The following is a 53,180-nucleotide window of genomic DNA, read 5'->3' as shown; positions in this document are numbered from 1 at the left end:
CATGGCTGCCATCGATGCGTTGTAGGAAGACTTGGCTATTCAGCTGTGAATGACTGAATTGGATGTGGAGGGCTCTGTTTTGGGCGGTTAGGCCGAACTGTTCAATCGCACGCTGAATATTATTGATGAAATTCTTCATGTCAAAATGAGTTAATCATTATTATTTAGATATTCTTAACTCAAATTGTACACGAAAAAATCAATTTTAAACGATATGAATTGTTTCAATGGTTAATTCACGACGGGCTAACCTTTTTTTACCAAATAATGAAATTCTTTGTTCCCATTGTCATCTAAACGTTCTTCTTGCAACAGCAATTCATGACCAAGATGCATACAGAATTTAGGAATATCCCAAGAAGTTGAATTATCTGTTGCAAATACTTCCACCACATCACCAGACTTAGATTTACGAATGGCTTGATGTAACATCATCACCGGTTCTGGACAACGTAAACCACGTGTATTCAACTGGATTTGAGGTTGAACTTGAGAATCAGACATTCAATATCGCCCTTAAAAGATTGGGCGATTATTTTATCATAATTCAATCTTTTCACTCCCAAATTCAGAAAAAGACTCCAAATACAGTGGTCTATGATCAAATAGATCATTAGGAATCAAAATTTTACCAATAGACAAGCGTATTTTCTTCGGTATGATTAAAACTTATTTTTTCAATTGAAGAGTCTTTAGGAAAGATCATGCAAGAGGAATCAGGTACATCGTGGGGTATGCGTGGCTTACGCAAATGGTTAGGCACAGCCCCAGAAACCCGAGATGAACTGTTAAAAATTGTACAAGATTCACGTCGACTACTCGAACCAGATACAGTAGCGATGCTCGAGGGAATCTTTGACCTTCCAGCGACTAAAATTCGTGAAGTCATGACGCCACGAACTTCAATGGTCAGCTTACAAGAAGATGATGAGTTATTGGATATTCTTGATGTTCTCATCGAGTCAGCACACTCACGTTTCCCTGTATTTTCAACAGATCAACCTGATAACGTCATTGGTATCCTTTTGGCAAAGGACCTCTTACCTTTCTTAAAAGATCGTGATTCGAAAGTAAATGTACATTCGCTGATGCGCCAACCGATCTTTGTGCCTGAAAGCGCGCGTTCTGATCAAGTGCTCCGAATGCTAAAAAACACTCAAACACATATTGCGATTGTGATTGATGAGTACGGTTCTACTTCGGGTTTAGTGACACTTGAGGATATTCTTGAAGAAATTGTGGGTGAAATTGAAGATGAACATGACAATGTCGATGAAGAAGCCAATTTCATTGTTCCAGATCAAACCAGCAACAGCAGTAACACGTGGTTAGTTCAAGCACTTACACCAATTGAACATTTTAACAATGTTTTAAATGCTGAATTTTCCGATGATGAAGTGGAAACTGTGGGTGGACTATTACTGCAAGAAATTGGTTTAGTCAGCGATCTTCAAGGCCAAGTGATTGAATTGGGAGATTGGGAATTTACCATTGTGGAAGCAGATGTCCGTACTATTCATCTGATTCGAGCTGTGCGTAAATGAGAGCCTATTTTCAAAAATTATTGAGTCCTTCAGAAAAACAAAAATCATTACCTTTCATTTATCCACTCCTTATTGCTTTAACAGCAGGTGCGACTTTTAGTCTCGCACTTGCACCTTTTTATTGGTGGTGGCTGGCAATATTATCGCCAGCATTGCTATATGCCACACTCAGTAAGCGAAATCCTAAACAAGCATTCCTCATCGGTTGGACTTACGGTTTTGGTTTATGGTTTGTTGGTGCATTCTGGTTATACACTTCTATCCATGTGTATGGTGATACATCTGCATTTTTAAGTGTCATCATGATTGCGATTATGGCCTTGGTGATGGGGCTATTTACTGCAATACAAACTTGGATATATCGTCGATTCTTTCCAGAAACACCACTTACTTTTGCCCCTTTATGGGTATTCTTTGAATGGGCAAAAACTTGGGTATTTACTGGTTTCCCTTGGTTATTTGCAGGTTATGCTTTTACAGAGCGCTTCTTAGATAGCTATGCACCTTTATTTGGTGTATTTGCCGTTTCTTTCGTGGTCATTCTCATTGCATCTGCACTTGTTGAACTCCTACGAAAACGCTACTTTTGGGCTATTCCAGTTTCAATTGTATTGCTAGGTGCATGGGGCGCATCCCATTTAACTTTTGTTGAAGAAAGAAAATCTGCACCGCTGAGCGTTTCTTTAATCCAGGGTAATATTCCTCAAGATTTAAAGTGGTTAACTGAGTATCAAGTAAAGACACTTGAAATCTATGCACAATTAACACGATCAGAATGGGGACGTGACTTGGTGGTTTGGCCTGAATCATCTATCCCAATGTTTCAATCAGATATTGAACCATTTTTAGATGCAATGGATCAGCAAGCCAAAAGTACCAACACAGCTTGGGTAACAGGCATTCCTTATTGGGATTTAAATGAATCTAAGGCATTGGGTTATCCGCGTTATTACAACTCCATGATAGCATCTGGTGATGAAGCTACAGGCTTATATAAAAAACAGCGTCTCGTTCCTTTTGGTGAATATATTCCGCTGTCTGGCCTGTTAAGTTGGGTGTTACCTGCGCTTCAAAATGATCCTTCAATGAGCGGTTTTTCACGTGGTCCGCAGGATCAAGCTCCTTTTTCAATTCACAACCACAAATTAGCAGCTGCGATTTGTTATGAGGTTGCCTATCCGAACCTAACCCGACGCAATGCACTAAATAGTGATTTCCTCGTCACCGTTTCAAATGATGCGTGGTTTACGGGTACGGCTGGTCCGTGGCAACATTTACAAATGGTACAAATGCGAGCAAAAGAAAATGGACGCTGGTTTATTCGTGCAACCAATACAGGTGTAACTGCTTTTATCAACCACAAAGGGGAAATCGTCAGCCAAGCCCCAATTTATCAAAAAGCGGTTCTTCGTGGTGATCTACCTGCAATGGAAGGGCAAACTTGGTATACGAGATTCAGTGATTGGCCAATATTGGGATTGTCATTGATTTTATTGGTGATGGGTTGGTTCTTTAGACCACGTGTTGTCGATGTCAGTTTTAAATCTCGTCGATAACACTTGGTTCAAATCAAATATACGTTCTATATCAAAAAAACCGAGCAAATATGCTCGGTTTTTTTAAATTTGTGTTGTGAAGTAAGACAGCATTGCCATCAAACTCAACATCGGAATAGATCGATAAATTTTAATGAGCAGCGCTTCAAATGTTGAAGATACATCAGACAGCGTCAAAACAGATGCTTTAAGTGCACTATAAAAACTTAAAATCGTAATCGCACTAAATACACTAATCGCCATAAATCCGATCATGATTTGACTGCTTGCATCTGCATTTGACCAAAGATCAATAAATAGATGACTAATAGGCAATAAGCTCAGAATAAGCAGTGCAGACTTGAGCACAGTCCAATGAAATAAATTGATTTCATCTGACAATATTAATGCTTTCATCATTCCCCCTTATTATCAAGCTAATCTGTTGGCTCCATTATGCAGGGAAAAATTAAAATAAAAAGCCTAATTTTCTTCATATTTTCTGTTTCTTGTAACCATTAAATATGGGAATAATTCTTATTATAAATCTCAAAAACCAATTATTTATAAACATTATAATTATCAATGATTTGGGTTAATATTTACAAATAATAAAGATTATCACTTCACTCAATATTTATTAATTCGATTAAGTGAAGTGATTAATACCATGAATGGTTTTTAATAATGATTTTCATTTATGGTGTGTAAAAGATATCAGCATCATTTCCTTCACCACCCTGCTTTCCATCTGCGCCGAATGAATAAAGATCATATGCACGACCTTCCGAACCAGGGATCACATATTGCAAATCATTATCCCAACTATCTTTAGGATAACCACCCTTCACATAACCACCAGGTAACCAATTTTTTGCTGAAGCTGGTTGATTGACTAAGGCATCCAAGCCACCATCTTGCATCGATGGATATTGGTTATTGTCTAATTTGTATTGATCTAATGCACCTGCAACACCTTTCAGCGTAATGATTGTGGTATCAACCTTAGCTTTCTCACCACGACCCATGACATTAGGCACAATCAGTGCTGCAAGCACACCTAAAATCACAATCACTACCATCACTTCGATCAGGGTAAAACCAGATTGTTTTCGCATTTTCATCTTGTTTCGCATATTTTCACTCGCTATTTCATTCATTATTAGAATTTATTGAATCTGTTTAAATCATATTGTTCATGTTGACGATTGGCAACATGACAGCAATCACGATCACCAATACAATCGCAGCCATTAACACCAACATTAGTGGCTCCAACAACGCCAATAATGTCGAAATTAATGTGGTAACTTCTCGATCTTGCATCGTCGAAGCTCTTTCTAACATTCGATCCAACTCACCCGAGGCTTCACCACTTTTGATCATTTGCACCATCATCGGTGGAAAATAACCACAGCGTTCAAGTTGCGTCGCCAAATTTCCACCCTCTGTGACCTTTTCAGCCGCGACATTGACTGCATCTCGAATAACCCAATTGCTACTTACTGCTGCACCAATTTTCAACGCGTCGACCAAAGGAACACCAGATTGCGTTAAGATAGATAAGGTACTTGAAAAGCGGGCGGCATTAATACCTCGTGATAGTTTTCCAAATAATGGCAACTTCAACGTGAGACGATCAAAAGCATAATGCCCTGCGGCAGTCCTTAAAAAACGCACCAATAGAAAGAATCCCAACGCCGATGCAACCAATACAAATGGCCAAGCTTGACGTATAAAATCACTAGCTTTCATTAAAGCAACCGTAATCCAAGGTAGCGCATCTTTACTTTGGTCAAAAGTTTTAACGATATCTGGTACTACATAGGTCATGAGTCCCATTACGATACCGAAAGACATCAACATCAAAATAATAGGATAAATCATTGCACCTTGAATCTTCTTTTGCATCGCAAAGCGATTTTCAGTGTAATCAGCCAATTGATCGAGAATAAGATCTAAGTGTCCTGATCGCTCACCAGCAGCAATCGTTGCAATATAAAGTTCAGGGAATCTGCCAGATTGTTGCATCCCTTGAGCCAAGGAATGACCTTCTAAAACCTTTGATCTTACAGATAACATCAAATTTTGCACGTGAGCTTTTTCGCTTTGTTTGGCAACTGCTCTTAATGCTTCCTCAAGTGGGATCCCCGCAGCAACTAATACGGATAATTGGCGAGTCATCAAAGCTAAGTCATAAGCTGTAAACTTTTTTTGAAAAAAACCACCAGTTCGATGCTTGTCTTTTTGTTCTACAGCATCAACTTGTACTGGAATCCATTGTTTATCCCGAAGCTGTTGTCGAATCTGTCGGGCTGAATCACCTTCTAGCACACCCTTTTGCTGCTTTCCTGAAGCATCGATGGCAGTATATTGATATGCGGGCATGATAATGCTCTAATTTTCCTAATTATGATGTCTTAAGAGTTGCCTTAGACCGTTCTCTTCATTCATATTGATCACTTGCAACAACTTGAACACTCTATCACAAGCATTGGTTATCCACGATAAGTTTTCACCATATTGATTGACGACTATATATGACAAATATTTCAGAATTAAGCCAAATTGTTTATCGAGTGCGCATCGCGGTGCCAGTTTATCTATATGATTGTTTTGATTATGAAGTTTCTGCAGAACAATACCAAACTATACACATAGGTTGCCGTGTTCTTGTTTCGTTTGGTCGTCAAAACTTAGTCGGAATCGTACTCGAAAAGATCGCACCGGAAACGCCATTAGATCCGAAAATCAAACTGAAACCCATCACTGAAATCTTGGATCTGCAACCCATACTCAATGATACGATCATTCAGCTCGCGCAGTGGTCTGCTCAATATTATCAATTCCCCATTGGGGAAGTCATGCATACCACTTTGCCGACATTTTTAAGGCAGGGTAAACCCTATAATTTATTAGCTCACTCTTGGAAAGTTTTAAATTTAGACGCTGAAAAGAAAGTGGCTCGATCTTTAAAACAACAAGAGGCTTATAAAATTTTAAAGCTACACCCTCAAGGGACTGCCGAGACGATACTGAATTTGAGTGGTGTGGAAACAGCAACATTAAAAGCGCTTGAAAAGAAAGAAATCGTCGAATGTAAATTGATTCAGCAGGACTTTAGTCCTGAACCTGTACAGCTGGCTCAAATGCCATTGACTGCAAATGATGATCAAAAAAAAGCAATTCAATCCATTTTAAAAGCACAAAATCGCTATCAAGCATTTTTACTCGATGGTTTAACTGGAAGCGGAAAAACTGAAGTTTATTTGCAAGTCATGCAAGAGGTTTTACAAAAAGGTCAGCAAGTATTGGTACTGGTACCAGAAATTGGCTTAACCCCTCAAACTATCAGTCGGTTTCAATCTCGCTTTCACTGCAATATTGTCTTGTTGCATTCCGGACTGAATGACACAAAGCGCCTCCAAGCTTGGCAATATGCTCAAACAGGAAAGGCCTCCATTATTCTTGGTACACGCTCTGCGATTTACACCCCCATGCCAAATTTAGGGCTCATTATCTTAGATGAGGAGCATGACCTGTCATTCAAACAACAAGAAGGTTTTCGCTACCATGCACGTGATGTTGCTCTCTATCGCGCTTATTTAGAGCAATGCCCCATTGTCCTTGGCTCAGCAACACCAAGTATTGACTCATATCATTTGGTGGAGCAAAAAAAATTAACGATTCTGAAACTCGATGAACGTGCTGCAGGTGCAAGCTTACCTAAAATTCATTTAATTGATCTAAAGATTGCTCAAAAACAGCATGGTATAAGCGAACAACTCATTAAAGAAATTCAAAAAAGACTCAATCAAGAAGAACAGGTACTGATCTTTTTAAACAGACGTGGTTATGCACCTGTCCTGATCTGCGAAAGCTGTGGATGGCAAGCCAATTGTCCCCATTGTGATGCACATTTTACGCTTCATAAAAAACCATATGAGCACCTGCATTGCCATCACTGTGGGACAATTAATCGACTGCCTGATCAATGCCCCTCTTGTCAGCAACACACCTTGAAGCCTATTGGAATGGGCACGGCAAAAGTTGAAGAGAATTTACAACATTTATTTCCAGACTTTCCTGTGGTCAGAGTAGATCGTGATTCCACGAGCCGTGTCGGTAGTTGGCAAAAAATTTACGAGCAAATTCATCAAAGTAAACCGATGATTTTACTTGGTACGCAAATGTTAGCCAAAGGTCATCACTTTCCGTATGTAACCTTAGTTGCAATCTTAGATATTGATAGTGGCCTACTCAGTGTTGATTTCAGAGCAACGGAACGAACAGCCCAATTGATTGTTCAAGTTGCAGGTCGTGCAGGACGAGGTGAAAAAAAAGGTGAGGTTTATCTACAAACTTTACGACCTGATCACCCTCTACTCAACACGCTCATTAATAAAGACTATCGTGCTTTTGCTCGTGAAACACTTCATGATCGTCAATCTGCTTTACTCCCTCCAATGCGCTATGCAGCATTAATACGTTGTGAATCGCGTAGTCAGGAAGAAAATCTCAATTTTTTAACCAATATGACACAATCGCTCCAACAACATACTGGTGAGCTGATTGAGATTTGGGGTCCAATTCCTGCGCCAATGGAGCGAAAGGCTGGGCGTTATCAGGCACATGTGGTTTTATTGTCATCAGATCGTGCAAAAATGCATTTCTATATACGAGAATGGTGGCCATTTGTGCTTCAACAAAAACCTTCAACGATGAAGCTCAGTATTGATATAGATCCTCAAGAGCTAAGCTAATCATGAATAGAGTTAAATTATCAAAGTCGAAGACCTGAATTAAATTTACACAGCTAAAGCAGACACGATTACAATTTCATCAGTCCAACATTCCACTTTAGGGAAGGCCAATGCCATTGTTGTTACAAATCACAATTTTTCTAGCTGCCGCATTAATTTTTGTTCCGCTCGGAAAAAAAATTGGTATTGCGACAGTCTTAGGTTATTTGTTTACAGGAATATTACTTGGTCCAAGTGCATTGAATGTGACCAATGATGCCGAAACATTAATGAAATTAGCTGAGTACGGCGTGATTTTTTTGATGTTCTTAATCGGCCTAGAATTACGCCCTCAGCGCTTGTGGAATATGCGTCACTCTATATTTGTGATTGGAAGTGCTCAAGTCTTGATCACAGGTATAATTCTTGTCGCAACCATTTGGCTGTTCTTCCAACAGCATCTTGCTGCTAGTGTCGTAATTGGTCTTGCCCTTGCTTTATCATCTACAGCATTTGTCATGCAATTACTTGCAGAAAAGCAGCAGCTGAATACCGCGCATGGTCAGCAATCTTTCTCTATTTTACTGTTTCAAGATATTGCCGCTATTCCTTTACTCGCCCTGATTCCCCTACTCGCGGGAAATCAGTCTACACATCATGGTATTGCTTATTTTGCCGCTGTTGTTGCAACGTTTACTGGCTTATTTTTATTTAGTCGCTATGTGATGCGACCATTTTTTAGATTCATTGTACAGAGTGGTGCCACTGAACTCATTACGGCTGCTGGACTCTTCATTGTTTTGGCTGTCGTTCTGTTTATGGATATGCTCGGATTAAGCACCACGCTCGGTGCTTTTCTGACAGGTGTATTACTCGCGGATTCTGAGTTTCGCCATGAACTGGAATCGAGCATTCAACCCTTCAAAGGGTTATTACTCGGTTTATTCTTTATGAGCGTAGGCATGATGACACCGATTGATCTCCTCGTAGATCAGCCGCTATTCATTTTTGGTGGGGCATTCGTGCTGATCATCATAAAAATATTAAGCATGGTTGCAATCGCGCGATATTTTAAATTTCAATGCAAAACCAGTGTATTGATTGCCATTTGTCTTGCTCAAGGAGGAGAATTTGCTTATGTGATCTTAGCTGTTGCGAATACCGAAGGTTTAATTACTCAAGCAGTGTTATCCCCTACGATTCTGATCATTGCAATTTCGATGGCACTCACCCCTGTCATTTTCTGGCTTGCACAACGATGGCTCATTCCATATCTTGATCGAAAGACTGATAGCGCTGAAGATGTCCCATTACCAGACACTCATTCAACATTAATCATTGCAGGTTTTGGACGCGTCGGACAAATAGTGGCGCGCGTTGCTTATCTCAATCATGTCAGCTTTACAGCCATTGATAATAATTTAGAAAAAATTGATTTTGTGAGAAAGTACGGTGGTAAAATTTATTATGGAGATGCCTCCTCCCCTGATTTATTGAGATCTGCAGGCATCGAGCATGCTAAGGCATTTGTACTTGCTGTAGACGATGTGGAAATGTCGATGAATATTGCTCGCCATTTACGTTTGAATTATCCAACGCTCAAACTCATCGTCCGTGCCCGTGATCGACATCATATGCATTTACTTAAAGACTTAGGCATTGAGCATATTTGGCGTGAAACTTTTCTATCTTCACTCGGTATGGCATTTCGCACCTTAACCGCGTTAGGTTTAAGTCAAGAACATGCTCAACATAGTATTGAAATATTTAGAGACTATGATGAGCGTCTATTAGCTGAGCAACAACGCATCTATACGGATGATCAAAAAGTCTTTGAAAGCTATCGAAATTTCTTAGCGGAACTCGAACAAATTTTTGAAAATGATGCGCAACAACATCAACCACTTTTAGAAAGTTTAGATGAAACCATTGATTCTGAAGTAAGTTCTGTAGAACGACGCGCTAAGCACTCGCAAAACCAAATTAATGTTTGTCGAGATGAAGAATTTTAACTTGTGATTTACAATATCGTCACCATCTAGACAGGGATTTGGAGAATTTTATGTCTGATTTACGTCAACGTTTTTTTATTGATAACAGCCCTGTTCGTGGTGAAGTCGTACATCTTGAAGATACGCTTAAAACAATTTTAGCGCAACGCGCCTATGCACCTGCGATTCAAATTTTATTGGGCGAAATGCTCAGTGCAACTGCATTGTTGGCCAGCACACTTAAAATTAAGGGACGTATTAGCCTCCAAATTCAAGCTTCTGGCACCTTAAAATGGGCTATGGCTGAATGTAATCACCTCGGTGAAGTACGCGGATTAGCTGAATATGAAGCTGATCCACGTTTTGAAGAAGCATCAGACAGCAGCATCGTTCTGAAAACTTTGGTCAGTCCAGTTTTATTTATTAATATTGAACCTGAATTTGGCGAACGCTATCAGGGTATAGTGCCTTTAGATCAGCCGAATTTAGCTAAATGCCTCATGCAGTATTATGATTTATCTGCCCAAATTCCAACCAAGATCGTTTTAGCTAGTACTGCTCAACGCGCTGGTGGTCTTTTGATTCAATTATTACCGCGTAACAATGATGAAGAGCAGCAAAAGGTTGATGAAGATATCTGGCCTCGTCTAACCATGCTCACTGAAACTTTAAAAACAGATGAACTTACTGAGCTGGATGCGCAAGAAATTTTGTATCGCTTATATAATGAAGAAGAAGTCAGACTACCTGAAGCTGAACAACTTCAATTTGGCTGTACATGTTCTAAAGAGCGTTGCTCTACAGCATTAATTCAGGTGGGTGCTGAATCTGTGCGTGAAATTTTAGAACAACAGAACCCTATTACCATGGACTGTCAATTCTGTAACACTCAATACAGATTTACTGCTGAAGAAGCTCTTGGTCTATTCGGCGAGCACCTCAGTTAATCCTAAACAGTTCTCTTCGAAAATCAGCAAGTTTTACTTGCTGATTTTTTTTGTTGTAAGAAATTGAAACAATTATTCACCATCTGAACATATTGTAGTCTTCGAAAGTCTGCTCATAATGATTAAAAGTTAATCAACGGTTATTTTTGCTTAATGGCAAATAATTATTATGAGGAACTCGGACTAGATCGCGATGCGAGTCCTGAGGAAATAAAAAAATCATATCGAAAACTGGCTCGGAAATACCATCCCGATATCAGTCAAGCACCTGATGCCGAAAAAAAAATGCAGGCGATTAATACGGCTTATGACACATTAAGTGATCCTTTAAAAAAACAAGAGTACGATCAACAACTCGATCAGTTGAATAGTCAGTCTCCTTTCTCGGATAGTGAAAACCATACAAATCATGAATTTTCTGGCTTTGAAGATTTGTTTGGGCGTTTTGGAACAGGTTTTGGTGGAGGTTATGCACAGCGCTCACACCAATATAAATCCCAGCCGATTCGTGGTGAAGATCAACATGCCAGTATAGAAGTGCCCTTACAAGTCGCTTTTGAAGGTGTCACTCAATCCATCCAATTGCGTATACCCACTTTTAATGCATATGGACAACCTGAAGTTCAGCGAAAAACCCTTGAAATTAGAATCCCGAAAGGGATGAAAAACGGTCAACAAATTCGACTCAAAGGTCAAGGACAAGCTGGTTTATCGGGCGGTGAAAATGGAGATCTTTATATACAGATCCATTATCAAACCACTGACAGCATATATGTCGATCAGGCAGACATTTACTATCACATTAATATTAGTCCTTGGGAAGCTGCTTTAGGCCAAGACATCGAGCTAAAAACCCCCTCTGGAAAGATCAAAGTCAGCATTCCTCAACATACAATTTATGGCAAACAACTCCGTATTAAAGAAAAAGGGATTCCCTCTTCCCCCCCGGGACACCTTTATCTAATCCTGAATATTGTTTATCCAAGAGCAGAATCCCCGCAGCAAAAACAGGCATATGAGCAATTTGCTCAAGCATTTACACATTTCAACCCTCGTGATGAAGGAGGTGAATCATGACAACGATTCAGTACCGAGAAGTGTACAAAAATGGATATTTAGAGGCTGAAATCATTGATGACCAATGTATTTTTGATTTAAAGCATTTTGCCCAAGCATGCGGACAAAGTCCTGAATGGGTTTTGCAATTACTTGAATATGAAATTCTACCAGCTCGTTCTGAGCAAAAAATCCATCAATTTTTTGGTGAAGAACTTACTCGAGCACGGAGAGCTTATCTCTTGCAACGGGATTTTGAAGCAAGTCTCCCTGCCGTCGCCATGATGATGGATCTGATAGATGAAGTACAACAATTGCGCAAGCAAGTGAAATACTTCAAATAAAGCAAGCCCACATAAATGCATGTACTGTTACATGCATTTATTTTTTATTGATTAGAATGAAAGGATTAAACCATCAATGAAAGTTAAAGAATGCAATAAAAAGCTGAAAAACCTTTTCCCTGAGTTCCGTGAACTTATTCAGCCTTTAAGAGAAGAAAACCCTCACTTCGCTAAAATTTTCGAGGAACATGAAACGCTAGATCATGAAATTACGCATTTGGAACTAAATCCAGTTAATGTAATTAATGATGATATTGAGTTTCTAAAGCGAAAAAAACTTAAATTAAAAGATGAAATGTATCGTTTGCTCAAACAAGCGCAGATGAACCTTACCCAGTAATTTCAATTTAATATTATAAAATAACGGTGAATCTGGCACTTATCATTCTGACTTAAAGCATAAGTGCCTTATGTGACGTTGACTATTTCAATCGAGTCCAACGTCCCATTTCTCGGAGCGTACCTTTCAATGTTTTTTGAATCGGTTCATACTCCAAAAATGCAAACAAACCGAGTTGTTGCTGCTGGTTTTGTTGAGCCAACAATTCCATCACACTTTTTTCACCGCGCCCGACCATTTGTCTACGATAAAAATACCAAATTAACAAAAGTGTTGTCACACACATGGCTGTGAGCATATACCAAAAGCCATGCGGTGAGTTTAATCCTGGAATAAATTCAAAATTCATTCCGTAAATACCTGTAAGAAGAGTCAGTGGTGCAAATACAGCGGTGATAATTGCTAAAATTCTCATATTTTCATTGGTTTGATTGGCCACTGCTGAAAAGTGCAAATCGATGGCGGCTTGTACTGCATGGTTTAACCGAACACTGTGCTTTTGTATTCTTTCAATATGGCTAATTAAATCATCCATTCGGACGAGCATTAAATTTTGCTTCTCTGCCTTACGTTTAGCTTTAATATGATGATAATTTTCGACAATTTCATCTCTTAATTCTTGTAGGCATTCAACCTGTTCTTCACACAAATTTTCAACTTGTTGAAAAGCGGTGATCTCTTGCAGCAGTTGATTCCATCGATTAAATTTTTGATTTCCTTGTAATAGTTCTTTTTGCCAAAATTCCACACGTTTGGTCAGTGGCGCACGTAAACCTAAATAGCCATCCACCATCATATTCAGTAATCTAAGCACAATATCTACAGGGCTCTGTGCTAGTTTTCGTGGAATATTCTGTTGCTCTATAGGTCGTGTTTGAATCGCCTGCACTCTTTCAAGATATGTTTCAAATACACGATTACCTCGTTCATGCACTGTGATTAAAACATTTGATGTCATGACAAAACTTACCGGCGTTGTAACAATGTCCGCAGTTTGTTGTTCAGCTGAATGACCATTTTGAATTTGAATATGGTCATCTGGGGTGATTAATTTTTTAAATATCAACAAATCATAATCATCCAATGCATCAAATACGCAAGGATGCTCAAGGTTTTGAATATCTTTAAGATGAAATTCGTTCAACAGAATTCCAGCGTTCTCAAAAATATATCGTTGCCACGTCTCTGTATTTTGAATCAATTCGTGGCGTTCAAAACTCAACCATATAAATTCTGCATCAACATCAGTCGATAATTCTTCACTCAGATAAATATACCCGTCACCTTGATGATAATAATAATTAAACTTTTGCATTTTAGTTATTTTTAAATGAGAACATTTTGATCATGCCATAAAAAAAGCCTTGTGTAACAATCGTTTAAACGAAGCACCACACAAGGCTTGGAATTAGCTTAAATGATTAAGCTTGTTCAATGTCTTTCATTGTAAGTTTGATACGACCACGGTTATCAACATCCGCAACTTGTACCTTAACTTCTTGACCTTCAGTAAGAACGTCTGTCACATTCGCAATACGCTCATTCGAGATTTGTGAAATGTGAAGCAAGCCATCAGTACCAGGAAGAATATTGACGAACGCACCGAATTCAACGATACGAATGACTTTACCTGTGTAAATTGTACCTGGTTCAATTTCTGCTGTAAGCGCTTGGATTTTCGCTACTGCAGCCATTGCCGCTGCTTTAGTTTCACCAAATACACGTACTGTACCGTTATCTTCGATATCGATCGCTGCTTTGGTTTCTTCAGTGATTTGACGAATAGTTGCGCCGCCTTTACCAATCACGTCACGGATCTTATCAGGATTGATGCTGATCACTTGGAATGTTGGTGCGTGCATTGAGATTTCAGGACGAGCACGTGAAATCACTTGATTCATCTCATTCAAGATATGCATACGACCTGCATACGCTTGATTCAATGCAACTTCCATGATCTCTTCAGTAATACCTTCGATCTTGATGTCCATTTGAAGTGCAGTAATACCGTTTGCAGAACCTGCTACTTTAAAGTCCATGTCGCCAAGGTGATCCTCGTCGCCTAGAATGTCTGAAAGAACTGCGAAACGTTCACCTTCTTTCACTAGACCCATTGCAATACCTGCAACTGGCGCTTTAAGTGGAACACCTGCATCCATAAGTGATAAAGAAGCACCACACACAGACGCCATTGAAGACGAACCATTCGATTCAGTGATGTCAGATACGATACGAATCACGTACGGGAAGCGATCAGCTGGTGGAAGAACTGCTTGAACACCACGACGTGCCAAACGACCATGACCAATTTCACGACGTTTAGGACCAGATTCACGACCAGTTTCACCTACAGAGTATGCAGGGAAGTTGTAGTGAAGCATGAAGTTATCAGTTTTTGTACCCGCTAAGGTATCTACCATCAAGGCATCACGTGTATTACCTAAAGTCGTCGTTACTAACGCTTGAGTTTCACCACGTGTGAACAATGCAGAACCGTGCGCACGATCTAACACGCCAACTTGTACGTCGATTGCACGAACAGTTTTAGTATCACGACCATCAATACGTGGTTTACCAGACAAGATATTGTCACGAACTGTACGATATTTAAGGTCTTCAAATAATTCGTTCACTTCATCAGCAATACCTGTTTCATCATTTTCAGGAACGAATTGCGCAATTGCTTCAGCATGAAGTGCATCAAGTGCTGCATAACGGTCTTGCTTAACCGCAATCGTGTATGCTTCAGAGATTTTCGCTTCAAATGCTTCTTTTAATTTTGCTTGAAGTTCTTCATTTTTAGTTGGTGCAGTCCAAGTAGACTCTGTTGCACCCGCTGCTGCTGCGAATTCTTTGATTGCTTGAATTGCAATTTGCATTTCGTCATGACCAAAAAGAACTGCGCCCAACATTTGGTCTTCAGAAAGTTCTTTCGCTTCTGATTCAACCATAAGTACAGCAGCTTCAGTACCCGCAACGACAAGATCAAGATCAGATTGAGCAAGTTGTTCGTGGCTTGGGTTAAGAACGTATTCACCGTTGATTAAACCGACACGTGCAGCACCAATTGGACCACGGAAAGGTGTACCTGCAATTGCAAGTGCAGCAGAAGTACCTAACATTGCAGCAATGTCAGCTTCCATTGTTTTGTCAGATGATACAACTGTCGCAGTCACTTGGATTTCGTTGTAATAACCTTCTGGGAACAACGGACGAATTGGGCGGTCGATCAAACGTGAAATTAAAGTTTCAGCTTCAGATGCACGGCCTTCACGCTTACCATAACCACCTGGGATACGACCTGCAGCATATTGTTTTTCTTGGTAGTTAACAGTCAATGGGAAAAAGTCTTGACCTGCTTTCGCAGTCGGTTGAGCAACAACAGCAACCAATACAGTCACACCACCCATGGTAATCACTACTGTATTTGCTTGACGCGCCACACGGCCTGTTTCAAGCACAACTTGGTGCTGACCGAATTGGAATTCTTTACGAATAATATTAAACATCGACATGTTCTATTTTTTCCTGATTTTATTCTAGTGGAGACCCCTAAGGTTTGGCATTCACAACACAGGTTTTAAATGACAAAGCTTAGAAGCCGACCTCACTAGAAACACTATTTTTAAACACAAAGAAGGAGCGAAACTATTCGCCCCTTCCCCATGATCTAGTCGAAACTAGATCGCCTTTAGTTTTCAGCAATACAGCATTCAACATGCAATAATCCGAAAATAAAGTTTAAATCGAATTAACGACGTAAACCTAAAGCAGCAATCAAATCGCTGTAACGAGTAGCATCTTTACCTTTAAGGTAGTCAAGAAGCTTACGACGTTGGTTAACCATACGGATAAGACCGCGACGGCTATGGTGGTCGTGTTTGTGCTCTTTGAAGTGACCTTGTAAGTCATTGATTTGAGCAGATAAAAGAGCTACTTGAACTTCTGGTGAACCAGTGTCGTTTTCAGCGCGAGCAAATTTAGCAATGATCTCTGCGCGATCTGCGTTTGTTAAAGCCATTCGATTTCTCCGAGATGCTTATTTAAAAGTATTTGATACAAATCAATGACGCTCTTCAAAGCGGAATTGACTGCCGTGCATCACTACAGCAGCGTGCTATTTTAAAGGAACCCCCCTCAAAAAGCAAAATTATCCGCTCAATAACTTCTGGCAGAAACAATCATCAATTCATGTCGTTAAAGATACTGACTTTTGTTTTTTGGCAGGGCAAACTTGCCTGTTATAAAAACAATGAAACATGGAATGAACGTGAAATTACTCTCTACAAATACGTGCATAGCACCAAAAGACTTAACTACGATCACTCGTCATAAAGACGAAGTTGCGCCAGAACTTGGGGGAATGACGCAACAGCAAATTGATAAAATTTGGCACAGTGTTGAAGCACTTTATCGTACTGGCAATCATCCAATGATCAGTATGTGTTTACGTCGCAAGGGTCAGATATTAATTAATCGCAGTATTGGTTACACAGAACTTGGTCCAAACTATCAAACAGACCCTTCTAAAGTTGCGACACCAGAAACACCGGTCTGTATGTTTTCTGCCTCTAAAATCGTTAATGCCATGTTAGTGCATTTGTTAGATCAACAAGGGAAAATTAACTTACTTGATCCAGTGAGTCGCTATATTCCAGAGTTTGGTGTTAACGGTAAACGACGCGCCACCATATTTCATTTGTTATCACACCGTGGCGGTATTCCTAAAATTGAAACTGAGGTCACTCCAGAGCTTTTATTTGATCGTCAAGGGATCCTGGAGCATCTTTATGCAGCAAAACCGATTGCACCCGTAGGCTCGCAACTCTCTTATCATGCTGTAACTGCTGGATATATTTTAGGAGAATTGGTTGAACGTGTAACAGGACAAGATATTCGTGATTACTTGCACGAACATATTGAAAAACCAATGAATTTACCTTTCTTCAACTATGGTTTAAAACCAGAACTACGTCATTTAGTTGCAAAAAATTATCCAACTGGGATTCACCCTGTTTTGGGGACTGACCTATATCTCAATCGTGTATTAGGCGGAGGACTGCAACTGGCAGTGGATGTCACCAATGATCCCCGTTTTATGGATACCGTCTGCCCTGCAGGAAATATTTATACCAGTGCTGAACAAGCCAATCGTTTTTTTGAAATGTTACTTAATGGTGGTCGTTATCAAGATCAGCAAATTATCAATTCAGAAACGGTCTTCAGAGCAACACTCCCTACATCCAATACAACAATAGACCGTAACCTTTTAGCACCTATGCGTTATGCACTTGGTCCGATGTTAGGCAGTAATCCAATCGGTGTATTTGGCCCAAATACTGGACAAGCTTTTGGTCATCTAGGTTTCTCGAATATTTTATGTTGGGCAGATCCTCAACGGGATATCAGTGTATCGTTCTTAAATACAGGGAAATCTGTGTTAGGCACACATTTAGCCGCTTTAGCAAAAGTGCTATATCAAATATCCAACCAATGCCCAAGTATTCCTAAGGAAAAAAGACGCGCGTTATTTGGAACTGATCAATCTGAAACTGAACGTGTTTAATATCAATGTAAAAAAGGCATCATTTAGATGCCTTTTTTTAAAGTTTTCATCTATTAGCTATTAATTAACCACTACAGATTGTCACAAATAAGAAAGTACGACAGTTACGTTGTGGTGCTGGAGTTGGTGTTGGCGTAGGAGTTGGCGTCACTACAGGTGGCTCAACAACAGGGGGTTGTGGTGCTGGAGTAGATGGAGCACCATTTAACGCAGCAATTAAATTCAAACGAGGTGTGCGAATTGAGTTACGATGATCCGTAACCAAAGCTCCCGTAGACGTCATACGTGCAACAATTTGATCCAATGATTCATTCGGGAAAGCATTATTCGCACGTAACACAGCAACAGCCCCAGCGACGTGAGGTGCAGCCATTGAAGTACCATCCATTGTATATCCGCCAGCGGTAATACGTGAACCAGGCGCCAATAAAGTTAAATTACGACTCGAGTTACTGAAACACGTTACTTTGTCGCTATAAGTTGCACTGTCAGAGCAATTTTTAAATCCAATTGAACCTACATTAGCATCATAAACCGCTCCTACACTGACCGCACCCGCAGTACATGCTGGATAGGATATACCACTCAGATGGCTATCATTACCAGATGCAACAACTGGTAATACCCCATAGCCTCTCAACTTCGAAAAAGAATCTGTAAGTACGGAACTAGTACAAGTTGAGGAATAACTACGTCCATTACCAATGCTTAAGTTTACAGATTTAATGTTTTTGCTTTGGGAGTGGTTCGCCACCCAATTCAAGGCAGCCACTAGATCATAATCGTATGCCGGCCCCCCATCTCTAGAGGTACTACCAGTGAAGACATCAAGCATGACAATTTTTGCACCTGGTGCAACTTTAGAAGCAATTGCTGCAACGTTAGTTCCATGTCCATTAACATCTAACTGATAGTCTTCTCGAGCAACCTCGACAGTTTCTAAAACTTTACAAGTCGATGATGGTACACCTGGCGCTGTACAATTACCAAAATCTGAATGTCGGTAATTAATACCTGTATCTAAGATAGCAATTGTTGTCCCCTCACCAGTATAGCCTTGCGCAGCCGCAGGTACTTGACCAATTAATGGTAGACTTTGAGATGCTGTCGTATAAGAAACATTATTTGGATAAACTGCTTTTACATTCGGGTCATTCAATAAGCTTACGAGCGTGTCACGCTTTTGAACGCGATGAAAGCTATATGGTAAAGCATTATAATCACGTAGTAATTGAATACCACCTAAACGTATAAACCGCGATTGAATCGATTGCTTCTTTTGAGCAAGATGTTCACGAAGTTGAGTGCGATTATTTTCTAAATGATTAGTGTCAACATGATATTCAACGATTAAATCATTTGAACTGTTGTTCAGTAATGCCGACAGATTAATACCACCTTTCGACACTTTTTGTTTTGCCTGATTGTTCAATTGAGCGTTAGCTGCTACAGGACTCATCTGAGCCATCGCAGTTCCGACCATCAAAACACTCAGACATGCGCTTAATGATAAAGTTTTAAACATAATTATTCTCCGTTGTTATGTTTTTAGTGCGCAGGTTAAAAATTACACTTGATTGGCTGGATCAGTTTCTGGATCAATAGGCTTAATCGAAAAATCGCTCTTCGGATCTACTAAATCTGGAGAATCAGTAACAGGCATCTTCTCAGACTCATTTAAATCTTCGACTTGATCTTCGTTAGGCGATATTGGCGTTTGCTGTCCACTCTCAGAAGCAGATAGAGAATCAATCTGAGCGACTGAGGAAGTATTTTGATCTGCAGGCTTAAAACATTTATACAACCCAAACAGAACAACACTCACCAAAATGATTAAAATTATGAATTTTTTCATGGTTTTTTTGTAAAGTGATAATTTTTACGCACTTTAATAGAATCGTTAAGTCAAAACAAGTATAAAGATGCCTAAAAATTAAGATTGAGATAAACGGTTAAAAAAGGCCCTATGACAAGTCATAGGGCCTTTTTTGCGCTGTAGATTCTTATATTTTAGTTATGATTCTGTTATTTATATTTTTATTGTAAGTGCTGCACACACATTTATTATTAATACGGTCCTTGTTCTTAAGGTTTCATTTCCTTATATGACTATTTTGCCAGATTCATTATGCAACACAAGTCGCAGTTTTCTGATCTTTATGTAAGAAATTGCGTACATTATGTAATCAATTTAATCTTATATGTATATAAAAAAGCCCTGTAGTCTCTCCCAAAACTACAAGGCTTAGCGGCTGTAAGTTTCCTCTTTTATCACTTACATCATTGTAAGTTCGCAGTCTCTCGACTATAAATTATTGTAATTATGCGATATTGCTCAACTTTCCGTGTTGAACCTTTTATGTAAGCAATCATCGCAAAAAATTGTACGAAGCTCTATGCGCCAATTTCTCGAATCCTTGTAAGATATTTCCTACAAAGGTTTTCTATTTTCAACCAATCGTTAAATATTAGATATAAATAAAGTGTTTAATTTATTCAATAAACCTGTTTTTCTTATTGTTTTAATGTTTATTGCCTCAAATAAAGCATCAGTATCCACCAATAAACTGACTGCTTTTTTTGCCCTCGTAATCGCGGTATACAATAATTCTTGGCTCAATAGACGTGACGCAAACTCATCTAATACAACTGCAGTGTGTTTAAATTCAGAACCTTGCGACTTATGAATGCTCAGCGCATAACAGGTTTGCATTGACTTTGGTAAACGTGATGCTGGAAACCATTGTTCAAGACTTGGAAAATATACTTCAAATTGATCAGCAAACTGGCGATGTCTGAGACATATCCCAATATCACCATTAGAAAGCCCGAGTTGATAATCGTTATATGTCATCATGACAGGGCGACCAATATACCAAAGGTCGTGTCGTGATATCCGCATGTGCTGAAATAGCTCCCTTTCAATTTCATCATTCAAACGATTCAATCCCAAATGTCCATGTCTCACTGCAGCTAAGATCCTATAATCATCAAATTTTTGGATAATTTCAGCTACATCCTGCTGCTGATATCCATTTCTGACATAAAGGTTGAGTGCTTTAAAGTAATCCGTAAACCCCGAGCTTAATTTAAGGTAATAGGCTTTTAAATCTTGATCTGAATATTCTTTATTCAAATACTCTAGTTGAACAAGATCCTCTTGAAGCTCAGCTAAATTAATCTGTTGGATTTCAGATGCTCTACAAATCTCCTTCTCAAATTTAGCCAATACCTCAACTTTCGAGCTTTGTGGTAAGCATTGATGTGACTGGATGAACCTTGCCAAATCACCGATTTTTGCACCTGCTTTGAATCTTCGACTGGTCACTAAATTGACGTGATGGTCTTTAAGCGCTTTTACTTGTTGTAAATCCGCCAATACCATCCCCACATCAACCGAGGCCAACTGCTGTGCATCCCCTAACAAGATCAAACGACATTGGTCTGGAATCGCTTCAAAAAGCATCGTCGCGAGATTGAGATCGAGCATTGAGGCTTCATCAATCACCACCACATCATAGGGTAATGGCTTTTTCAGACTGTATTTAGGTTGAGCGCTATGCCCTAAACCCAGAAGACGGTGAATCGTTAACGTATTTTGCTGCTTTAAGTGGGCAATATCCAAACCCATATTGAGCATTGCATCGTCATTTAATGAGTTTTGCAATGCTTCTTTCATTCGCTGTGCAGCTTTCCCTGTCGGTGCAGCCATTGCGATTCTTAACTGATGATTCGACTCATTTAATACGGCAATAATACGCGCTAGAGTATACGTTTTCCCTGTACCCGGACCACCTGTAATCATACTCAGCGCTTGCCTTGATACTATTTCTAAGGCTTGCTTTTGAAATGGATCGATTAATAATTTTTCATATTTTGTGCAATCTACAGGCACTATCGTTTGCTGCTTTAAACGATAAACTTGTTGAGCTAAACGCTGCTCTAATTGCCAATAGCGATATAAATACAAATAGTTCTGATCATAAACAAAAGGCGCGACCTGTTGTTCTGCAAGCTCTGCGCTCACGAGCAACTTACTCAGATCTTGGATAACCTCCCCTTTCAAATCAATACAACTATCGCCGACAGTAGATGCCATCAGAACTTGTTCAATGGTGTTAATGGATTGTTCATTTAAATCATCTGATGAAAGATACTGATTTAGGATATATTCAGCCCAAGTTGTTACCCATTGAGGAACATCAACTTTTTCATTCTGATTAATTTCCACACAGTTATCCTCATAGTTATCTACACATTTATCATCAATATTATCCACAAGATAAATTAATGATTAATAATAAATTCATTTAAATATTCATGCTATTTTGCTGTTTTTATCCTCAGCAAAATAGCCCAATATTGCATCTAATCTTAGAATAAATTCTGAACTAGGACGCCAATAATTAAATCCATATTGGTCAGTGCCATTCATCCCACGTAAATATAAATAACTGGCACCACCAAGATCTCGATCGATGTTGTAGTCATCAATATGAATACTTAAATAGCGATGTAATGCCACCAAATATAGGGCTGCTTGTAGCCAATAACTTGCATGCGTCATGCTCAGCTGAATAGCTTGAGCTGAATAGTCTTCCACATGATTTCCGAGATAATTACTCTTATAGTCGGCAATGTGATAGCGCTCCCCATCATAATAAACCAAGTCAATTGAACCATTGAGGTAACGTGCTGAATTTGCAGCATTGAATTCGGGCATATTAAGCCCAAACTCTAAAAATAATTGCTGAATACGCTGAATACCAAATATTCGGTCTGCTAAAGCCAAATAGAATGGAAATTCAGCCAAATGTGCTTCAGGTACTAATTGTTTGAGTCGAAATTCAGGTTGAATAGGTGTCTCTAAAACCTCTGCTAACCATTCAGCCATCATTTCTAACAGATGTTGCTCGGCATCATGATGTTGAGGAAAATCTGATTGAAATTTAGCGAATAATTGCTCCCATAAACTCGAATAGGCATTTTTAAAACGGCGGCGAATTTCTAATGTCCAATCTCGGCGATCTTGAAAATCGATATGTTCAAAAATTTCATGTAGGAAATTTCCAGCTAATGTTCCCATCGGAAAATGAGCACGAATCCAACTCAAAGGTTGTTGATGATCCAAATCCTCAAATTGATATGGAGTCACGAGCGTCACAGCATTGACCTCATCACTCGCATGATGTTCAATCATATCTTGAGCCGCCATACGATCTTTAATTTGTTGATGACTCAAATGTTGTGCGAGATAACTAAAACTGGTTTTGGCTCTAGGATAAAAATGAACTTGAGGATATTTCTGCGCAATCATTTGAACAGTATGATGTTCTTTTTTTGCGATTACTTTCTCAGGGCATTGCTCTAAACATGGCTCATCTAAACTGAAAGCATGCTGAAATTGGTTCGCACCATGACCACGCCAAAACGCCAAACCATAAATAGATTGCCCTTTTTGATCACTCATCATTGAATAAACGCGGTGTTGTGCTCGAGTTAAGGCCACATACCATAATCGTCGATGCTCTGCCAAAGCACGTTGGTCATGTTGCTCAACCTCTAATGGTTCCAATAATTCTTCACGCTTTAACGCCACGACACGTTGTGCGACGGACTTTCCAGTTCCATGATCCTGCACTTCACGAATTGAAAAGTTAAGTTCGCTTCGATCTGACAGTTTACGATCTGCGCCAAGCAAGAATACAATCTTAAACTCCAATCCTTTAGATTGGTGAATAGTTAAAAGGTGAACGCCCGCTTGATTACTCAACTGTCTTTCAATTTCCCACTCTCTTTCCATCGGATTTGAAAGCTGCCGCATATACCAATGATAAAGGGTATGCATACCTCTTAACTCATCACTGTTTTGGCTCAACAACTCTGAAATGTGTCGTAGATTGACCACTTCGCGTTCATTGTCATAGCTGAATTGCTCAACCAAGTTTGTCCAAACTTTGAATTCTGTGAGGAAACTTTGCCATGCTGTTAAAAAGCCTTGGCCCATCCACATTTCACGAATTTCTTCAAATTTCGTGATAAATAAACTTAAGCCATCTGCTTGAATTTGAAGTTGCAAAAAACGATGTAAATTAAAACCCATCAATCGTGTAAGTAAAGCTCTCTTTAATTTAGCTTCATCAAATGGATTCATGATGGCTGTCAAAATTGCACCAACATCTCGAGCAATTCCACTTTTGAAGACACTTTTTCGTGAAGGTCGATTTACAGGAATGCCTAACATCAATAAGTGATGATGAACTTTATCTAAATCAGGATTGTTACGAGACAAAACAGCGATATCATCTGCCTGAAGCTCAATACGTTGCCCCTGCTTTTCGAAATATAGCTGACTTTGGGCAGCCTGATTGAGCAAATCAAGTATCTTCCAAGCAACCTGCTCTAACTCGTGTTCCTTATCATTTACTTGAACCCAACGAAGCGGAGCATAATTTTCTAAACCGGATTGGATCAATAATGGATGCGATCGAGTACCTGCTGTAACAGGCGTATATTCAACTTGTTCACCAAAATCCATTTGTTGTTGAAACAATGCATCGACGACTTCGACCAATGGTTTCACTGAGCGATGATTATGCACAAGTTGGTAAAAACGCCCTGCTTTAGTTTCAACATCTTGATATGCTTTTAGGAACGTGAGCATGTCTCCACCGCGGAAACCGTAGATCGCTTGCTTACGGTCTCCCACCATAATCATACAACCCTGCTTCACACGACTTGGATGTCTCCAAATCTGCGCCAACATATCATCTTGATCTTGGTTGGTATCCTGAAACTCATCCACTAAAATAAGTGGGTAACGCGCGTGAACGTACTTTGCAAACTCCTGACCTTGCGCTCCCTGCAGTGCTTCGGCCAAAGTTCGAATTTGCTGTGAAAATGTGGTTTCGGATTTTTGCTGTAGCAATTCTGGCAGACGTTGTTTTACTTGCTGCGCTAAATAATATTGTAAATAACTCTCCAAATGCTCGAGTTGTTGGTTGAGCTTATCAAAGTGTTTAAAAAACTCAGCAAGTTCAACAATAATAGGATGTTGCTCAAATGCCGCCAAAACATCGACGGGACATTTATTGAGAACTTTTTTTCTCAATTCATTCAACTGACTAAGATGAGTGCTGAGATGCGACGCAAAAATGACTTCAATGCCTTGGGATTTAACTTGATCAAGGAATTCAGGCAACAACTGCGTGAGTGTAATTTTTAATTTATCTTGATCGCGCCACTTCTTTGCGACTACAGCATAATACTGCCCTTCAGGATCATAAAAGTCTGTTAATGAATCTAGCGTTTCAAGCTCGATCTGTATGAAGCGCTCTGCATGAGTTCTGAAAGCGTCTACATCTATGGTCGGCGCTGGCACTGCTTTGAAATAAGCAGAGGAAAAATTCAAACTCGTTTCAATTAAATCGATATAAGCATCTTGTGACTTAATTTTTTTCTTAAGCAGCAAATAATCTACAGTTGATTGAGGCTGCTGTTGAATCCATGCCCGTAATTCATCATGAATTAACTGAACCGTATATTGTTTTGCATCATTGGTGATTTGCATTCGTTCAATTTTACCGCTCTCAAATGCAAATTCACGAAGAAGCTTTTGGCTAAAGCTATCCAAGGTCCCAACAAAGAGTTCTTCAAGCTGATCTATCACCAATTTTAAACGTGCACATGCATGTGCAATCAAGCCAGAAAATTGATTTAAAATCACTTGATATAAAATATCTGATTCTAATTTTGCACGCGCCTGAACTTGATCTTGAGTTAGCTCACGACATGACTCTAAAAGTCCAAGTACCTCGATTAAACGTGCACGAATTCGACTTTTCAATTCAGCCGCTGCTTTGCGTGTAAATGTCGTCGCAATAATCTGCTTTGGTAAATATTCTTCTAATAAAATTCTGACCATGAGGCTGGAGAGCGTATACGTTTTTCCAGTCCCCGCAGAAGCCTCAATCCAATGCAATCCAGTGAAATGCATATCCACAATTGGCTGATATGAGACTATAGGCTTTTGACTCATATTTCAGCCTCCGATTGATACATATATATCGGCTGATATAAGACATAAGCAAACTGATCACACGCTTGTTTTAATAAGTGCTCAGCATCTAAATCCTGTAAAATATACTGCCAATCTCGGTGCAAATGACTTTCTTCACTGTCATTTAAACTATAACTCAGAAAGGCATCGCTTTTATTCCACTCATTTAATAGCTTATCGAAGTTATTTAACTGCTGATGACCCTCTTCATCAGTGACCCATTCTAATGCTTTTCCATCTACAGCAAGTTTCATCAGCAATGCTGCAGGTAAAACGAGAGGCTCTATTTGCGCTTGTTTATATACCCGAATCCATTGAGAAAGCATATCTTGAGCTTGTTTCGTCGTCAGGCCAGTACACATGATCGTTTTATCGCTAAAGATTTGGATGCGCTGCATTTCAGTTGCAAGGTGATCTGGTAAGTCTCGATAACTTAACCAAAGTAAGTATTCTAACCACACATGTGCTCGTCGTTGTGCTCGTGCACTGGATGTTGAAACACTCACCCAACTCGTCTCATCCCCTTGAGGAACGGTCACTTGAAGCTGTATATCATCTATTGCTATGACGTGCTGAGTGATTTTGGTCGGCTCATCAACATAGCACTTTTGCCTTTTTAATAACTGTTGATGCTCTAACAGACTCATTTTCAAACTGACTTCTTGTAATTTGCCGACAGGAAGCTGGTCACTGAGTAATTCAGTCTGAAGCTTCGAAACATTTGGCTGCTGTTGTAAAAAGTCACGAATAGAGTATCGCGCCAATCCATCTAATAACAACGGCTCATTCACCTCAGGTAAATCCTGATCCTTTAAATTAGATACGCCCAAGGTTTTTAAATAAAGACGCGCAGGAAAACAGATATCTTTGATCCATTGTTCAGCATCCAAGACCATGATGTCCTGATTCAATTCAAGCGTGGTATTAATCCAAGCCTCTCTATGACCACGTTGATCCTGACGATTGAGGTTAGAAGCCACGGCATACCATTCATCTTCATAGCGCTGATGCTGTTGCTGAAAACCATCAGGATCAAAGGGTTGCAAAGGATGTACCGTGTAGAGTGTGCTCAAATTCTGATGAACTTGAATGCCATCAATATCAATGAGAGGATTCGAGGAAGATTGATCTGATGTTTTTATGATCCACGCGAGATGTTGGAGTAATTCCTGAACACTACTCGATGGATCTCGTACTTCACCATCGGCTACATCAAAACCATTATAGAATAGCCAGAGATTATCTTTGGCCAACAACAAAGCATCTAAAAAAGCACCTTGATCATCGTCTAAACGTGATCGATCACCGATCATGGGCTTGAGTAAATCCATTAAATCAAAAGGTAAATGACTCTCCCGATTTGGAAACTTCCCCCCATCTAAATTCATCATGACGATTAACTTATACGGTATTGGCCGAATCAAACCAATTTGACTAAATGTAATTTGTCCAGTTGGCAATGCATAATCAAGTTGCGATTCAAGGGTGCTTTGGATTTCAGTCAGAATATAGCTCAAAGGCAAACGTATGTTTTTAAGAATGGCTTGATCATGTTCTTCATAGAAACTTGCCAGCGTTAGCATTCTTATTTGCTTTTGAATAATCTCTTTAATCATCTCTAACGAGCTTACACCAGCGCTTTCAAACTCATTAACTTCTAAAATTAAACGATTGAGCCAAAATTCAACATGCTCTGACGTCTCTTGTTCACTTTCGATTTCAATCGTCGTGAGCCAATCTCGACGCTCTGTAAAGTGCTTATATATTTCAATGAGCGTGGCGATTAAGTGAAAATCACCCGAGCCCACTAGATGAGAACTTAAGGTCTCCTCAAACATCGCATGAACTGGAACAGCCACACCCAGCGCCAAACGATCTAAGGCATACTTAAAACTGAACCGATAGTCTTGATCATACTCCGCCAATGTTTTTTGCAGATGTTGCTCATCCAAACCTCGTCGAAATCCCGCTTGTCTCAACAACGATAAGATGCGCTCAGTCCCGTTAATGTCTAAGCAATATCTCACCTGGGTCGCTGCTAAGTTCAACCAATCAGCAAAATCATCAATGGTAAATCGACTTTGTATCAGTTCAATTCGCCCTAACACTGAACGCCATGCCAATACTGTATCTAACTGCGTGATACCAGCTAGCTTTACTGGCAGATAAACACCTGTTGCAGTATTTTTTTGCGGAAACACACTCCGTATCAAAGGCTCAATTTGCTTCAGATCAGGCGCAAGAACTAAAATATCACTCGGACGGCGTGGTGCTTCTGCTGTTGACTGAGCAAGCCATCGGGTCAATTGATCTTTTAAGACTTCAAGCTGTCGTACAGCGGAATGACAAACATGAATGTGGATTGAATCGTCTGCTGGATCTAATACATAACTTTGAGCTTGAGGTTCAACCAAATGTAAAATATCTGATTGCAATTGGCTCAGTAAATGCTGCGGTGCTTCATCCACAAAAGCATCTATCCATTGCCCCTCATCACCCGAGGAAAGGTTAGACAACAGAGAAAAGTGATCACGTGCCTGCTTTCCCATTCGTGTTAATAAGGGATGTCTGGACTCACGTGCCAGCCCATTAAAGCTCAGACTAAAATTCTCAAAAAACTGCTCAACTTCATTATCAGCTGGTTTTCTTTGATGCTTTTGCTGAAACTTTTCGATATATCGCTCTTTGAGCTTTAAGTCATATTGTTTTTTCCAATTCGGATCGACACTATCCGCCCAATATTCTTGTGAGGGATTGTAATGCAAAATCAACACATCAATGTACTGACCCAAACGGCGCAAAAACTGTAATTGACTTGGTGGTAAATCCAAGAGTGTAAAAACGATCAGTTGCTGTGGTAGTTTTTTGAGGGCTATTTTCTGTTGCTGTTCATCACGAAGTACACCCCAAAAATCATGATCAATACTTTGCATTTCAACAAAGTCTTCATGAAAAATATTGAGCCATAACCAACGTTGCCAAGCCTCTAATTGTTGTGCCTGCGAAAATTTAAAACTGGAATCTTGATCGTTTAGATATTGTAATTGTTGTTCAATATTGAGTGCTTCATTACGCCCCCATACCTGAATCCAATTTTCAGGACAACGACAATCATATTCACATGCTCGGCGACAATCTGCTCGATAAATCATGTAATTGCTGAACAATTTTGACACTTGATCAGACACCCAATACAACATGCTCATTTTTTTTCGATATTGTTCATTTGACTGTTCAATACGTGCTGCGCTGTCATAGATACGTGTGATTAATGGGAATAAAGGATGTTCAACCTCAAGCTGATTATGCGCACGCTGTATAAAAGGTTTGAGTGCTTGGAAAATACGCCACTTCATAATCAGACGTGGAATATTCGCTTTACGTACTTTATCTTTGTCACTCAAAATTTGCTGGTAGGCATACCATTGAAAGCCACGAATACGTTGATGGAAAAATGTATTTGCACTGATGCCTTGGTGCTCAGATAACCGTTGGGTTAACCACTCTTGCATTGCCGCAGAAGGCACCACAAAATGTTGTTGCTGTAGGACTGCAAATGGGTTGTTCGTGGGACGCTTTTGAGTCGTGATGATGCCTTGTACCAGAACTTCAATGCGCTGACTTTGAATTACATGAATTCCCATAAGGTCCCTTTCACCATACAACGAACACGTTATGAAGTTGTGTGAACAAAATCATAAACATAAATTACTATACATCTTAATCTGACTATGTCACTTTTACTTTATGACTTTAATAAAACTTTCATCTCGCGCTATGTTCATCATGTGATGGATCGAGAACCATAGACTTTGATTAGGTGATAAATAAATGAAAATTGATAAAATTCCAGAAACAATCGACCCAAATTTAAATTTAGAACAAATTCGAGATGAATGTCTTGAACTCGTCAAAAAACGCTCTTATGTTTCAGCAGGTGTTGCTGTCATTCCTGTGCCCTTTTTAGATGTTGTGATTGACGTAGGTATGTTGTCAATTTTAATTCCAGAAATTAATGCTCGCTTTGGCTTAGCTCCTGAACAAATCAGCGTTTTTGATCCTCAAACCAAAAAAATCCATTGGAACGAACTACGCAAACGCGGTTTCGAGTTTTCTGGTCTAGTCGTGGCTCGTACTGCCGCTAAAGCTTCGCTGAACAATATGGCAGCCAAAGTGTTGACCAAGCAAGTGACTAAGTTTATTCCATTGGGCGGTTCAATTATTGCAGCTAGCTTGGGTTATATTGTCATGAAAAAAGTGGCTGAGGCTCATGTTGAAGAAAGCTATAAACTTGCCAAAAGCATTCAACAAAAACAACAAGCAAATGTTGTGAAATACGCTTAACCCATAAAACCTTATACGTATAAATAAAGCCCTGTAAGGGCTTTATTTATACCTCTCACCAGCTCTAAACATCTACTTTTAATTGTTTCAAAATTGCCTTCAAAATTTCAAGGCGTGCAGTATATTTATCATTGGTAGCAATGATATACCACGGCGCATCTTCGGTATTTGTTCGGTGGAGCATGTCTGCTGCAGCCAATAAATAATCATCCCAACGTTTGCGATTACGCCAATCTTCAGCCGTAATTTTAAAACGCTTATGCGGTGTTTCCTCTCGTGCTTTGAAACGATTGGCTTGCTCTTCTTGACTGATGGCCAACCAAAACTTAATAACGACTGTTTGCGTATCTACTAGATCTTTTTCAAAGCGATTAATCTCATCATATGCACGTTTCCACTCCACATCCGTTGCAAAACCTTCAACTCTTTCCACCAATACACGACCATACCAAGAGCGATCGAAAATCGAGATTTTTTCATCTTCAAGCAGTTTATTCCAAAAACGCCAGAGATAAGGCCGCGCCAATTCATACTTTTCGGGCGCAGAAATGTTATAAATTCCATATTCTCTTGGATCCAGCTTTTTCACAATACGCTTGATCGCACCACCTTTACCTGCGGCATCCATCCCCTCAAAAACGATCACCGTTTTTTGTCCTTCTGCGCGTAATGCTTCAGCGACCTTCTTGGTCAGTTTCTTGAGTTCAGCCTTATACTGATCTTTTTCAAGTACTGCTTCATTGGGGGACGTTAAAATTTCTGGGATATCCGCTTGATGCCATTTTTGGCGCATTTTTTGAGGATGATTTGGCAAATCTTTCAGTCGCGCTAATACAATTTCTGCGAATTTCTGATCACGACATACTTCATCTTCACAATCGATAATGACCCAGTCTTGGGTAAATTTTTGACGCAATCGTTGTACATTTTCATATTGTTTTTTATTGCGCCAATCCAGCCCATGCAATTTATGCCAACGCTGCTCCGAAGGTTCAATTTTATCTAAACGCTTCTGTAATGATTTCCACGATAAATCAAACCAAACTTTCACGACATCAACATGATTATTTTTTAAATCCTGCTCAAAGCTTTGCATTTGCTGCAAATAATTTTCGAACATGGTTTCATCAAATGGTTTTGAAACATGTAAGGATGTGGCTAAAAGATCACTATACCAATTTCCAAACATGACGATCATTTGTCCTTCAGCAGGAATATAACGTGCATAAGGTTGCCAATATGGGATATTCGGCTGAATAAGGTGAGGAGGGTCAGCTTTGACTTTCAAATATCGTGGATCAACCCATTCTCTTAATTGCTTAACCGATTCTCCTTTACCTGCTAACTCAATGCCACTTACCAACACCACTAAGCTTTTGGCATTTTTCTTACCACGTGTATCTTTGAGAGCATATTGCGCTTCAATTAAGTCTAAATTGATCTGATCTGCATCAAATATTTTGTTCTTATCTTCGGGTTGATCAGTATTTTTATCAAATTGTTGTTTTGGTTCAGACATAGCCCACTCAAAATTATTGTATTTTCGACAGTATACGCAAGGAACAGTATCAACTTAAATCTTCAGGTACAATTTATTGCAATTGTCTTTTCATCCATGACTGACCTGAAAGGTTTTATTTTAGATTTCAACAGTCATAGTCGAGCGCAATCCAACCTATTATGCTTTTTTCAGTCCTTTTAATTGAGCTAGAACATGTCCAAACTTGCTGCATTAGATCAACTTTTAGAACAATACAAACAACTCAATTATCATCAGGATCCGGCACTTAAACAAAGGTTAAATGATGCTCAAAATTGGCTAAAACAGCGCATACTTCACACACATGCTGAGTTATTCGCTGAAGACAAAAATAAGCTGATGGCTCAATATTTTATTAACCGTCTTTATGGTGGCCCTGAATTTGATGACCTAGCATTGCAAATCGAACGTTTACTAAAATACGCACACAAAGCTGAAAAAATCATTCCAGAAAATGCCATTAAAACTGGGTTAAAATCTGTAGGACTGGCGGTCTTGGCGATGCAACTGGATGAACAAGTTGCACAGTATTTACTCCAACATTATCCAAAAGACCAACCCATTACTGATGAAATGATGCGTGAAACTCTAGTGGCTTTAGATCAAGAGCAAGCGCGCCATGAACAACTCAATCTGTTGGATGAGCTCGGTCTGAGTCTGGACAAATACATGCGTTCATTCATCATGCACACAGCGTTTAAAATGTGTAAAGGTGCAGCAAGCAAATATAATTTTGAACTGATGTATGACTTTATTGGTGAAGGCTTTGTCGCTATGAAACCAATGAAATCGGCTGCGACCTTCATTCGGAGTTTTACAGAAAAAGAGCGAATCATCGTGAATAATGTCCACACAGGGAAAGAAAATCCCTTCCAAATCGCTTAATTAAAATTCATCAGCCAAGATTCTGATCAGCCGAAAAAGCGTAAAAGCGTCTGGTCAGAATATCGAAAATAAAAGAACATCTTCTCATTTCATGGATGAAACTTCGCTTTAATTCTGTATATTATTCATATCAATTGCATAATCTAGACTGAAAAAAACTGAAGAATCTGTCATTATGCAGTTTAATTCAGATTTAATATTATTTGTGTTCAGGAGTGACTCGAATGTCTAATGAAAATCAACAGCCTCATGCTCAGGTTGAGCCGGCAAATAATAAAGACAACGTGAGTCCTTTTTTAACAGATCCATTACCAACTGGCGCACCTCAAGGTCAGCAACAATCACTACAAGAGCAACTGACAGATACGCCAGTACATTCTTCAGTACCGAAATATAATTTGCCACGTGGTGCGAATACTGGAAACGTTGGACCAACGACACACTTCGGTTATAAAACCGTAAATTCTGAAGATAAAGCGCAAAAAGTCGCTGAAGTTTTCCATTCAGTTGCCGCAAAATACGACATTATGAATGACTTAATGTCATTTGGTATTCATCGTTTGTGGAAACGTTTTGCCATTAATATGTCTGGCGTTCGCCGTGGGCAACGCGTTTTAGATATCGCTGGTGGTACTGGTGATTTAGCGAAAGTATTTAGCCGTGAAGTTGGTCCTACTGGGCATGTTGTATTATCTGATATTAATGAATCCATGCTGAATGTAGGTCGCGACCGTCTGATCGACGCGGGTTGTACCAACGTTGATTTTGTACTGGCAAATGCTGAAACCCTCGAGCCTTTCGAAGACAACAGTTTTGATTTACTCACCATCAGTTTTGGTCTACGTAATGTAACAGACAAAGATGCAGCACTTGCAGCAATGTATCGTGTACTTAAACCAGGTGGTCGCTTACTTGTATTAGAGTTTTCAAAACCAGTCTTTGAGCCTTTCTCAAAACTCTATGATTTGTACTCATTCACTGCTTTACCAATCATGGGTAAAATTGTGGCAAATGATGCTGAAAGCTATAAATATCTTGCTGAATCAATTCGTATGCACCCAGACCAACGCACATTGAAAAGCATGATGGAAAATGCGGGCTTCCAAAACTGCGATTATCACAATTTAACAGGTGGTATTGTTGCAGTTCACCGTGGTTTTAAACTCTAACCGCAGGTAGCACTTCGTCATGTGGTCAATCTTAGCACTGGGTGCAGTTGAAAAAACCATAGATCATTGGATTAATTTGGATGCGATTACTCGTATCCAATTTAACCAACTACAAGGGAAAATACTTCGTGTTGTGATTGATACACCACAACTTTCCGTTGATGTGTTTTTTGATGAAAATAAAGTTCGTTTAGAACCAACAGTAACAGGTCATAGCACTCAACCCTCTATTTTCGAACAGCGGCCTTGGGAGCAAGCTCACACGATTACTGAAGCAGATTCCACATTGCATGTTAATAATGTGGTCGACTTGTGCAAACTATTTCTAGCAGATGACATTGGCAATATCCCCGTTCAAGGTGACTATCACCTTCTGCAAGACATTCAAAAAATTATACAAAATGCTGAGCCAGACCTCGCTTCGCAATTGAGTGATTGGATCGGACCTAATCTTGCAAGTCAAATCGGCAAGGTTCAATTAGCACCACAACATTTAATTAAGTCACTTGAATCTCATCTTTTTTTTGCGGAAGACTTTTTAAAAGAAGATACCGGACTATTCGCACCACGTTGGCAAATGGACGATCTTCTCCACGGAACTCGCCAGCTTAATCAAGATATTGATCGACTAGAAGCAAAAATTCAGCTTTTAAAATCAAAATTTAACCCTTCGTAGATTTCAGGTAATTGCATATATGATTCCGCACATTAGACGTTTAATCGAACTTTGGCGTATAGCTGCGCACTATAGACTCGACACGTTGGTTCCTGCGGAAGATATTCCTGCAAAGGTTCGCCCCCTACTGAATCTTATACGTTTGCATCCTGCTGCACTTTCTAGTCGAGAACGTAAAAATCCTTTAAAGCTTAAAGAAGCTTTAGAAGAAATGGGGCCACTCGCAATTAAATTAGGGCAGCTCCTCTCTACGCGTCGCGATCTAATTCCACCAGAAATATTACAACAATTGGTGTTATTACAAGATCGTGTTAAACCTTTCGATCTTGGAGTGGCTAAGCAAAGAATTCAAGATTCGCTTAAAGCAGATGTTTCCACATTATTTGCGCGCTTCGATGATAAGCCGCTAGCTGCTGCTTCAATTGCTCAAGTACATACCGCTGCTCTTCACAATGGTCGTGAAGTTGTCGTGAAAGTAACTCGCCCGAATATACGTGCTCAAATTATTCAAGATTTTGAAATTTTAGAATGGCTTGGCCACTATTTAGAAAAAAGGCTAGAAGCTGCCCGTGCTTTACATCTATCAGAAATTATTCAAGATTATCGTCAAATCATTTTAAATGAACTCGACTTGACTCTTGAAGCCGAAAATACACGACGTATGCGCCATTATTTTACTGGCTCAAGCATGATGTATGTGCCTGAAGTGTATATGGATAGTCTGGATGTGATGGTGGCAGAGCGCATCACCGGTGTGCCTATATCAGATACTGCGACCTTTGATCGTTTAGGAATGAATCGTGCCGACTTAGCAGAAAAAGGCTTAACAATCTTCTTTACTCAAGTGTTTCGCGATAATTTTTTCCATGCAGATATGCATCCGGGTAATGTTTTCGTAGAAACGATTAATCCGCAAAATCCAAGATTTATTGCGCTCGATTGCGCCATCATGGGCGAGCTTTCCAAGCACGATCAAATGACGATAGCACGTATGTTGCTGGCAGTCATGAACAGTGATTTCATGCAATTGATTCAGATTGTGCATCAAGCAGGTTGGATTCCACCAGGCACGGATCAAGATGCTTTAGCACGTGAAATGCGTCGTACAGTAGGACCTATGGTTTCGAAACCGATGCATGAGTTAGATTTCGCAGGCATATTGATCCAAGTGATGGACATCGCTCGACGTTTTCATCTAGAAATTCCACCACAACTGATGTTATTGCTTAAAACCTTAGTACATGTTGAAGGCTTAGGTACAGACCTTTATCCTGAATTAGATATTTGGAAGTTAGCAAAGCCAATTCTAACGGATTGGGTTAAAGCCCAAATGAATCCTCAAAAAAATATTAAAGAATTAGGACAAAAAATCCCAGACTTGTTATTGGGCGCTCAGGATTTACCGACTTTACTGATTGACAGTCTTAACGGTTTAAAAAATCAGTCTGCATGGCATGCTAAACAATTGAATGAACTTCAAACGCTGCGCTTGCAAATGGAGCATCAGCAAAAGCGTAGTTGGATTTTCGGAAGTGTAATCGCAATTCTGCTCTCAATCGCTGTGATCGCACCATGGTTTATTTCCATGATTTTAATTGTATTGGCATCCTTTATTGCCATTTGGCGTATGGTGAAATAAGTTCACTATTTCATGTCAAAACTTGCTACCTCAATAGGTTTTAGTCGCTGAATTGCTTATGACACATATCCTCAAGAACACTCAACCTTGCTTGAATATTCATGTAGGTTATAAAGCAAAACAGGTCATTGAAGAACAAGGTTTACAAGCCAGTGCGGTTGATTTTGTTCCTGGAGCAGCAGGTGGTCCTAAAGGTATTGGAATTCAAGGATTGGACCAAGCTGTTTTTGGTGAATTCTTTGCTCAAGCACCGAAAAAGCGAACTTTAATAGGCTCATCCATTGGGAGTTGGCGTTTTGCAAGTATTGCAGCGCATGGTGCACAAGCAGGCACATCCAAATTAGCAGACTTATATACCCATCTTGAATTTCGACCTAAGATGAATATTCTTGAAGTTGGAGATGTCTGTCGCGGCATGCTTAAAGCCCTCCTTCAAGGTAAAACCAATCAAATTATTGATCATCCCGACTACCATTTGGCTATTTTGTCAGTAAAGTCATCGAAAAAATTTCAAAGTGATCATCCTCTTATGCTTGCCCGTGCAGTTGCTGGCATTATCGGTCTCAATACTTTTTCGAGAGCTAAAATTGGGCACTTCATGCAACGTACAATTGCCCAACCACACAACGCTTCACGACTTTCACTCATCAAAAATGAATTCGAACATCTTGATTATGCGTTGACTGAAAAAAATTTAGAAGATTGGTTAATGGCATCTGCATCCATTCCATTTTTGATGCCGGCGGTCAGAAATATCGAAGGTGCAGATGTCGCTGCTTATCGTGATGGCGGGCTAATCGATTATCATATTGATCTACCTTTACCGAGTCATGGGATTGTCCTATACCCTCATTTTACAGATCAAATAACACCAGGTTGGTTCGATAAGTTCCTCAAAAAACGTAGATCTAATGCTGAATATCAAGCACGAACCGTATTGATTTCACCCTCTGAGTCTTATTTAAGATCACTTCCTTTAGGACGTCTTCCTGATCGCAAAGATTTCACACTGAAAGGGCTTGATCAAAAAAAACGAATCGAGCTTTGGAAACAGTCTGTAGCTGAAAGTCAACGATTAGGGGATGCATTCCTAGAAATGATCCATAAGCAAAACTTTGAAGAATACATGCAAGATCTTAAATAAATTAATTTCTACTCTCCCCTACAAAGATTTATTCGCTTAAACTAATGACCTACAATTTTGTAGTGTCTCATTTAATTCTGGTGAAATCCTTATGAACAATACGCAATGGCTCGATGAAGTAAAATTTAACGAACAAGGTTTAATCCCTGCCATTGCTCAGCATCATCAAACAGGTCGAGTCTTGATGGTGGCTTGGATGAATCGTGAGTCTTTGGCACTTACAGCAGAAAAAAATCAAGCTGTTTATTACTCTCGTTCACGCAGCAAATTGTGGCATAAAGGCGAAGAATCAGGTCACTTCCAAACTGTGCATGAAATTCGTTTAGATTGTGATGCTGATGTGATCGTTCTTCAAATTGAGCAACATGGTGGCATTGCTTGCCATACGGGACGTGAATCATGTTTTTATCGCCGCTTAACATCAAACGGTTGGGAAATTGTAGACGCTCAATTGAAAGATCCGAACCAAATTTATGGCGAAAAGTCTGAGAATGCGCATAGTAAAGTGATGAATGCATCAACAGCTCAAGCTGAGCAAGTCGATGTATTACATTATCTTGGTCAAATGATGGCAGAACGTAAATCTGCAGATCCTGACTCTTCTTATGTGGCAAAGCTTTATCATAAAGGTCTCAATAAAATATTAGAAAAAATTGGTGAAGAAAGTTTTGAAACGGTAATTGCTGCTAAAGATTTCAAACAAGAAGCGACGCTGGATCACCAAAATGATTTAATTTATGAAGTTGCTGATGTTTGGTTCCATACCATAGTCATGCTGGGTTACTTCGATCTTGATATTCAACTCGTTTTAAATGAGCTTGCACGACGTCAGGGTCTATCAGGACTTGTTGAAAAAGCGAATCGCACGCATTAATTTACTCTTATAAAGCCATGTTCAAACATGGCTTTTTTATTTAATTCGGCTTTTTAAGTCGCCGAAGACTCCCCATCCAAAAAGAAGAAGATAGAACTCTCCCCTTTGTAAATTCTTGCTATACTCACTGATCATTTTTAAAACCATTGAAGATTTATTAACCTGTGTCTGTCATTGTCAAACCTACCTTAGAACAAGAAATTGCGATTCAACAAGCGCAATCTGGTCAATCCTTCAAAGTGATTGCCTATGCAGGTACAGGTAAAACAACAACGCTTAAATTAGTCAGTGATGCGATGCAACAGCGTCGCGGTATGTATCTTGCCTTTAACAAAGCGATTGCCAGCGAGGCTCAACAAAAATTTCATCAGCGCGTGGATTGTCGTACATTCCACTCTTTAGCATTTCGAAGCGTTCCACGTGGAGTGACAGATAAACTTAGACTCCCACGCTTGAGCCCGAGCTTTATTGCCAAAGAATACCGTTTGCAACCTATCACATTACGCCGACTCATGGGGGGGCGTTACGAAAAATATGCGCTTATGCCTAGTCGTTTGGCGGGCTTAGTTGCAAATGCTGTTAGTTATTTCTGTTCAACAAGCTCGCAATATCCTGCACCCCGACATATTCAAGCACCAAGTTGGCTACATGCTGACGATATTGCGGTATTACAGCAACACCTCTATCCTGCAGTCGAACGTCGTTGGTTAGAATCAATCGACCCTAATCATCAGGCTGGCATTGGGCATGATATCTATCTCAAATTATGGGCTTTATCAGATCCTTTTATACCCGCAGACTATGTATTGTTTGATGAAGCACAGGATGCTGACCCACTCATGCTAGGGATTTTACTCAAGCAAAAAAGTACGCAAGTCATCTATGTCGGCGATGCACATCAACAAATTTATGCATGGCGTGGGGCAGTCAATGCGATGCAACAAATGCCTTTACCCGAATCGCGCCTAACCACTTCATTCCGTTTTGGTGATGATATCGCTGAAGTTGCTAATCACTTATTAGGCGCACTCAATGAGACTGTTCCGTTGATTGGCAACCCCGAACTCCAATCAAAAGTCGTCAACAAGCCTCATACCAAAATGCGAGATGCGATTTTGTGCCGTACTAACGCACGCGCAATGGAACTTTTACTCTCAGGATTAGTTCAAGGGGACAAAGTGAGCCTGCAAGCCGATCATGCGAAATTAAATCGCTTTGTTGACGCTGCAAGCTTACTTAAACAAGGTAAAAGAGTAACGGACGTTCCAGAGTTAGCTTGGTTTAACTCTTGGCATGATGTGCATGAATATTGTGAAACAAATGATGGTAGCGACATCAAGCCTTTGGTTAAATTGGTTGATGAACATGGTACAGATCCACTCAAACGAGCTCTTGCCAAAATCACACCCATTGAACAAGCGGACTATGTAATCTCAACCGCTCATAAAGCCAAAGGTTTAGAGTGGAATCGTGTGCATTTAGAAGATGATTACCAATTTAAAATTAATGGACTAGAACATAAAATTAGCGATGAAGAATTACGTTTACTTTATGTTGCATGTACACGAGCAAAAAGCAGCTTAAATATTCATCATATTTATGATTTAATACAACAACTCAAACTTAAATCCACGATTAAAACGAAAGCAACAGCATAATCCCCTACGATAAGTTGCAGGCAAAATATGAAAGTTCAATCTATTCAGTTACGTCACTGTTATCATTTTTCAGATATAAAAATTAAATTTGATCCAACTCAACGACCAATATCTATTATTTTAGGTGATCAGGCCTCTGGTAAAACTGCGATAATTAAAAATATTTATCAAGCTTTAACGTGGTTTGCTGCACGTGCCAAAGATTTAAGAACTGCTGGTGTAGTCATGCTTGATTCGGATATTAAGCACAAACACATTCAAGCCAAAATAGATATTTGTGTTCAATATCCCACGGATATTGGATCTATTGAACAGGCTGCGACCGTGCAACACAATGAAGAGGGTTTGTGCGAATGGCAACTCTATAAAACATTAACCAGCAAAGGTGTAGGTCATAGTAAAGCGCTAACGACTCAATTAGAATCACTCGTTCATCTTTATCAACAAGCGATCAAACAAGATCCTGCTCAAGGCATGCCTATGGTGGCCTACTATCCTTCTGATCGCTTTATCAACGAAGTGAATTTGCTAAGCAAAAATAATCCTGCTGTATTACAAACACACGCAGCCTATGAACTTGCAGCACTCCCTTATACAACCTTTGCTCGGTTCTTCGAATGGTTTCGTGAAATTAGCGACATCGAAAATGCACGATTAGCACAAGTTTTTCAAAAAATTCAAACCAATCAAAAATTATCCTCTCATCATGACCAAGAGGATTTAGTTGCAAAATTATTGAATCTTGAAGCAGAGATGCAACTACCATCACTCAAAGCACTCAAGAAAGCCATCCAGACAATATTCCCATCGATCAGTGACATTTATATTGAATACACGCCCAAGATCCAATTGATGCTGGTACAAAATGGTCAAGAAATTCCTTTTTCGCAATTATCTAATTCGTATCGTCAATGGTTGTGTTTAGTAGGTGATATTGTCAGACGACTTTGTCTCCTGAATCCTCATAGTATTGACCCATGCCTTGATGGTGAAGGCATTCTATTAATTGACAATATTGATGCTCAAGTAGATGAAGATTTTGTGCAAAACGTACTCAGCCGTTTGCATGAAGCATTCCCGCAAATTCAAATTATCGCATCTGCATGCTCTGAATTGATTTTAAACAATGACGTAGATCTACAACATTTTAAATTAGAAAATCGAAAAGTTGTTGAAATAGAACAAAACCAAATCAGGGAACAATATGATGAACTATTTGCTCAACTCATGGCTAATGATTTACAAGATGGCCAAATCTCTGAAGTGAATCGAACTACTGATACGCTTGATAGCTTGCGTTTGTTTGAACACTTCAAAAATTTATCAGCGTCAGAAAAACAGCGCTTCATTGAGTATCTCCAAGCTGGTGACTTATCGAGTATTTCCTTACCCTAATTGATTGGAAATAGATGAATTAATCGGGTATGACTCACTCAATTTAAACAGAAATTTAAGCTTTTTTTCGCTATAATTCTGAATTGTGTAGCTAAAAAGTTTGATGTAATTTTATACATGTAATAAAATCTACTCATTCATTTTTTAATCAAAAAGTGTCTATTTCTTTGCATTAGCTTTCCAAGTTGCGCAACACAACTTGTTTTTGTTTTTAAAATTCGTTCGGCTTTCAAAGTTTAAGTAGTTGGATGACTCTTTGCCATCCTCAAGCTTTTGAAAGATAAAACTCATCATAGGTTCCGGCCTACAACTCTATGGATACGAGTGTGCTACCGATTATTATATTGTTACCATTAATACTTGGCACTTTTCTTGTCCTCTGGCTGCAAAAAATCTCTCGCGGGGCGACAGCATTAGGGGCAATTGGAGTCAGCTTAACAAGTTTTATCTTGTTGCTGACTCAAGCCAAAGACGTCTTTCAAGGTCAAGTCATCTCTGAACACTGGTCATGGTTACCACAGTTTGGTATCGACTTAAGCTTTAGACTTGATGCATTAGGCTTGATCTTCTCCCTCCTTATTACAGGGATTGGGACGCTCATTTATATTTATGCTTATTATTATTTAAATCATAAAAACTCTTTAAGTAAGCTATATTTCTTACTGATGCTGTTCATGGCCGCCATGCTCGGCATTTCACTTTCCAATAATTTACTTATTCTTCTTGTCTTTTGGGAAATGACCAGTATTTCGTCATTCCTTTTAGTGGGTTATTGGAGTAACTACGAAGCAGCACAGCGTGGCTCAAGAATGGCCTTAACCATCACGGGTATGGGTGGTTTAGCCATGCTCGGTGGTTTTATTCTATTAGGTCAAATTACTGGCACATATCAAATTGATCAAATCCTCAATATGACGACGCAGATTCAATCGAGTCATTTATTTGTGCCAGCCTTGCTCCTTATTCTTTTAGGTGCATTCACCAAAAGTGCTCAATTTCCTTTCCATTTTTGGTTGCCAAATGCAATGGCTGCTCCAACACCCGTGTCAGCTTATTTGCATTCAGCGACAATGGTTAAAGCCGGAATTTTCTTACTGGCGCGCTTAATGCCGATCTTTGTTGGTTCTGCTCTGTATCACAACCTTGTCACCTTTGTTGGTTTATTCACCTTATGTATGGCCGCGTTCTTTGCCATTTTTAAGGAAGATCTGAAAGGTTTGCTCGCCTACTCCACCATTAGTCATTTAGGCTTGATCGTTTGCTTACTGGGGATTGGTTCACCACTCGCTGTGGCTGCAGCTATTTTTCACATCATTAATCATGCGACCTTTAAAGCCGCATTATTCATGATCGCTGGTATTATCGACCATGAAACAGGTACACGTGATTTACGAAAACTCAGTGGAGTATGGCAGTTACTTCCATTTACAGCGACTTTAACCATGATCACAGCAGCCTCAATGGCTGGTGTACCACTGACCAATGGATTCTTATCTAAAGAAATGTTCTTTACTGAACTATTAGCGAATCTCTCAGGTGGTATAGGTGTCTTCGCAGCAATTATTGCAACACTCGCGGGTCTGTTTGCTGTCGCGTATTCTGTTCGTTTAGTTCATGGCGTATTTTTTGATGGTGATTTAGGCAAAGCGATTCCAAATAAAGATGCGCATGAACCACCAATTGGTATGCGTGCACCTGCAATTTTATTAGCTACATTATGTATTGCAGTTGGTCTATTACCAGCGCTCTTAGTAGGCGATATCGTCAATGCTGGTGCACGAGCAAGCACCAACCTTCCAGCTTTTGAAGGCGTACATCTAGCAATCTGGCACGGCTTTAACGTGCCTTTATTGATGAGTGCGATTGCATTGATTGGCGGTATTATTTTTTATTTTAGTCTTGCGAAGAACAGTAGAATTCGTGACATTGACCTTGATCCAATACTTGGCAAACTTCAAGGTAAAGTCCTATTTGATCTCTTTCTCAAACATTTGCTCTTAAATTCGCGAAAATTAAAAAGAGCCACAGAAACAGGTTCTCTACAAAACTATTTATTGTGGATATTAATTTTTGCTGTTGCTTTAGTCTCCATGCCTCTCATTGGTCAAGGTATTTATGCAGGTACACGCGAACTGACGCATGCACCATTGGTTGCAATCGTGCTTTGGTTATTACTGTTTTCAGCCTGCTGGATGATGCTTTGGTTTCACCATGAACGAATTAAAGCCGTTCTCATCAGTGGAGCCATTGGTCTTGTCGTAACGATGGTCTTTGTTACGATGTCAGCACCAGACCTGGCACTTACACAAATCACAGTCGATGTTGTCACAACTGTTTTACTCCTGATGAGTCTATCCCTCTTACCGCAACTCACACCTTATGAATCTTCACGCACTCGTCGTTGGAGAGATGCGGTGATTGCAATCATCGGAGGTCTAGGAATCGGGTGGATCACTTGGATGATTCTGACGCGTGATCACAATTCAATCTCATGGTTCTTTGTTCAACAATCTCTACCGCTCGGTGGTGGTTCAAATATTGTGAACGTGATTTTGGTCGATTTCCGTGGATTTGATACTTTCGGTGAAATTGCCGTTCTCGGTATTGCAGCGATTGGGACACTGTGTTTAATGGATGGAATGCGTGCTCATGGTACGACCATTACACAAGGCTTAACCTATCGCTTTAATCCATCACCGTTGATGTTCCGAATGACCGCATCTTGGGTCCTACCGATTGCCTTAGTCGTCAGCTTATATATTTTCTTACGCGGACATAATCTTCCAGGTGGTGGATTTATCGCAGGTCTTATTACATCCATGGCGCTTGTGATTCAGTACATTGCGCTAGGTCAAGATCATACTGAAAAACTCTTACGAGCAAAGTCTGGTCGTCTTTACGAAATTTGGATTGGTACTGGCTTAACCGTTGCTGGTTTGACTGGTGTCGCTGCGTGGTTCTGGGGTCGACCATTCCTGACCAGCGCTCATATTTATGTAGAGCCGATCATTCTCGGAAAAATGCATTTGCCATCTGCTGCAGCATTTGATGTTGGTGTCTATGTCACAGTCGTTGGTGCAACAATGCTCATGATTTCCGTTTTAGGCGACTCACGCAACTCAAGCATCACCGGCCCTGTACCGAAGGAGTAAAGAATGATTAGTTTAGAATTTTTACTCGCCTCCGCTATTGGATTATTGGTTGCCACTGGTATTTATCTGATTTTGCGTGCCCGTACTTTCCCTGTGGTATTAGGTTTGGCCATGATTGGCTATGCAGTGAATATGTTTTTATTCGCTATGGGGAGAATCCACCTCAATGCACCTGCTATTTTAACCAATGCCACACAGGTTACAGATCCATTACCTCAAGCATTAGTTTTGACCGCAATTGTAATTGGTTTTGCAACCACTGCTTTTATCGTTCAACTGGCGCTAAGAAGTCGTTATGAATCTGGTACTGATCACGTCGACTCAAAAGAAGAGATTATTAATACAGACCCACGCGAGGATGAGCCTTAATGATGAATTTTTATGATTTATGGCTCACTCACTCGCCAATTTTAAGTATTTTAATTCCGACATTTACTGCATTTATTTTGGTGCTACTGGGTAACCCTGGTTCAGGGTCTTTAGCACATGACTGGCGTCAACCTTGGCGTCGTGGAATCAGTTTAACATCGGTTTTCCTTGGTTTAGTAACTGCAATTATCTACTTAATTCAGGCGAGCTCTGGTCAAATCTTTGTTTATAACTTAGGTGAGTGGTCTGCCCCTTTCGGTATTGTACTTGTACTAGATCGTTTGGCAGCTTTTATGCTCGTGCTCACCTATGCCCTTGCGACACCCATTATTTGGTTTGCAAGTAAAGAGTGGGATGAACGTGGACGCTATTTCCATGCGATGAGCCATTTTTTACTCATGGGATTATGTGGAGCATTTCTAACAGGCGACTTATTTAACCTGTTTGTTTTCTTTGAAGTGCTGTTGATGGCTTCATATGTATTGCTTCTACATGGTCAAGGCAAAGCACGTTTCCAACTTGGTATTCACTATGTAACGATCAACCTATTAGCGTCTGCATTCTTTTTGATTGGCTTAGGGATGATTTATGGTAATACTGGTAGCCTGAATATGGCTGATGTGGGTCGAATTGTACGTACACTCGAAGGTGATCAGTACAATATGGCTGTTGCAGGTGGATTAATGCTGTTTGTAGTCTTTGGTATCAAGGCTGCAATCCTCCCTGTCGGACTATGGCTACCTAAAACTTATGCCGTCGCCACGACCCCTGTAGCCGCATTATTCACCATCATGACCAAAGTGGGGATCTATGCCATTTTACGTGTGAATGGAACCGTATTCACCGATGAGCTTTCGCGAGAAATTCTCAGTACTTGGCTGCTTCCAATTGGTTTAATTACGACTATTTATGGTGTAATTGGTGCGATTGGTGCAGAGCGCATGCGTCGTTTTGTTGGCTTTATGATCCTATCGTCTATAGGAACGATTGCAATCGCACTTTCCCTGATGACAGCAGATGCTTGGGCAGCAGCACTATATTACCTCGTGCATAGTACGATTATTGCCGCTGCATTCTACTTACTATGCGGTTGGATTACTTCACAACGTGGGGCATTTAAAGATCATCTAAAAATCGCACCAATCATGAAGCAGCAGACGCTAGTTTCGATTTGCTTCTTCATTATTGCGCTCATGATGGCAGGTCTTCCACCTTTCAGTGGTTTTTTAGGTAAGATCTTTATTCTGCAAGCGGCTTCTGTATCTAGCTATCAATTGATCATTATTATTGTCATTCTGATTGTGAGCTTGCTTAGTATCATTGCTTTTACGCGCTTAGGATTTGTCATTTTCTGGCGTTCTGCAACTCCTGAAAACAATCCTAAAGAAGAAGCATATTTGGAATATCAAAAATTACCAAATCAGGCACCACCTCGTAATCACACCACGATTTATATTTTCCTGATTGGCCTTATTGCTTATGTGGCTTTCGCAAATCCAATTACTCAGTATATTCAATATACCGCAGTCCAACTGAATGATTCTGAGCAATATATTGCAGCTGTCCTGAAAAAAGATGAACAAGGCAAAGTGATTAGTGTGCAACAATTTGATCCAAATTATCTGCCAGAAACAAAATATGGCGGGGAATCTGCAGACCAAAATGCGCATTATATTCCACATATCGTAAGCGAGAAGGCACTCGAAGGAGAACATATCTCTGAGTACAAGCAACGTCAAATTAAAGAGCAAGAATTGAATCAGCTTCAGCCTGAAGAAGTTCAATCTAAACTTCAACCGATGGAGCAATAAATGAAACAACAAAGTTCTCTACTCGATCGAGTTTTCCCGCATCCTTTTGTTTCTGTGATTGTGGGAATAAGTTGGCTAATGCTGGCACAAAGCGCTCAGTTTTTTGATATTTTAGTTGCCATTGTGATTGGTTTAGTCATCCCAAAATTGGTACAACCTTTTATCGTTCGCACACCCAATATTCATTGGGATTTAGCGTGCAAATTAATTTTGGTCGTACTTTGGGACATTATCATCAGTAATATCCGTGTCGCTAAGCAAGTGCTTGGACCAACTGACCGTCTTCATCCCAAGTGGTATCGTGTTCCATTAGATACTGATCATGATCAGGTCAACAGCTTATTGGCAATGATCATTACGACTACACCTGGCACAGTAAGTGCTGGAATCGACCAAGAACGCGGTGACATTTTGGTTCATTCAATTAACTCAGATGATCCCGAAGCTGATATTTTGGAAATCAAACAACGCTATGAAGCACCACTTATGGCGATTTTCCATGTGAAACAAGGAGATTCAGCATGACGATCTTACTTTATGCATTGGGAATTAGTTTGATTGGAATTACGATTTCAATGCTGCTCTGCTTAATACGTTTAGTCATTGGTCCTTCTATGGTAGATCGACTACTCGCACTAGATACTTTATTTCTGAATGCAACCTGCTTGGTCGTGGTACTTGGAATTTTTTGGGCAAGTACTTCATTGTTCGAAGGTGCATTGTTGGTGGCAATGCTTGGATTCGTATCCACAGCAGCATTGGCTCGTTATTTTACGACAGGCCATGTGGTGGACTAGGAGAACAATATGAATACTCAGCTCATCATGGAAATCTTAGTTTCATTCTTCCTTCTTACCGGTGCCTTCTTTACCCTTGTAGGTGGAATTGGAATCGTAAAGTTACCCGATCTGTTCATGCGTCTGCATGCCCCTACAAAGTCGAGCACACTAGGCTTAGGTAGTTTTTTAATAGCAGCTATGATTTATTCAGCTTTTCATAGTCGCTTTGGGTTTGCTGAACTACTGATTACATTACTTGCCTTTATTACGGCGCCTGTATCGGCAAATTTAATTGCACAAGCTGCATTACATTTACGTTTACGCTCTACATCAGGCGATGTCCCCGAAGCACTAGACCGCCCTCTCCCTTGGCAGCGCCAAAGAAGAATGCGTCAGTTTAATCAAGACTCATCTAAGTAATAAAAAACCTAGCTTTCGCTAGGTTTTTTTTGTTAGCTATATAGTACAGGTTGGGGATGCTCTTGGAAGCCTTCCACTTGATATTCTTCAGCTAATTTTGCCTTCCAATGATTCACGATATCCGTATAGTCAATTTCAGAAGGATGAAAATCTTCTTTGTAATATGATAAATATTCTGGAATTAGCTCGATCATCATTTTAGAAATTAAGTAAATACCATATAAGTTTCCACTGACCTTCGGTAAGCTTTTTCGACGATCTTGCCAAAATAATCGAGTTGCCGAATAAAATGTAAGACTCGCAAAACCTGTGGTTACGCTACGCATAATATTGCGGCGCACTTTGGTATCTTTATATACCGCTTGGTAGACATCAAATGCAACTGCTCGATGCTCGATTTCCTCAATTGCATGCCACACCCAAAGCTTAGTTGCATCTTCATCTAAGGTCGACAGCACTTCAGGATGACGAAGAATATAACCACCCAATAACGCTGTAAAATGCTCAAAAGCACAGGTAATTGCTAACTGCAATTTTGGATGGGTAGTACGAATAAATTCATCGCGTCGCGCTAACCATGCTTGAAAGTTATCAAGTTGATAATCATCACGGCGCCAAGCGTCATTAAATTCCGCATGTGCTTTTGAATGCATCGCCTCTTGACCAATAAAGGCTGCAATCTGCGCTTGTAATTTTTCATCTTTCACTTTATCTCGTACATTACGAACACTATGAACAAAAAATTGTTCACCAATTGGAAAGGTAGAAGAAAGTGCTGTCAACAAATGTGACATGACTGGAGAATTCGCGAAAAAATGGCGTCGAATGGCTTTAGGATTATAATTTAAACGTCGTACGGTAATCCCAATCGCTTTTGGACGATTTAAATAAGATTTATCTTTGGCGATTTGTGTAGTTGTCATTTTAGAGCCTATATGGATATAGCATTTCTTACTCATACTGTCAGAATAAATCAGATTTAATATTGCAAAAATAACCACACAGACAAATAAATTATATTTTTTGCCAATAAAGTCGCAAATTCAATTACAACTCCATTCTCTTTTTTAATTTAATTACATGATTCTTAAGATAGTTCTTAAATTGGATACTTTCGAATATTCAATAAGTGATTGTCAAACAAGTCATGCATATAAATGAAAAATCCTACCGAAGTAGGATTTTTTGTAAGGCGTGTTCTCGTTTAAACATCAAGATAATCTAAAATACCTTCAGCAGCTTGACGTCCTTCCCAAATCGCAGTTACGACCAAGTCAGAACCACGCACCATATCTCCACCGGCAAAGATTTTCGGATTAGAAGTTTGGAACTTGTATTGTTGCTGCTCAGGAGCAACGACACGACCTGAACCATCTAAATTAATACTTACATCATTAAACCATTCTGCAGGGCTTGTACGGAAACCAAAGGCCAACAGCACTGCATCAGCAGGTAAGATTTCCTCTGAACCTGGGATCGGTTCAGGACTGCGACGACCACGACTATCAGGCTCACTGAGTTGAGTCGTCACAAATTTAACACCTGTGACCTTTCCATTCTCACCCACGATTTCGATCGGCTGACGATTGAACTGAAATTCAACACCTTCTTCTCGCGCATTTTTAACTTCACGGCGTGAACCTGGCATGTTTTCTTCATCGCGGCGGTATGCACAAGTGACAGATGTTGCACCTTGGCGGATTGAAGTACGGTTACAGTCCATAGCAGTATCACCGCCACCGAGTACAATAACTTTCTTACCTTCCACACTGATAAATTCTGAAGGATCTTTCTCCCAACCTTGGCAACGATTCACATTGGCAATTAAGAAATCAAGCGCATCATAAACACCTTCCAAATCTTCACCTGCGAAACCACCTTTCATGTATGTGTATGTTCCCATACCCATGAAGACAGCGTCATAATCAGCAAGCAATTGATCAATAGTGATGTCTGTGCCAATTTCTGTATTTAAACGGAATTCAATCCCCATGCCTGTAAAGATTTCACGACGACGTTTCATCACGTCCTTTTCCATCTTAAATTCAGGAATACCAAAGGTCAGCAAACCACCAATTTCTGGGCGCTTATCAAATACGACAGGTTTAACACCATTGCGCACCAAAATGTCCGCACAACCTAGACCTGCAGGGCCTGCACCAATAATCGCGACTTTTTTATCTGTCCATTTGACATGAGACATGTCAGGACGCCAGCCCAATGCAAATGCCGTATCATTAATATACTTTTCAGCATTTCCAATGGTCACCGCACCAAACCCATCATTTAGTGTACATGCACCTTCACACAAACGGTCTTGAGGACAAACTCGACCACACACCTCCGGTAGAGTATTGGTTTGGTGGCAAAGCTCTGCTGCTTGAAAAATACGACCTTCAGCAATCAGTTTTAACCAGTTTGGAATATAGTTATGTACTGGACATTTCCATTCACAGTAAGGGTTACCACAACCTAAACAGCGATGTGTTTGGTTTTTCGCAACTTCAGCTGTAAAGGGTTTATAAATTTCCACAAACTCAGCTTTGCGGACGTTGAGATCTTTTTTCTCTGGATCTTGGCGTGCGACATCCAGGAATTGAAAGTCATTATTAAGGCGTTCTGCCATGTCTCTCTCCGTGGGTAGATGCAGTCTATTGTTAGTTCAGCTGCATCTGCCTATATATCTGCAGTAGTGGAATTATTGAGGATCAGCTTGAGTTGTTTTTAATAAAGTCTGCAAGTTTGCAGCTTTTGGTTTCACCAACCAGAATTTACGGCTGTAGAAATCAAACTCGTTACGGATCTTGTACGCCCAAGCACTACCAGTTTCCTTAATATGCTCATCTAAAATGCGGCTTAAGAACTCTTTATGTTCTTCCATTGATTCGGTCGAAATACGATTAAGCTCGATCAACTCGTGGTTATAATGATCAACAAAGTCATTATCTAAATCAAGTACATAAGCAAAACCACCTGTCATACCTGCACCGAAGTTATGACCAACTTTACCCAGTACCGTCACAATACCACCTGTCATGTATTCACAACAGTGATCTCCAGCACCCTCAATCACCGCGAACGCACCTGAGTTACGAACAGCAAAACGTTCACCAGCTGTACCTGCAGCAAATAATTTACCGCCTGTTGCACCATATAAACATGTGTTACCAATGATCGCTGTTTCTTGTGTTTGGAATGGAGAACCCTTCGGTGGGAAAATTGAGATACGACCACCCGCCATACCTTTACCCACATAGTCATTCGCATCACCCTCAAGCTTGATATGCAGACCACCCGCATTCCATACACCAAGTGATTGTCCAGCAGTACCTGTCAAATTCACTTTAACAGGGTGTGCTTCCATACTTAAGTTACCATAGCGACGAGCGATCTCACCTGAAACACGTGCCCCAATAGAACGGTCACAGTTACCAATGCTAAAACTGTATTCACCACCTGTACCAGCTTCAATCGCAGGCAATATTTCTGCGATCATAGACTCAGCCAAAACACCTTTATCAAATGGTGCATTTCCTTCGACTTCGCAATATTGAGCTTTGCCTTCAGCAGCTGGATGTGATTCAAGTAAAGCACTTAAATCTAGGTGAGCATGCTTATCTGTTTCACCAGGTAGCATTTCTAGTAAATCGGTACGACCAATCAAGTCTTTCAAACTTGATACACCTAATGCAGCCAACCACTCACGTGTTTCTTCAGCAATAAAGGTGAAGAAGTTAATGAGCATTTGTGGTTCACCGATATAGTGCTCTTGACGCAAATGATCTTGCTGAGTCGCTACACCAGTCGCACAGTTATTTAAGTGGCAGATACGGAGGTATTTACAACCCAACGCAATCATTGGTGTAGAACCAAAACCGAAGCTTTCCGCACCTAAAATAGCTGCTTTCACGACATCTAGACCCGTTTTTAAACCACCATCCGTTTGAACGCGAACTTTACCACGCAAATCATTTACACGAAGGGCTTGATGCGCTTCAGAAAGACCAAGCTCCCATGGCGAACCCGCATGATGAATCGAAGACAATGGCGATGCTGCTGTACCACCGTCATAACCAGAGATGGTAATAAAGTCAGCATAGGCTTTTGCAACACCCGCAGCAATCGTACCCACACCTGGCTCGGATACCAGTTTTACAGAGACCATCGCTTGAGGGTTAACTTGTTTTAAATCAAAAATTAACTGCGATAAATCTTCGATTGAATAAATATCGTGGTGCGGTGGTGGAGAAATTAATGTCACACCCGGTACAGAGTAGCGTAAACGTGCAATTAAGCCATTCACTTTACCACCTGGCAACTGACCACCTTCACCCGGTTTTGCACCTTGTGCCACTTTAATTTGCAGTACTTCTGCAGAAGTTAAGTAAGCAGGCGTTACACCAAAACGACCTGATGCGATTTGTTTGATTTTTGAGTTCCGGATTGTGCCGTAACGCGCTGGATCTTCACCCCCCTCACCTGAGTTCGAACGACCACCAATTGTATTCATTGCAATGGCAATCGCTTCATGTGCTTCTGGTGATAATGCCCCTAAAGACATCCCTGCAGAGTCAAAACGCGGAAGAATCGCTTCTACAGATTCAACTTGATCCAGTGGAATTGAATTTTCTGTTTTGAGTTTAAATAAATCACGAATGGTTGCCACTGGACGATTATTTACAAGCTCAGCATATTCTTTGAAATCTTCATATTTCCCAGAACGTACAGATTTATGTAGAGCATTAATTACATCAGGATTAAAAGCGTGATATTCCTTATCAAATACAAATTTCAGCAAACCACCTTGCTCAATTGGCTTACGTGATTTCCAAGCGGTTTCTGCTAATTTTTTCAAATCATTTTCAAGATCAACAAAAGTAGCACCTTTAATACGGCTTGGAACACCTGTGAAGCATTTATTAACAACTTCTTCAGATAAACCGACAGCTTCAAATAACTGCCCACCACGATATGAAGCAACAGTCGAAATACCCATTTTTGAAAGGACTTTCAGCAATCCTTTTTCAATCCCTTTACGGAAATTCGCTTGTGCATGAATCGGATCACCTAACAACTCACCTTTCGCAATTAAATCATTAATGACGTCATATGCAAGATATGGGTAAATTGCTGTTGCGCCAAAGCCAAGCATTACGGCAAACTGGTGTGGATCACGCGCTAAAGCTGTTTCAACAATAATG

At 40.0% G+C, this 53,180-nt stretch carries 41 protein-coding genes (1 of these 41 only partly in view); 24 read left to right on the top strand and 17 right to left on the bottom strand.

Features of this window, described 5'->3' with window-relative positions:
* Positions 1 to 139: hypothetical protein (locus AC1M9F_RS07895; RefSeq protein WP_481597491.1), on the bottom strand; the 139-nt coding region annotated here is incomplete at its 3' end.
* A 107-nt stretch (positions 140 to 246) separates the two neighbouring features.
* Positions 247 to 504 carry a sulfurtransferase TusA gene (gene tusA, locus AC1M9F_RS07890; RefSeq protein ID WP_035264077.1) on the bottom strand — a complete coding sequence of 86 codons (258 nt, stop codon included), beginning with the start codon at positions 502 to 504 and terminating at the stop codon, positions 247 to 249.
* Between the two features lie 200 nt (positions 505 to 704).
* Between tusA and AC1M9F_RS07885 the strand changes: the two genes are divergently transcribed.
* On the top strand, positions 705 to 1,544 hold the full coding sequence (locus AC1M9F_RS07885; protein ID WP_092767211.1) for an HlyC/CorC family transporter: 840 nt from the start codon (positions 705 to 707) through the stop codon (positions 1,542 to 1,544).
* Positions 1,541 to 3,100, top strand: coding sequence for an apolipoprotein N-acyltransferase (gene lnt, locus AC1M9F_RS07880; protein WP_481597489.1), 1,560 nt, complete (start codon positions 1,541 to 1,543; stop codon positions 3,098 to 3,100). Before AC1M9F_RS07885 ends, lnt begins: the two co-directional genes overlap by 4 nt.
* A 63-nt stretch (positions 3,101 to 3,163) precedes the next feature.
* Here the strand turns inward: lnt and AC1M9F_RS07875 are convergent, their stop codons facing one another.
* The 3 genes from AC1M9F_RS07875 to gspF all read right to left on the bottom strand — a co-directional run bounded on the left by AC1M9F_RS07875 (position 3,164) and on the right by gspF (position 5,467).
* Positions 3,164 to 3,496, bottom strand: coding sequence for a hypothetical protein (locus AC1M9F_RS07875; protein ID WP_481597488.1), 333 nt, complete (start codon positions 3,494 to 3,496; stop codon positions 3,164 to 3,166).
* Positions 3,497 to 3,777: 281 nt separating this feature from the next.
* Positions 3,778 to 4,203, bottom strand: a complete 426-nt coding sequence (gene gspG, locus AC1M9F_RS07870; protein ID WP_228143111.1) for a type II secretion system major pseudopilin GspG — start codon at positions 4,201 to 4,203, stop codon at positions 3,778 to 3,780.
* Positions 4,204 to 4,261: 58 nt separating this feature from the next.
* Positions 4,262 to 5,467, bottom strand: a complete 1,206-nt coding sequence (gspF, locus tag AC1M9F_RS07865) for a type II secretion system inner membrane protein GspF (protein WP_035264068.1) — start codon at positions 5,465 to 5,467, stop codon at positions 4,262 to 4,264.
* 152 nt (positions 5,468 to 5,619) lie between these two features.
* Between gspF and AC1M9F_RS07860 the strand changes: the two genes are divergently transcribed.
* From AC1M9F_RS07860 to AC1M9F_RS07835, 6 genes are all read left to right on the top strand, one after another.
* The gene (locus AC1M9F_RS07860; RefSeq protein ID WP_481597487.1) at positions 5,620 to 7,842 is read left to right on the top strand and encodes a primosomal protein N'; all 2,223 of its coding nucleotides are present in this window, start codon (positions 5,620 to 5,622) and stop codon (positions 7,840 to 7,842) included.
* A gap of 110 nt (positions 7,843 to 7,952) precedes the next feature.
* The gene (locus tag AC1M9F_RS07855) at positions 7,953 to 9,833 is read left to right on the top strand and encodes a monovalent cation:proton antiporter-2 (CPA2) family protein (protein WP_481596142.1); all 1,881 of its coding nucleotides are present in this window, start codon (positions 7,953 to 7,955) and stop codon (positions 9,831 to 9,833) included.
* 50 nt (positions 9,834 to 9,883) lie between these two features.
* Positions 9,884 to 10,759, top strand: coding sequence for an Hsp33 family molecular chaperone HslO (hslO, locus tag AC1M9F_RS07850; RefSeq protein WP_035264061.1), 876 nt, complete (start codon positions 9,884 to 9,886; stop codon positions 10,757 to 10,759).
* A gap of 153 nt (positions 10,760 to 10,912) precedes the next feature.
* Positions 10,913 to 11,836: a DnaJ C-terminal domain-containing protein gene (locus AC1M9F_RS07845; RefSeq protein ID WP_481593266.1), complete on the top strand. Its 924-nt coding sequence runs from the start codon at positions 10,913 to 10,915 to the stop codon at positions 11,834 to 11,836.
* A complete protein-coding gene (locus AC1M9F_RS07840) occupies positions 11,833 to 12,159 on the top strand; it encodes a chaperone modulator CbpM (RefSeq protein WP_481597486.1) in 327 nt (108 codons plus the stop codon). Before AC1M9F_RS07845 ends, AC1M9F_RS07840 begins: the two co-directional genes overlap by 4 nt.
* Positions 12,160 to 12,235: 76 nt before the next feature.
* Positions 12,236 to 12,499, top strand: coding sequence for an HP1242/YdcH family protein (locus AC1M9F_RS07835; RefSeq protein WP_481586754.1), 264 nt, complete (start codon positions 12,236 to 12,238; stop codon positions 12,497 to 12,499).
* An 82-nt stretch (positions 12,500 to 12,581) separates the two neighbouring features.
* Here AC1M9F_RS07835 and AC1M9F_RS07830 read toward each other — a convergent pair whose 3' ends face one another.
* From AC1M9F_RS07830 to rpsO, 3 genes are all read right to left on the bottom strand, one after another.
* Positions 12,582 to 13,814 carry a magnesium transporter CorA family protein gene (locus tag AC1M9F_RS07830; RefSeq protein WP_481597485.1) on the bottom strand — a complete coding sequence of 411 codons (1,233 nt, stop codon included), beginning with the start codon at positions 13,812 to 13,814 and terminating at the stop codon, positions 12,582 to 12,584.
* 106 nt (positions 13,815 to 13,920) lie between these two features.
* Positions 13,921 to 16,008 (bottom strand): polyribonucleotide nucleotidyltransferase, encoded by a 2,088-nt coding sequence (gene pnp, locus AC1M9F_RS07825; RefSeq protein ID WP_180028184.1) that lies wholly within the window; start codon positions 16,006 to 16,008, stop codon positions 13,921 to 13,923.
* A gap of 242 nt (positions 16,009 to 16,250) precedes the next feature.
* Positions 16,251 to 16,520 (bottom strand): 30S ribosomal protein S15, encoded by a 270-nt coding sequence (rpsO, locus tag AC1M9F_RS07820; protein WP_035264047.1) that lies wholly within the window; start codon positions 16,518 to 16,520, stop codon positions 16,251 to 16,253.
* A gap of 249 nt (positions 16,521 to 16,769) precedes the next feature.
* On the opposite strand from rpsO, the gene AC1M9F_RS07815 reads away from it, so the two are divergent.
* The gene (locus AC1M9F_RS07815) at positions 16,770 to 18,065 is read left to right on the top strand and encodes a serine hydrolase domain-containing protein (protein WP_092767411.1); all 1,296 of its coding nucleotides are present in this window, start codon (positions 16,770 to 16,772) and stop codon (positions 18,063 to 18,065) included.
* Positions 18,066 to 18,129: 64 nt separating this feature from the next.
* On the opposite strand, the gene AC1M9F_RS07810 is transcribed toward AC1M9F_RS07815, so the two are convergent.
* The 5 genes from AC1M9F_RS07810 to AC1M9F_RS07790 form a co-directional block, all read right to left on the bottom strand.
* On the bottom strand, positions 18,130 to 19,590 hold the full coding sequence (locus tag AC1M9F_RS07810; RefSeq protein ID WP_481591455.1) for a S8 family peptidase: 1,461 nt from the start codon (positions 19,588 to 19,590) through the stop codon (positions 18,130 to 18,132).
* A 42-nt stretch (positions 19,591 to 19,632) separates the two neighbouring features.
* Positions 19,633 to 19,920, bottom strand: a complete 288-nt coding sequence (locus AC1M9F_RS07805; RefSeq protein WP_481597484.1) for a hypothetical protein — start codon at positions 19,918 to 19,920, stop codon at positions 19,633 to 19,635.
* Between the two features lie 606 nt (positions 19,921 to 20,526).
* Positions 20,527 to 22,296 (bottom strand): exodeoxyribonuclease V subunit alpha, encoded by a 1,770-nt coding sequence (gene recD, locus AC1M9F_RS07800; RefSeq protein ID WP_481597483.1) that lies wholly within the window; start codon positions 22,294 to 22,296, stop codon positions 20,527 to 20,529.
* A gap of 87 nt (positions 22,297 to 22,383) precedes the next feature.
* Positions 22,384 to 26,103, bottom strand: coding sequence for a UvrD-helicase domain-containing protein (locus tag AC1M9F_RS07795; protein ID WP_481597482.1), 3,720 nt, complete (start codon positions 26,101 to 26,103; stop codon positions 22,384 to 22,386).
* Positions 26,100 to 29,768, bottom strand: coding sequence for an exodeoxyribonuclease V subunit gamma (locus tag AC1M9F_RS07790; protein WP_481597481.1), 3,669 nt, complete (start codon positions 29,766 to 29,768; stop codon positions 26,100 to 26,102). The genes AC1M9F_RS07795 and AC1M9F_RS07790 overlap by 4 nt, the downstream gene beginning before the upstream one ends.
* A 187-nt stretch (positions 29,769 to 29,955) precedes the next feature.
* Here AC1M9F_RS07790 and AC1M9F_RS07785 point away from each other — a divergent pair, with 187 nt between their 5' ends.
* Positions 29,956 to 30,468 (top strand): hypothetical protein, encoded by a 513-nt coding sequence (locus tag AC1M9F_RS07785; protein WP_035264037.1) that lies wholly within the window; start codon positions 29,956 to 29,958, stop codon positions 30,466 to 30,468.
* Between the two features lie 64 nt (positions 30,469 to 30,532).
* Here AC1M9F_RS07785 and pap read toward each other — a convergent pair whose 3' ends face one another.
* Complete coding sequence (gene pap / locus AC1M9F_RS07780) at positions 30,533 to 31,987, bottom strand: polyphosphate:AMP phosphotransferase (protein ID WP_481597480.1); 1,455 nt, start codon at positions 31,985 to 31,987, stop codon at positions 30,533 to 30,535.
* 195 nt (positions 31,988 to 32,182) lie between these two features.
* Here pap and AC1M9F_RS07775 point away from each other — a divergent pair, with 195 nt between their 5' ends.
* The 14 genes from AC1M9F_RS07775 to AC1M9F_RS07710 all read left to right on the top strand — a co-directional run bounded on the left by AC1M9F_RS07775 (position 32,183) and on the right by AC1M9F_RS07710 (position 47,979).
* On the top strand, positions 32,183 to 32,893 hold the full coding sequence (locus AC1M9F_RS07775) for a DUF8198 family protein (RefSeq protein ID WP_481597479.1): 711 nt from the start codon (positions 32,183 to 32,185) through the stop codon (positions 32,891 to 32,893).
* A 224-nt stretch (positions 32,894 to 33,117) separates the two neighbouring features.
* Positions 33,118 to 34,062 (top strand): bifunctional demethylmenaquinone methyltransferase/2-methoxy-6-polyprenyl-1,4-benzoquinol methylase UbiE, encoded by a 945-nt coding sequence (gene ubiE, locus AC1M9F_RS07770; protein WP_481597478.1) that lies wholly within the window; start codon positions 33,118 to 33,120, stop codon positions 34,060 to 34,062.
* A gap of 19 nt (positions 34,063 to 34,081) precedes the next feature.
* Complete coding sequence (locus AC1M9F_RS07765) at positions 34,082 to 34,738, top strand: ubiquinone biosynthesis accessory factor UbiJ (RefSeq protein ID WP_481597477.1); 657 nt, start codon at positions 34,082 to 34,084, stop codon at positions 34,736 to 34,738.
* Positions 34,739 to 34,757: 19 nt separating this feature from the next.
* Positions 34,758 to 36,377, top strand: coding sequence for an ABC1 kinase family protein (locus AC1M9F_RS07760; protein ID WP_481597476.1), 1,620 nt, complete (start codon positions 34,758 to 34,760; stop codon positions 36,375 to 36,377).
* Positions 36,378 to 36,435: 58 nt separating this feature from the next.
* Positions 36,436 to 37,521 carry a patatin-like phospholipase domain-containing protein gene (locus AC1M9F_RS07755; protein WP_481597475.1) on the top strand — a complete coding sequence of 362 codons (1,086 nt, stop codon included), beginning with the start codon at positions 36,436 to 36,438 and terminating at the stop codon, positions 37,519 to 37,521.
* A gap of 91 nt (positions 37,522 to 37,612) precedes the next feature.
* Positions 37,613 to 38,395, top strand: coding sequence for a bifunctional phosphoribosyl-AMP cyclohydrolase/phosphoribosyl-ATP diphosphatase HisIE (gene hisIE, locus AC1M9F_RS07750; protein WP_092767251.1), 783 nt, complete (start codon positions 37,613 to 37,615; stop codon positions 38,393 to 38,395).
* A 164-nt stretch (positions 38,396 to 38,559) separates the two neighbouring features.
* Positions 38,560 to 40,053, top strand: coding sequence for a UvrD-helicase domain-containing protein (locus tag AC1M9F_RS07745; RefSeq protein ID WP_481586744.1), 1,494 nt, complete (start codon positions 38,560 to 38,562; stop codon positions 40,051 to 40,053).
* A 27-nt stretch (positions 40,054 to 40,080) separates the two neighbouring features.
* On the top strand, positions 40,081 to 41,448 hold the full coding sequence (locus AC1M9F_RS07740) for an ATP-binding protein (RefSeq protein WP_481597474.1): 1,368 nt from the start codon (positions 40,081 to 40,083) through the stop codon (positions 41,446 to 41,448).
* A 314-nt stretch (positions 41,449 to 41,762) separates the two neighbouring features.
* Positions 41,763 to 44,600 carry a monovalent cation/H+ antiporter subunit A gene (locus AC1M9F_RS07735; RefSeq protein WP_481597473.1) on the top strand — a complete coding sequence of 946 codons (2,838 nt, stop codon included), beginning with the start codon at positions 41,763 to 41,765 and terminating at the stop codon, positions 44,598 to 44,600.
* Between the two features lie 3 nt (positions 44,601 to 44,603).
* A complete protein-coding gene (locus AC1M9F_RS07730) occupies positions 44,604 to 44,969 on the top strand; it encodes a Na+/H+ antiporter subunit C (RefSeq protein ID WP_035264007.1) in 366 nt (121 codons plus the stop codon).
* Positions 44,969 to 46,780 carry a monovalent cation/H+ antiporter subunit D gene (locus AC1M9F_RS07725; RefSeq protein WP_481597472.1) on the top strand — a complete coding sequence of 604 codons (1,812 nt, stop codon included), beginning with the start codon at positions 44,969 to 44,971 and terminating at the stop codon, positions 46,778 to 46,780. The genes AC1M9F_RS07730 and AC1M9F_RS07725 overlap by 1 nt, the downstream gene beginning before the upstream one ends.
* On the top strand, positions 46,781 to 47,305 hold the full coding sequence (locus tag AC1M9F_RS07720) for a Na+/H+ antiporter subunit E (protein ID WP_035264002.1): 525 nt from the start codon (positions 46,781 to 46,783) through the stop codon (positions 47,303 to 47,305).
* A complete protein-coding gene (locus tag AC1M9F_RS07715) occupies positions 47,302 to 47,577 on the top strand; it encodes a monovalent cation/H+ antiporter subunit F (RefSeq protein WP_481596122.1) in 276 nt (91 codons plus the stop codon). Before AC1M9F_RS07720 ends, AC1M9F_RS07715 begins: the two co-directional genes overlap by 4 nt.
* A gap of 9 nt (positions 47,578 to 47,586) precedes the next feature.
* Positions 47,587 to 47,979, top strand: coding sequence for a Na+/H+ antiporter subunit G (locus AC1M9F_RS07710; protein ID WP_481596121.1), 393 nt, complete (start codon positions 47,587 to 47,589; stop codon positions 47,977 to 47,979).
* A gap of 32 nt (positions 47,980 to 48,011) precedes the next feature.
* Here AC1M9F_RS07710 and AC1M9F_RS07705 read toward each other — a convergent pair whose 3' ends face one another.
* From AC1M9F_RS07705 to gltB, 3 genes are all read right to left on the bottom strand, one after another.
* Positions 48,012 to 48,902 (bottom strand): metal-dependent hydrolase, encoded by an 891-nt coding sequence (locus AC1M9F_RS07705; protein WP_481589148.1) that lies wholly within the window; start codon positions 48,900 to 48,902, stop codon positions 48,012 to 48,014.
* Positions 48,903 to 49,183: 281 nt separating this feature from the next.
* On the bottom strand, positions 49,184 to 50,605 hold the full coding sequence (locus AC1M9F_RS07700) for an FAD-dependent oxidoreductase (RefSeq protein WP_481586737.1): 1,422 nt from the start codon (positions 50,603 to 50,605) through the stop codon (positions 49,184 to 49,186).
* Positions 50,606 to 50,677: 72 nt separating this feature from the next.
* Positions 50,678 to 53,180: the 3' portion of a glutamate synthase large subunit gene (gltB, locus tag AC1M9F_RS07695; RefSeq protein ID WP_481597471.1), read on the bottom strand. The gene runs 1,973 nt beyond the window's last position; the window shows 2,503 of its 4,476 coding nt (coding positions 1,974-4,476); its start codon lies beyond the right edge, outside the window; the stop codon is at positions 50,678 to 50,680.

It is taken from the genome of Acinetobacter sp. ANC_7504 (genome assembly GCF_056779995.1).
Note: the sequence above shows the minus strand (reverse complement) of the source record. Positions and strands in the feature narration are given on the sequence as shown.

Bases quoted from the DNA above. Each gene is read 5' to 3' on its own strand.
- AC1M9F_RS07790 (WP_481597481.1), bottom strand. From the start codon at position 29,768: ATGGGAATTCATGTAATTCAAAGTCAGCGCATTGAAGTTCTGGTACAA.
- pnp (WP_180028184.1), bottom strand. From the start codon at position 16,008: ATGTTTAATATTATTCGTAAAGAATTCCAATTCGGTCAGCACCAAGTT.
- tusA (WP_035264077.1), bottom strand. From the start codon at position 504: ATGTCTGATTCTCAAGTTCAACCTCAAATCCAGTTGAATACACGTGGT.
- gspF (WP_035264068.1), bottom strand. From the start codon at position 5,467: ATGCCCGCATATCAATATACTGCCATCGATGCTTCAGGAAAGCAGCAA.
- AC1M9F_RS07830 (WP_481597485.1), bottom strand. From the start codon at position 13,814: ATGCAAAAGTTTAATTATTATTATCATCAAGGTGACGGGTATATTTAT.
- AC1M9F_RS07735 (WP_481597473.1), top strand. From the start codon at position 41,763: ATGGATACGAGTGTGCTACCGATTATTATATTGTTACCATTAATACTT.
- lnt (WP_481597489.1), top strand. From the start codon at position 1,541: ATGAGAGCCTATTTTCAAAAATTATTGAGTCCTTCAGAAAAACAAAAA.
- AC1M9F_RS07775 (WP_481597479.1), top strand. From the start codon at position 32,183: ATGTCCAAACTTGCTGCATTAGATCAACTTTTAGAACAATACAAACAA.
- AC1M9F_RS07725 (WP_481597472.1), top strand. From the start codon at position 44,969: ATGATGAATTTTTATGATTTATGGCTCACTCACTCGCCAATTTTAAGT.
- AC1M9F_RS07810 (WP_481591455.1), bottom strand. From the start codon at position 19,590: ATGTTTAAAACTTTATCATTAAGCGCATGTCTGAGTGTTTTGATGGTC.
- pap (WP_481597480.1), bottom strand. From the start codon at position 31,987: ATGTCTGAACCAAAACAACAATTTGATAAAAATACTGATCAACCCGAA.
- AC1M9F_RS07755 (WP_481597475.1), top strand. From the start codon at position 36,436: ATGACACATATCCTCAAGAACACTCAACCTTGCTTGAATATTCATGTA.
- AC1M9F_RS07730 (WP_035264007.1), top strand. From the start codon at position 44,604: ATGATTAGTTTAGAATTTTTACTCGCCTCCGCTATTGGATTATTGGTT.
- AC1M9F_RS07860 (WP_481597487.1), top strand. From the start codon at position 5,620: ATGACAAATATTTCAGAATTAAGCCAAATTGTTTATCGAGTGCGCATC.
- ubiE (WP_481597478.1), top strand. From the start codon at position 33,118: ATGTCTAATGAAAATCAACAGCCTCATGCTCAGGTTGAGCCGGCAAAT.
- AC1M9F_RS07760 (WP_481597476.1), top strand. From the start codon at position 34,758: ATGATTCCGCACATTAGACGTTTAATCGAACTTTGGCGTATAGCTGCG.
- AC1M9F_RS07795 (WP_481597482.1), bottom strand. From the start codon at position 26,103: ATGAGTCAAAAGCCTATAGTCTCATATCAGCCAATTGTGGATATGCAT.
- hisIE (WP_092767251.1), top strand. From the start codon at position 37,613: ATGAACAATACGCAATGGCTCGATGAAGTAAAATTTAACGAACAAGGT.
- AC1M9F_RS07720 (WP_035264002.1), top strand. From the start codon at position 46,781: ATGAAACAACAAAGTTCTCTACTCGATCGAGTTTTCCCGCATCCTTTT.
- rpsO (WP_035264047.1), bottom strand. From the start codon at position 16,520: ATGGCTTTAACAAACGCAGATCGCGCAGAGATCATTGCTAAATTTGCT.
- hslO (WP_035264061.1), top strand. From the start codon at position 9,884: ATGTCTGATTTACGTCAACGTTTTTTTATTGATAACAGCCCTGTTCGT.
- gspG (WP_228143111.1), bottom strand. From the start codon at position 4,203: ATGAAAATGCGAAAACAATCTGGTTTTACCCTGATCGAAGTGATGGTA.
- AC1M9F_RS07875 (WP_481597488.1), bottom strand. From the start codon at position 3,496: ATGAAAGCATTAATATTGTCAGATGAAATCAATTTATTTCATTGGACT.
- AC1M9F_RS07835 (WP_481586754.1), top strand. From the start codon at position 12,236: ATGAAAGTTAAAGAATGCAATAAAAAGCTGAAAAACCTTTTCCCTGAG.
- AC1M9F_RS07785 (WP_035264037.1), top strand. From the start codon at position 29,956: ATGAAAATTGATAAAATTCCAGAAACAATCGACCCAAATTTAAATTTA.
- AC1M9F_RS07885 (WP_092767211.1), top strand. From the start codon at position 705: ATGCAAGAGGAATCAGGTACATCGTGGGGTATGCGTGGCTTACGCAAA.
- AC1M9F_RS07740 (WP_481597474.1), top strand. From the start codon at position 40,081: ATGAAAGTTCAATCTATTCAGTTACGTCACTGTTATCATTTTTCAGAT.
- AC1M9F_RS07845 (WP_481593266.1), top strand. From the start codon at position 10,913: ATGGCAAATAATTATTATGAGGAACTCGGACTAGATCGCGATGCGAGT.
- AC1M9F_RS07765 (WP_481597477.1), top strand. From the start codon at position 34,082: ATGTGGTCAATCTTAGCACTGGGTGCAGTTGAAAAAACCATAGATCAT.
- AC1M9F_RS07805 (WP_481597484.1), bottom strand. From the start codon at position 19,920: ATGAAAAAATTCATAATTTTAATCATTTTGGTGAGTGTTGTTCTGTTT.
- AC1M9F_RS07840 (WP_481597486.1), top strand. From the start codon at position 11,833: ATGACAACGATTCAGTACCGAGAAGTGTACAAAAATGGATATTTAGAG.
- AC1M9F_RS07700 (WP_481586737.1), bottom strand. From the start codon at position 50,605: ATGGCAGAACGCCTTAATAATGACTTTCAATTCCTGGATGTCGCACGC.
- AC1M9F_RS07715 (WP_481596122.1), top strand. From the start codon at position 47,302: ATGACGATCTTACTTTATGCATTGGGAATTAGTTTGATTGGAATTACG.
- AC1M9F_RS07855 (WP_481596142.1), top strand. From the start codon at position 7,953: ATGCCATTGTTGTTACAAATCACAATTTTTCTAGCTGCCGCATTAATT.
- AC1M9F_RS07705 (WP_481589148.1), bottom strand. From the start codon at position 48,902: ATGACAACTACACAAATCGCCAAAGATAAATCTTATTTAAATCGTCCA.
- AC1M9F_RS07710 (WP_481596121.1), top strand. From the start codon at position 47,587: ATGAATACTCAGCTCATCATGGAAATCTTAGTTTCATTCTTCCTTCTT.